Annotated in this window: 39 protein-coding genes (2 of these 39 cut by a window edge); 9 read left to right on the top strand and 30 right to left on the bottom strand. The window is 71.8% G+C overall.

The annotated features are described in order from the left end of the window. The 15 genes from ACH4XV_RS36065 to ACH4XV_RS35995 all read right to left on the bottom strand — a co-directional run. Positions 1–3030, bottom strand: the 5' end (the start) of a protein-coding gene (locus tag ACH4XV_RS36065; protein WP_395796707.1) for a type I polyketide synthase. 5367 nt of this gene lie to the left of the window's left edge; 3030 of the gene's 8397 nt are visible here — the first part of the coding sequence; it begins with the start codon at positions 3028–3030; its stop codon lies beyond the left edge, outside the window. A gap of 257 nt (positions 3031–3287) precedes the next feature. After that, positions 3288–4490 (bottom strand): acyl-CoA dehydrogenase family protein, encoded by a 1203-nt coding sequence (locus ACH4XV_RS36060; protein WP_395796705.1) that lies wholly within the window; start codon positions 4488–4490, stop codon positions 3288–3290. A gap of 253 nt (positions 4491–4743) precedes the next feature. Further along, a complete protein-coding gene (locus ACH4XV_RS36055; RefSeq protein ID WP_395796703.1) occupies positions 4744–6255 on the bottom strand; it encodes a DHA2 family efflux MFS transporter permease subunit in 1512 nt (503 codons plus the stop codon). Positions 6256–6323: 68 nt separating this feature from the next. Next, positions 6324–9224 (bottom strand): aminotransferase class III-fold pyridoxal phosphate-dependent enzyme, encoded by a 2901-nt coding sequence (locus ACH4XV_RS36050; protein ID WP_395796701.1) that lies wholly within the window; start codon positions 9222–9224, stop codon positions 6324–6326. Positions 9225–9239: 15 nt separating this feature from the next. Next, entirely contained in the window at positions 9240–18719 is a 9480-nt protein-coding gene (locus ACH4XV_RS36045; RefSeq protein WP_395796699.1) for an SDR family NAD(P)-dependent oxidoreductase, read from the bottom strand. A gap of 32 nt (positions 18720–18751) precedes the next feature. Next, positions 18752–25096 (bottom strand): SDR family NAD(P)-dependent oxidoreductase, encoded by a 6345-nt coding sequence (locus ACH4XV_RS36040; protein ID WP_395796697.1) that lies wholly within the window; start codon positions 25094–25096, stop codon positions 18752–18754. A 7-nt stretch (positions 25097–25103) separates the two neighbouring features. Further along, complete coding sequence (locus ACH4XV_RS36035) at positions 25104–27092, bottom strand: BTAD domain-containing putative transcriptional regulator (protein ID WP_395796695.1); 1989 nt, start codon at positions 27090–27092, stop codon at positions 25104–25106. A gap of 125 nt (positions 27093–27217) precedes the next feature. Then, positions 27218–28309, bottom strand: a complete 1092-nt coding sequence (locus ACH4XV_RS36030) for an HAD-IIIC family phosphatase (RefSeq protein ID WP_395796693.1) — start codon at positions 28307–28309, stop codon at positions 27218–27220. Between the two features lie 25 nt (positions 28310–28334). Further along, positions 28335–29435 (bottom strand): acyl-CoA dehydrogenase family protein, encoded by a 1101-nt coding sequence (locus ACH4XV_RS36025; protein ID WP_395796691.1) that lies wholly within the window; start codon positions 29433–29435, stop codon positions 28335–28337. Further along, positions 29428–29727 (bottom strand): acyl carrier protein, encoded by a 300-nt coding sequence (locus tag ACH4XV_RS36020; protein WP_395796689.1) that lies wholly within the window; start codon positions 29725–29727, stop codon positions 29428–29430. Before ACH4XV_RS36020 ends, ACH4XV_RS36025 begins: the two co-directional genes overlap by 8 nt. A 15-nt stretch (positions 29728–29742) precedes the next feature. Further along, positions 29743–30414 (bottom strand): O-methyltransferase, encoded by a 672-nt coding sequence (locus ACH4XV_RS36015; RefSeq protein ID WP_395796688.1) that lies wholly within the window; start codon positions 30412–30414, stop codon positions 29743–29745. Further along, complete coding sequence (locus ACH4XV_RS36010; protein ID WP_395796686.1) at positions 30414–31274, bottom strand: 3-hydroxyacyl-CoA dehydrogenase family protein; 861 nt, start codon at positions 31272–31274, stop codon at positions 30414–30416. Before ACH4XV_RS36010 ends, ACH4XV_RS36015 begins: the two co-directional genes overlap by 1 nt. 547 nt (positions 31275–31821) lie before the next feature. Next, positions 31822–32808, bottom strand: coding sequence for a LuxR C-terminal-related transcriptional regulator (locus ACH4XV_RS36005; RefSeq protein WP_395796684.1), 987 nt, complete (start codon positions 32806–32808; stop codon positions 31822–31824). A 16-nt stretch (positions 32809–32824) separates the two neighbouring features. Next, on the bottom strand, positions 32825–33397 hold the full coding sequence (locus ACH4XV_RS36000) for a flavin reductase family protein (RefSeq protein ID WP_395796682.1): 573 nt from the start codon (positions 33395–33397) through the stop codon (positions 32825–32827). A gap of 189 nt (positions 33398–33586) precedes the next feature. Next, positions 33587–34123: a TetR/AcrR family transcriptional regulator gene (locus ACH4XV_RS35995; protein ID WP_395796680.1), complete on the bottom strand. Its 537-nt coding sequence runs from the start codon at positions 34121–34123 to the stop codon at positions 33587–33589. Between the two features lie 142 nt (positions 34124–34265). Here ACH4XV_RS35995 and ACH4XV_RS35990 point away from each other — a divergent pair, with 142 nt between their 5' ends. From ACH4XV_RS35990 to ACH4XV_RS35975, 4 genes are all read left to right on the top strand, one after another. After that, positions 34266–35471, top strand: coding sequence for a trypsin-like serine peptidase (locus ACH4XV_RS35990; RefSeq protein WP_395796678.1), 1206 nt, complete (start codon positions 34266–34268; stop codon positions 35469–35471). 297 nt (positions 35472–35768) lie between these two features. After that, positions 35769–35876 (top strand): ATP-binding protein, encoded by a 108-nt coding sequence (locus ACH4XV_RS35985; RefSeq protein ID WP_395796808.1) that lies wholly within the window; start codon positions 35769–35771, stop codon positions 35874–35876. A 148-nt stretch (positions 35877–36024) separates the two neighbouring features. Then, positions 36025–36654, top strand: a complete 630-nt coding sequence (locus ACH4XV_RS35980) for a ClpP family protease (protein ID WP_395796676.1) — start codon at positions 36025–36027, stop codon at positions 36652–36654. Then, on the top strand, positions 36651–37238 hold the full coding sequence (locus tag ACH4XV_RS35975) for a ClpP family protease (RefSeq protein WP_380000358.1): 588 nt from the start codon (positions 36651–36653) through the stop codon (positions 37236–37238). Before ACH4XV_RS35980 ends, ACH4XV_RS35975 begins: the two co-directional genes overlap by 4 nt. Before the next feature lie 60 nt (positions 37239–37298). Here the strand turns inward: ACH4XV_RS35975 and ACH4XV_RS35970 are convergent, their stop codons facing one another. Next, the gene (locus ACH4XV_RS35970) at positions 37299–37727 is read right to left on the bottom strand and encodes a helix-turn-helix domain-containing protein (protein ID WP_395796674.1); all 429 of its coding nucleotides are present in this window, start codon (positions 37725–37727) and stop codon (positions 37299–37301) included. 216 nt (positions 37728–37943) lie between these two features. Here ACH4XV_RS35970 and ACH4XV_RS35965 point away from each other — a divergent pair, with 216 nt between their 5' ends. Both ACH4XV_RS35965 and ACH4XV_RS35960 read left to right on the top strand, forming a co-directional pair. Further along, a complete protein-coding gene (locus ACH4XV_RS35965) occupies positions 37944–39131 on the top strand; it encodes an MFS transporter (RefSeq protein WP_395796672.1) in 1188 nt (395 codons plus the stop codon). A gap of 277 nt (positions 39132–39408) precedes the next feature. Then, a complete protein-coding gene (locus ACH4XV_RS35960) occupies positions 39409–39945 on the top strand; it encodes a DUF1772 domain-containing protein (RefSeq protein WP_395796670.1) in 537 nt (178 codons plus the stop codon). On the opposite strand, the gene ACH4XV_RS35955 is transcribed toward ACH4XV_RS35960, so the two are convergent. From ACH4XV_RS35955 to ACH4XV_RS35940, 4 genes are read right to left on the bottom strand one after another with little or no spacing between them, the layout of a single operon-like run. Then, the gene (locus ACH4XV_RS35955; RefSeq protein WP_395796668.1) at positions 39911–40765 is read right to left on the bottom strand and encodes an ABC transporter ATP-binding protein; all 855 of its coding nucleotides are present in this window, start codon (positions 40763–40765) and stop codon (positions 39911–39913) included. The two genes, ACH4XV_RS35960 and ACH4XV_RS35955, sit on opposite strands and share 35 nt — an antisense overlap. Then, a complete protein-coding gene (locus ACH4XV_RS35950; protein ID WP_395796666.1) occupies positions 40762–41850 on the bottom strand; it encodes a FecCD family ABC transporter permease in 1089 nt (362 codons plus the stop codon). The genes ACH4XV_RS35955 and ACH4XV_RS35950 overlap by 4 nt, the downstream gene beginning before the upstream one ends. Next, entirely contained in the window at positions 41847–42863 is a 1017-nt protein-coding gene (locus ACH4XV_RS35945) for a FecCD family ABC transporter permease (protein WP_395796664.1), read from the bottom strand. The genes ACH4XV_RS35950 and ACH4XV_RS35945 overlap by 4 nt, the downstream gene beginning before the upstream one ends. A 20-nt stretch (positions 42864–42883) precedes the next feature. After that, positions 42884–43966, bottom strand: coding sequence for an iron-siderophore ABC transporter substrate-binding protein (locus tag ACH4XV_RS35940; protein WP_395796662.1), 1083 nt, complete (start codon positions 43964–43966; stop codon positions 42884–42886). Positions 43967–44083: 117 nt separating this feature from the next. Here ACH4XV_RS35940 and ACH4XV_RS35935 point away from each other — a divergent pair, with 117 nt between their 5' ends. Beyond that, positions 44084–45103, top strand: a complete 1020-nt coding sequence (locus tag ACH4XV_RS35935; RefSeq protein ID WP_395796660.1) for a 1-aminocyclopropane-1-carboxylate deaminase/D-cysteine desulfhydrase — start codon at positions 44084–44086, stop codon at positions 45101–45103. A gap of 42 nt (positions 45104–45145) precedes the next feature. On the opposite strand, the gene ACH4XV_RS35930 is transcribed toward ACH4XV_RS35935, so the two are convergent. Next, on the bottom strand, positions 45146–46252 hold the full coding sequence (locus ACH4XV_RS35930; RefSeq protein WP_395796658.1) for a TetR family transcriptional regulator: 1107 nt from the start codon (positions 46250–46252) through the stop codon (positions 45146–45148). A gap of 176 nt (positions 46253–46428) precedes the next feature. Here ACH4XV_RS35930 and clpX point away from each other — a divergent pair, with 176 nt between their 5' ends. Next, positions 46429–47700 carry an ATP-dependent Clp protease ATP-binding subunit ClpX gene (clpX, locus tag ACH4XV_RS35925; RefSeq protein WP_395796656.1) on the top strand — a complete coding sequence of 424 codons (1272 nt, stop codon included), beginning with the start codon at positions 46429–46431 and terminating at the stop codon, positions 47698–47700. A gap of 57 nt (positions 47701–47757) precedes the next feature. Here the strand turns inward: clpX and ACH4XV_RS35920 are convergent, their stop codons facing one another. After that, positions 47758–48399 carry a TetR/AcrR family transcriptional regulator gene (locus ACH4XV_RS35920; RefSeq protein ID WP_395796654.1) on the bottom strand — a complete coding sequence of 214 codons (642 nt, stop codon included), beginning with the start codon at positions 48397–48399 and terminating at the stop codon, positions 47758–47760. A 77-nt stretch (positions 48400–48476) separates the two neighbouring features. On the opposite strand from ACH4XV_RS35920, the gene ACH4XV_RS35915 reads away from it, so the two are divergent. Further along, on the top strand, positions 48477–50012 hold the full coding sequence (locus ACH4XV_RS35915; protein WP_395796652.1) for an MFS transporter: 1536 nt from the start codon (positions 48477–48479) through the stop codon (positions 50010–50012). Between the two features lie 87 nt (positions 50013–50099). On the opposite strand, the gene ACH4XV_RS35910 is transcribed toward ACH4XV_RS35915, so the two are convergent. The 8 genes from ACH4XV_RS35910 to ACH4XV_RS35875 all read right to left on the bottom strand — a co-directional run. Next, on the bottom strand, positions 50100–50828 hold the full coding sequence (locus ACH4XV_RS35910) for a polysaccharide deacetylase family protein (protein WP_395796650.1): 729 nt from the start codon (positions 50826–50828) through the stop codon (positions 50100–50102). A 426-nt stretch (positions 50829–51254) separates the two neighbouring features. Beyond that, positions 51255–51764: a GNAT family N-acetyltransferase gene (locus tag ACH4XV_RS35905; protein WP_395796648.1), complete on the bottom strand. Its 510-nt coding sequence runs from the start codon at positions 51762–51764 to the stop codon at positions 51255–51257. Positions 51765–51845: 81 nt separating this feature from the next. Further along, complete coding sequence (locus tag ACH4XV_RS35900; RefSeq protein ID WP_395796646.1) at positions 51846–52379, bottom strand: DUF3060 domain-containing protein; 534 nt, start codon at positions 52377–52379, stop codon at positions 51846–51848. A 141-nt stretch (positions 52380–52520) separates the two neighbouring features. Then, positions 52521–53417: a sensor histidine kinase gene (locus ACH4XV_RS35895; RefSeq protein ID WP_395796644.1), complete on the bottom strand. Its 897-nt coding sequence runs from the start codon at positions 53415–53417 to the stop codon at positions 52521–52523. Next, positions 53414–54217, bottom strand: a complete 804-nt coding sequence (locus ACH4XV_RS35890; protein WP_395796642.1) for a response regulator transcription factor — start codon at positions 54215–54217, stop codon at positions 53414–53416. The genes ACH4XV_RS35895 and ACH4XV_RS35890 overlap by 4 nt, the downstream gene beginning before the upstream one ends. A 27-nt stretch (positions 54218–54244) precedes the next feature. Next, a complete protein-coding gene (locus tag ACH4XV_RS35885) occupies positions 54245–54394 on the bottom strand; it encodes a hypothetical protein (RefSeq protein ID WP_395796640.1) in 150 nt (49 codons plus the stop codon). Positions 54395–54403: 9 nt separating this feature from the next. Beyond that, positions 54404–56473: a radical SAM protein gene (locus tag ACH4XV_RS35880; protein ID WP_395796638.1), complete on the bottom strand. Its 2070-nt coding sequence runs from the start codon at positions 56471–56473 to the stop codon at positions 54404–54406. A gap of 89 nt (positions 56474–56562) precedes the next feature. Next, a protein-coding gene (locus ACH4XV_RS35875; RefSeq protein WP_395796636.1) for a hypothetical protein crosses the window boundary here: on the bottom strand, positions 56563–57671 show its 3' portion. It continues 7 nt past the right edge of the window; the window shows 1109 of its 1116 coding nt (coding positions 8–1116); its start codon lies off the right edge, out of view — the gene reads right to left on this strand; its stop codon occupies positions 56563–56565.

Genomic DNA, 57671 nt, shown 5'->3' with positions numbered 1-57671 from the left:
GACTCCGCCGGGCAGCCGGCACGCCATCCCGACGATGGCGATCGGCTCGTCGCCGTCGAACACGGTTTCACCGGCATCGCTCGACCGCTCGTCGCCGGAGGCCAACGCCTCCAAGTGCGCGACGAGTTCCGACACCGTCGGATACCCGAACAACAACCCCGCCGGCAGCACGAGCCCCGTCGCCGCGCCCAACCGGTCCCGCAGTTCCACGGACGACAACGAGTCGACCCCGAGGTCCTTGAACGTACTGTCCGGATCCACCGCGTCGCCGCCCGAGTAGCCGAGCACGACCGCGACGATCGACCGCACCAGGCCGAGCATTTCCGGTCCGGCCGGGATCACGGCCGTGACCCCGGTCGGACCGGTCACCGCAGGCTCCGCGTCGGGTGCGACGGCCCGAACCGCGGACTCGGTGAGCCAGTGGCGCTCGCGCTGGAAGGCGTAGGTGGGCAGGGCCACCGTACGCGCCTCGCGCAGCGCGAACACGCGGGGCCAGTCCACCTCGACCCCGCGCACGTGCACCTCGGCGAGCGAGGTGAGGAATCGCGCCGGCCCGCCCTCGCCCCGGCGCAGCGAGCCGGCGACCACCCCGGAGTCGGTGCCGCCCTGCTCCATCGTGTCCCGCAGCGCGGGCAGCAGCACGGGGTGCGGGCTGCATTCGACGAACACCCCGTGTCCGTCCCGGATCAGCGCCCGGGTCGCCCGCTCCAGTTCCACGGTCCGCCGCAGGTTGCGGTACCAGTACGCGGCGTCCAGTTCGGTGGTGTCGAGCAGGTCGCCGGTCACCGTCGAGTAGAACGGCACGGACGAGGGCATCGGCCGGATCCCGTCGAGGACGGTGTGCAGCAGCTCGCGGATCTGCTCCACCTGCGCCGAATGGGACGCGTAGTCGACCGCGATCCGTCGGGTCTCCACGCCCTCCTCGGTCCACCGCGCGATCAGCGCGACCAGCGCGTCGGGATCGCCGGAAAGCACCACCGAGGACGGGCCGTTCGCCGCCGCGATCGACACCGCGCCGCCGTACTCGGCGATCCGCTCGCGCACCGCGTCGGCCGACCGCAGCACCGACACCATCGCACCGCCGCCGGAGAGCCCGCACAGGGCCCGGCTGCGCAACGTCACCACCCGCGCGGCGTCGTCGAGCGAGAGCGCCCCCGCCACACACGCGGCGGCGATCTCGCCCTGGCTGTGTCCGACCACGGCGGCCGGCTCGACCCCGCACGAGCGCCACAACCGGGCCAGCGACACCATCACCGCGAACAACGCCGGCTGGACCACGTCCACCCGTTCCAGCGCGGTCGGATCGCCCAATACCTCGCGCAACGACCAATCGACGTATGGCGCGAACGCCCGCTCGCAGTCCCGGATCGAGACAGCGAACTCCGGTACCGATGCGATGAGTTCGAGCGCCATCCCGGCCCATTGCGCGCCCTGACCGGGGAAGACGAACACGACCTTCCCGGTCGCCGCGGCCTGCCCCTCGACCACCCCCGCGACGGCCGCGCCGGCGGCGAACTCGGCCAGGCGTCGCCGCAGTTCCGCCGGGTCGGCGCCGACCACGACCGCGCGGTGCCGGAAGGCGGTCCGGGTGGTGGCCAGCGAGCGGCCGATGTCGGCGGCCGACGACACGTCCTCGGCGAGGAACGTGGACAGCCGGTCGGCCTGACCCCGAAGCGCCGCGCCGGTACGGCCCGCGATCGGCCACGCCACCGCGCCTCCCGACGGCGGCCGGCCGATCGAGAAACCGACCTTCGAGACCGGGAGCGGTGCTTCCGTCAGCACCAGATGGCAGTTGGTGCCGCCCATCCCGAACGAGCTGACCCCCGCCACCAGCGGCCGGTCCGGCTGCGGCCACGGCGTCGGCGCGGTCTGCACCCGCAGGCCGAGCTGCTCGAGGGGGATCTCCGGGGGCGGCGCGACGAAGTGCAGGCTCGGCGGCAACATCCGGTGGCGGATGCTCAATGCCACCTTGAGCAGCCCGGCGATCCCGCCCGCGCCCTCCAGGTGGCCGATGTTGGTCTTGACCGAACCCACCCGCAGCGGCGCGCCGGGCCGGCGGACCCGGCCGCCCAGCGCGGCGCCGAGCGCGGCGGCCTCGATCGGGTCGCCCACCTTCGTACCGCTGCCGTGCAGTTCCACGTACTGCACGGCGCGCCGGGTGATGCCGGCCCGCCGGTACGCCTGGCGCACGACCTCCTCCTGGGCGGACCGGCTCGGCACGGTGAGGCCGGTATGTTCGCCCTCGCCCGCGCCGTCGTTGTTCATCGCGCCGCCGGAGACGACGCAGTAGATGTCGTCACCGTCGGCGAGCGCGGCGTCCAGCGGTTTGAGCACCACCGCGCCGCCGCCCTCGCCGCGGACGAAGCCGTTGGCGCGGGCGTCGAAGGTGTGGCACCGGCCGTCGGGGGACAGGCCGCCGAACCGCGCCGCGCCGAGTGTGGTCTCCGCCAGGATGTTCAGGTTCACCCCGCCGGCGACGGCCGTCGTGCACTCGCCGCGCCGCAGGCTCTCGCAGGCCAGGTATACCGCCACCAGCGAGGAGGACTGCGCGGTGTCCACGGCCAGGCTCGGGCCGCGCAGGCCCAGGTGGTGGGAGACGCGGTTGGCGATGATGGAGCGGCGGGTGCCGGTCATCGTGTGCCGGTCGATCCCGGCCGCGCCGAGCCGGTCCTGCAGCGCCGCGTAGTCGTCCCACATGACGCCGACGAATACCCCGGTGTCGCCGCCGGCCAGGCGGGCGGGCACGATCCGCGCGTCCTCCAGGGCCTCCCAGGCCAGTTCCAGCATCAGCCGCTGCTGCGGGTCCATCGCCGCCGCCTCGCGCGGCGAGATCCCGAAGAAGGCGGCGTCGAACCGGTCGATGTCGGCCACGAACCCGCCGACGCGGTGCGGAGGTTCCGCGCCGCGCAGGCGGTCCTCGGGAGCCTCCCCTATCGCGTCCGTCCCGTCCCGCAACAACCGCCAGAAAGCGCGGCCGTCGCCGGCCCCAGGCAACCGACAAGCCAACCCGACCACGGCGATCCGTCTCATATTCCCCAGTCAACGCCGTGTACCCGCGGAACGGCTTGTTCCTCCGGCCCAAAGTGCGCCGGCGAATCTGGTGAGCGAAACCAACGGGGAATTCCGGGCGGACCACATTGCCAAAAACAACGTCGGTATTGCCCGACGGCCACCGGACCCTCCCGGTCGCCGAGCAATACCGACGCATTCGATATCTACTTCGATGGAATCCGAATCCCTCGCCGAATCCCTCGCCGAATCCCCCGGCGATTGCCTCGACGAATCCCTCAGTAGAGGAGGGTGACCGCCGGGTGGATGTCCAGCGCCGCGCGGCTGTAGTCCTCCAGGATGATCGGCGCGTTGAGCGCGGTGTGCCGGCTCATCACCGAGATGTCCCGCCACAGTCGCTGGAGCGGGTTCGACAGGGCGAACGAGCTGCCGCCGACCACGTCGAGCATGCGCTCCACGGCCGCGCGCGACTTCTCCTGGGCGGAGCGCTGGTGCATGCGCAGCCGGGCCCGCTCGGCCCACGGCATCGGCGCGGTCTCCGGGATCCCGTCGAGCGAGCGGCCGATCTCGCGCAGGTGCAACTCGGCGGTCTCCACCAGGTGGGTGGCCTCGCCGAACCACATCTGCACCGACGGCGCGTCCACGGCCGCCTCGTAGTTCACGTAGGTGATCGGCCGCTTCTTGTCCAGCGCGCCCCGGGTGACCTCGAGCGCGCCCCGTGCCGCGCCGACGATCGCGGCGAGCGACTGCGCGCTGCCCTGGACGAGCATGCTGTCCCGCTCGTCCTCGCCGACGAGGTCGGTGAGGCTGAACGCGGCGGCGTGCCGCTCCGGGAGGAACACGTCCTCGGCGACGACCGTGTGCGTGCCGGAGCCGCCCAGGCCGGCCGAGTGCCAGGTGCGCTCGATCCTCAGGTCGCTCATCGGCACGACGCCGCCGACCAGTTCCGCGGTCTGCTCGTCGCCGTCGTACACGTGCACGACCGGGATGTAGGCCCAGTCGGCGATCTCGCAGCCCGAGCTCCACGGGAAGGTGCCGGTGATCCGCCACCCGCCGTCGGCCTTCCACGCCTTGGTGGTGCTCAGGTGGGCCGTGGAGATCACGTACGCGTCGGGGTTGCCCTCGAACATGTCGGACAGCGCGGTCTCCGGCATCCCGTTCAGCGCGAACCGGGTGGAGGCGGTGTCGATGGAAAGGTTCCAGGCGGCCGAGCCGCACGCCCGGCCGACCTCGGCGACGATCGTCAGCAGGTCCGGCATGCGCAGGTCGTAGCCGCCGAACCGGGTCGGCGTGGTGAGCCGGAACAGCCCGGCGTCGCGCAGCGCGACGACGACCTCCTCGGCGAGCCGCCGGTCCTCCTCGGTCTTCGCCGCGTGCTCGCGGATCAGCGGGGCGAGTTCGCGGGCACGGGTCACGAGTTCGGCCGGGTCGACCGAGGGCGCGGCCGTCTCCTCCGCCCGCTCACTGGTCACAGTTGTCACGAAATCCTCCTGCGATCGGGGGTCGCCGGCGGGCCCGGGCCCCGATCGGGGCGGGCTCACGCACCGCGTCTCACGGTCGAGTCAATCCCCTGCGGCCGGCCGATCCCAGCGCCTCGAAACCAAAAACCGGTCGCCCCGCTGGTACTGGGAACCAGTACCGCAGGACGACCGGTAAACGGTCGCGCGAGAAACTCGATCAGCACGGCGAATCGAACAGCGAATCAGTGCGGCCCGAACAGTGCGCCGAAACCGATCAGGCGCCGACCGGCGTGGCCGGCTCCTCGATCTCCGGGTCGGTCTGCGCCGTCACGAAGCGGTCGAACAGCAGGCCGCAGACGATCGCCCCGCCGAGGAAGACCATCGCGCCCCAGAAGAAGGCGGTCGTATAACTCTCCACGGACGCCTCCTCGGCCAGTTTCGCCGTCTTCTCCTTGCCCTCGACGAACGAGTCGGCCGCGGTGATCGCCAGCGTGCTCAGCAGCGCGGTACCGATCGAACCGCCCACCTGCTGCACGGTGTTCACCAGTGCCGACGCGGCGCCTGCGTCCTGCGGTTCGACCCCGACCGTGGCCACCGCGGCGCCGAGCGAGACCACCAGGCCGAAGCCGATGCCGGCGATGAAGGACGGGGCGAGCACGCCGGCGGCGTACGAGCTGTCCGTGCTCAGCCGGCTGAGCCAGAACGACCCGGCAGCGGCCAGGAGCAGGCCCGCCGGAATCAGGATGCGCGCGCCGAGCTTGGGTTCGAGCACCGGCGGGACGGTGGTCGCGCCGATCGCGATGCCGAAGATCATCGGCAGGAACGCAAGGCCGCTCTCGATCGCGGTGAACTTCAGGATCAATTGCAGGTAGTAGGTCAGGAACAGGAACTGCACGAACAACCCGACGCCGAGCAGGAACATCGCCAGGTAGGCGCTGCCCCGGTTGCGATGCAGCACGATCCGGATCGGCAACAGCGGTGTGCGCGACCGCAGTTCGAACACGACGAACGCGACGAGCAGGAACCCGCTCCCGACCAGGTAGCCCCACACGTCGGCGCCGCCCCATTCGCCGTCGGCGGCGTTGGACAGACCGTAGGCGAGGCAGAACAGGCCGACCGAGGCGGTCACCGTGCCGGGCAGGTCGAGCCGTTCCGGGCGCTGCGCGGCCTGCCGATTCTGCATCGTCAGCAGCGCGCCGACGAAGACGACCGCGGTCAGGATCACGTTGACGTACAGGCACCAGCGCCAGTCCAGCCAGTCGGTCAGCGCGCCGCCCAGGATCAGGCCGAGCGCGAGCCCGCCGCTGCCCAGTGCGCCGTAGACCCCGAACGCGGTAACCCGTTCCTTCGGATCCTTGAACACGGTCAGCAGAAAGGACAGTGCCGCCGGCGCCACGAGCGCGGCGAACGCCCCCTGCAACGCGCGTGCGGTCACCAGCATCGCGAAGCCGTTGGCCGCACCGCCCAGCACCGACATCACGCCGAAGCCGACGATCGAGATCATCAGCGAGCGTTTGGCCCCCACGAGGTCGACCAGTCGGCCGCCGAGCAGGAGCAGGCTGCCGAAGGCGAGCGCGTAGGCCGTGACGACCCACTGGCGGTCCCCGTCGGCGAAGCCCAGGTCCGCCTGCGCTGACGGCAGCGCGATGTTGACGACCGTCGTGTCCAGGAAGATCGTCATCTGGGCGAGACCGATCACCGCCAGGATCAACCAGCGGTTGGTGTAGTGGAGATCCGGCGTGCCCTCCGCCGCCACTTTCGACTCGGAATCTGCTGACTCTGACATTCCGCGTACCTTCTGTTGATCGGGCCGGACCATCGGCCGATGGTCCGGCGAGCCGTATCCGGCGGTTCTCAGGGAGTGACGGTCTCGAAGCCGTGTCGCCGCGCGAGGTCGACCATGGCCTGCACCCGCTCACCGGTGAGGGCGCCGGCGCCGCTGCGTCCGCCGTCGCCCGCGGGTCCGCCGTCGCCGGACAACGCGAGCGTGACGGCCTCGGCCACACCCGCGAGCAGCTCACCGGGGTTCGGCGAGATGCCCAGGGCACGCGGCACTTCGGCCCCGTCGGATGCGGAGAGCACGCCGGCGCGTACGTATCGCAGGTCGTCGCGGCCGACCGTCGCGGCGCATTCGGCGCCGGTGCCGAAGAAGGACACGTCGCCGAGCACGGCGCCGTCCGCGAGGTGTGTCCCGTCGAGCACGGGGACCGGGCTCGAATGCGCCGCGAAGACGACCTGGGCCCGGCGCACCGAGAGCAGGTCGTCGGTGACCACGACGTACGGGTTCACGGCGTGCGCCTCGGCGAGGTGGGCGGCGATGGCGGCTCCGCTCGGCTCGTCGGCAGCGCGCCCCTCGGCCAGCCAGCCGGTGATCAGCGGCTCCGCGGACAGCGCCGCCGCCAGGCCCGTCGCCGCGTCGCCGGCGGCGATCCGCGCCCAAGCCTCCTGGTAGATCCACTGCTCTGTGGCACGCAGTCGATCGGCCGAGCCGGACCGGCCGCTGCCCACGAGCACGATCACGGCGGCCTCGCGTGCGCTCAGTACGGCGAGCGCCGAGCCGATCCGGCCGCCCGCGCCGACGACCGCCACCGTCGATCCGGCGAACCCGCTCAGGCGCTCCGTCGCGGCGTGCCGGACGGCGGCCAGCGCCGAGCCGACCGCCAGCGCGCTGCCGGCGGTCACCGTGATGCCGGGAACGCGCAGCGCGCGACCGTGGCCGGCGACCGCGCCGAGGCCGAATCCGAGGCCGACGGTGTCGCAGCCGTCCGCCTTCGCCGCGCGCACCCGGCGGTCGAGGTCCAGGCCGATCAGGAAGGTCTGCCCGGAGACCTGGTACTCCCGCAACTGCTGCGAGGACACCAGCAGCGGGTAGACGGTGAGGTCCACCGACGTGCCCTGCGGCGAGTCGAAGCGGATCGGCGCGAATGCCGGTAGGTCCTTGAGCAGTTCGGACCGTCGGGAGTAGCCGAGCAGGTGTTCGTCGTCCAGGTCGGCGAGGGAGGGGTCGGCCTCCCGCAGCAGGTCCGGGGTCAGCGGGTAGCCGATCAGCGCGACGCGGCGGTCGGCCGGCTCGGTCGGCGTGGCCTGTCCGTCCGACTCGGCCTGCACGGCCGAATCGCCTCGCCGCGGCCGGAAGTCCGCGCTCTCCACGCGCGGCGGCAGGCCGCCGGCACCGGTCAGCGGGTGTACCAGCGGCAGTGCGTCCTGGTTGCGCAGGATCAGGCAGACCTGGGTGAGGCCGGTCCGCAGCCGATCGATCTCCTCGTCGCTGATGTAGATCGAGGGCTCGATCCGCAACATGGTCGGCACGCTGGCCGTGGGGCCGGTGCGGATGCGGTGCACCGCCTGGAGGTAGCTGCCCAACTGGAAGACGAGCAGCCCTGCCTGTGCCTTGCCTCGGATGATCGGGGACGACGCGTTGCTCTGGTCGGCGAACTCCAGCCCGATCAGCAGCCCGCGTCCGCGCACGTCGGCCACCACGTCGGGGAATTCGGCCGCCAGTTCGCGCAGCATGCCCAGGATGCGCTCGCCGCGCTCGGCGGCCCGTTCGTACGCGGCCCCGCCGTCGGCTTCCAGGAGGTCGAGGGTGCGCAGCGCGAGCGCCGTGGAGAAGCCGTCCTTGGCGAACGTGGAGCTGTGCACCAGCTCGAACTCGGGCCGGTAGCGCGACTGTCGCACGAGGAACGCGGAGGATTTGGCGATGCCGCCGCCGAGCGACTTGCCCAACACGTAGTAGTCGCCCAGCAGTCCGATGTGGCTGCTCGCGAAGAACCGGCCGGTGCGCCCCATCCCGGTCTGGATCTCGTCGACCACGATCGGGCACTCGACCTCGTCGCAGATCCGGCGCACGCGGGCGACGAACTCCTCGGTCAGCTCGTGGATTCCGCCCTCGCCCTGGATCGGCTCGACAATCAGTCCGGCGATCACCGGGAAGGCCCGCTCGACGAGGGTGACCCGACCGTGCACCACCTCCACGTCGAGCACGGTGACCCGGTGCTCGGCGACGGCCTTGTCGAACGCCGCCGCGTCGTTGGGCGGCACGAAGGTCACCGTCGAGCCGAGTGCCGCGAACGCCGCCCGGAACAGCGGGTTGTAAGTGAACTGGGTGCTGCCCATCAGCTTTCCGTGGAAGGCCCGCTCCAGGGCGAAGAACACCGGGCCGGTACCCGCGCGCGAGAGGTTGTGCGCGGCCATCGCACCGAGCACTCCGGCGAACTCCTCGACGGTGGTGGGCACCGGCACGTCCCCGGGCAGCAGCGACGTGTCGTCGGGTAGCGCCGCGCTTCCGTCGCTCACCGCGCGAAGCGCGACGTCGGCGTGCCACTCGATCTCCTGGACCAGGCTCTGTATCCGCAACACCCGGTCGAACTCACAGTGTTTGACCGCCGCTTCGACCGCCTCCGCACCGCTGTTCGCGAAGCCGATCGAATACGGCTCGGCGCCGGGGAATTCGCGGCCCAGGATGCCGTTGAGCACCGCGCCGACCTGGTCGGCGACCGGGTGCGCGGAGTGCTGGGAGTGCACCGGCCAACCGGTGTCCAGGAGTTCCTTCGCGTACGCCACGATCTCCGGATGGTTGTGCCCGAGCATCAGCGAGCCCCAGCCCCCGATCAGGTCGAGCACGGGCACCTCGGTGCCGGTGTCGTCCAGGTAGTACAGCGAGTTGCGCTCCGCCCGGACGTACTGGACGTCCAGACCGAAGGTGCCGAGCATTCCGGTCAGCAGGGCCTCGGCGTAGCGGGTGGGTGCGTTCACCGTGTCTCCTTGTGGTCAGCGTTGCGGGTTGGCGGCGGAGCGGCCCAGTTCCCGGTCGATGAAGTCGAAGATCTCGTTCTCGGTCGCGGTCTCGATCGCGGTGGCCGGGTCGATCACGCCGCCGGGGGCGTGTGCACGGGCGTCGGCCTGGGCCCTGTTCCAGCGGGCGAGGATGGTGTTCAGGCGGGCGGCGATCTCGGTGTGCCCGGTGTCCTCGTCGTCCGTCGGGTCGATCGGCACGGCCATCAACACCGCCTCCAGGCGGTCCAGTTCGGCCAGTGCCGCGCGGCGGTCCACTCCGTCGGTGACGGCGAGCCGTTCGAGGAGGTGGTCCACGAGTACGCCCGGTGAGGCGTGGTCGAAGACCAGCGTGGTCGGCAGCGACAGACCGGTTCGCTCCCCCAGCCGGTTGCGGAACTGCACGGCGGACAACGAGTCGAAGCCGGAGTCCCGGAAGGACACCTCCCACTGCAACCGGTCCGGCGCCGCGTGACCGAGCACGCCCGCGGCCTCGGTGCGCACCAGGTCTCGCAGGAACGCCTCGGCCTCCGCACGGCTCATCGCGGCGAACCGGTCGGCCGGCGGCTCGGTGTTCGCCGTCCGGCGCTCGTCGCGCGGCACCAGGTGCCGCAACACCGCCGGGACCTGCGCACCGTCGCGGCGCAGCGCGGGAAGGTCGAGCGGGGCGGGCGCGAGCACGGTGTGCCCGTCGGTGAGCGCGGCGTCGAACAGTGCGCACGCCTCGTCCTCGGCGATCACCCGCAGGCCGGATTGCGCGCTCGCCACCATCCGGCCCCACGCGAGCGAGACGGCGGGCAGTCCGGCGGCCCGGCGTCGGGTCGCCAGCGCGTCCAGGTAGGCGTTCGCCGAGGCGAAGTTGGCCTGGCCGGGGCTGCCGAGCATGCCGACCACGGAGGAGCACAGCACGAACAGCGCGGGCGGGGCGTCGACGGTCAGCTCGTGCAGGTGCCGGGCGCCGTCCACCTTGGGCCGCGACACGGCCGCCACGCGCGCCGGGGTCAGCGCGGTGAACACGCCGTCGTCCAGCACGTTTTCGGTGTGCACGATCCCGGTCAGCGGGTGCTCTGCCGGGATGTCCGCGAGTATCGCGCGTACCGCCTCGCGGTCGGCCGGGTCGCAGGCGACCACGGTGGCCGCGGCGCCGAGCGTGGCCAGTTCGTCCCGCAGTCGGGTGGCGGGCGAGTCGGGCCCGTTCGGGTCGGCGAGCACCAGGTGTTCCACCCCGTACGCGGTGACCAGGTGTCGGGCGAACAGCGCGCCCAGCGGCCCGCCGGCGCCGGTGACCAGCACGGTGCCGCCCGCCACCGGGGTCGGCGGGACCACATCCGGCACGGACGTCGACGGCATCAGCCGCGGGGCGAGCAACCGCCCGCTGCGCGCCGCGAGTTGGGGCTCTCCCGTCTGGGCCGCCATGAACAGCGCGTCGGCCGAGGCCGGGTCGTCGTCCAGGTCGACCAGCACGATCCGATCCGGGTGCTCCGCCTGGGCCGAGCGCAGCAGGCCCCACACGGCGGCGCCGGCCGGGTCGGGGACGTCCTCCCCGGCCTCGACGGCCATCGCACCCCGGGTCACCACGATCAGGCGGTTGTCCGGCAGGTTCTCCCGGGCCAGCCACGACTGCGCCACGTCGAGTGCCCGGGCCACCGCACGATGTACCTCGGCCGGGCCGTCGGCGGCGGGAGCCTCCGGGGTCGACGGCTGCACCAGCAGTACGTCCCACGGGGTAAAGGCCGTCGCGGCCTCCTCGACGTCGCCGAATCGCGACGGCGCCACCGCGGCCAGGCCGGCGGGGTCGTCGCCGAGCAGGGCGAGCAGGCTCTCCGGCTCGTCGTCCGCCGGCGCGGCGACCGGGATCCAGCGCAGCTCGAACAGCGATGCGGTGCCGGCGTCGGTGCCCTCGGCGGGTTCGGGCGCAGCCGGCCAGTACCGCTCGTGCTGGAACGGGTAGGTGGGCAGGGCAATGCGGCGCGCGCCGGTGCCGGCGAACACGGCCGACCAGTCGACGGGCGCGCCGGCCACGAACAGTTCGCCGATCCCGTCGAGCACGGCGCGCACCTGCGGCCGGCCGTCCGGGACAAGCGCCACCGAGCGCCGGAACACCCGTCCGGGGCCGCCCGATTCGACGATGCGGGTCACCCGCTGCTCGGCCATCCACCGCTCGGCAGCGGCGGCGCCCTCGGTTCCGGGCGAGCCCGGCGCGTCGGCGGCGGTCGGCGGCTTGCCGGTGCGCAACGACACCACCGGAACGCGCGGCTCCCCGAAGGTCACCTCGACCCGTTGCCCATCGGCCCGTCGCCCATCGACCAACAACCGGCGCACGTCGAGCGTCGAGAGCGCCCCGGCGACGTACGCCGCGGCAAGTTCGCCGACGCCGGTCCCGGCGACGCAGCCGAAGCTCATGCCCCAGGACTCGACCAGGCGGAACAGCGCCACCTCGGCGGCGAACCGGTCCTCACCCTCGACGTCTGCGAGCGCGGCGTCGAACGCCCGGGCGTACACCGGCCACGTCTCGTACAGGTCCCGATCCGGGCCGGGCGCTGGGCGGTCGGTGAACACGTACGCGGTGCGCCCGTCCGCGGCGACGGGCACGTCCCGTCCGGGCGCGGCCTCGCGCTCGGACTCGGCGATCGCCCGCAGCCCGGCCCGTGCCTCCGCGACCTCCCCGACCACCAGCACCGCGCGGTACTCGAACCCGGAACGGGCCGCCAGCGAGAACCCGACGTCGAGCGGACTCGGCGCGGCGGCGTCCGTGTCATCCGTGGCGTGCAACAGCGACGACAGCCGATCGGCCAGCGCCCGCAGCGCCTGCGGCGACTTGGCCGACAACACCCACGGCACCGCCGGCAGGGACACCTCGGCCTCCGCCGGGGCAGGCTCCTCGGGAGCCTGCTCCAGCACGACATGCGCGTTCGTACCGCTCATCCCGAACGCCGACACCGCGGCCCGACGCGGCCCGTCCACCTCCGGCCACGGGCGCGCCTCGGTCAACAACCGCATCGCCCCGGACGACCAGTCCACCGCCGACGTCGGCTCGTCCACGTGCAGCGTCTTCGGCATCAGGCCGTCGCGCATGGCCAGGATCGCCTTGATCAACCCAGCGGCTCCGGCGGCGTGTTGGGTGTGCCCGATGTTGGATTTGACCGAACCCAGCCACAGGGGCCGATCCGCCGGCCGGTCCCGGCCGTAGGTGGCCAACAGGGCCTGGGCCTCGATCGGGTCGCCGAGCCTGGTTCCCGTCCCGTGAGCCTCCAACAGGTCCACGTCGGCCCCGGCGAGGCCGGCGTTCGCCAACGCCTGCCGGATCACCCGCTGTTGCGACGGGCCGTTGGGCGCGGTCAGGCCGTTGGACGCGCCGTCGGAGTTCACCGCGCTGCCCCGGATCAGCGCGAGCACCGGGTGCCCGTTGCGGCGCGCGTCGGACAGGCGTTCCAGAACGAACATGCCCACGCCCTCGGACCATCCGGTCCCGTCGGCGGACTCGGCGAACGCCTTGGCGCGGCCGTCGGGGGACAACGTGCGCTGCCGGGAGAACTCGACGAAGCCGATGGGCTGCGCCATCACCGTCGCACCGCCCGCCAGCGCGAGTGCACACTCGCCGCTGCGCACCGCGTTGGCGGCGAGGTGGACGGAAACCAACACCGACGAGCACGCCGTGTCGATCGACATCGTCGGGCCCTCGAGGCCGAGGACGTAGGAGATCCGGCCGGATCCGAAGGACGTGGTCGAGCCGGTCAGCCGATACCCCTCGACGCCCTCCTCGACCGTCCCGGCGCCCGCCTCGTACTGCTGTGCGGTCAGGCCGGTGTAGACGCCGGTATCGCTGCCGCGCAACGACTGCGGGTCGATGCCGCCGCTCTCCAGGGCCTCCCAGGAGGTCTCCAGCAACAACCGCTGCTGCGGGTCCATAGCCAGCGCCTCGCGCGGCGAGATGCCGAAGAAGCCCGCGTCGAACCCGGCGGGCTCGTCGATGAATCCGCCGGCGCGCGGATAGAACGTGCCGGGCTTGTCCGGATCCGGATCCCACAACCGAGCGATGTCCCAACCCCGGTCATCCGGTATGTCCGACATCGCGTCCACGCCGTCCACGACCAGCCGCCACAACTCCTCGGGCGTCACGGCCCCGCCGGGGAAACGGCACGCCATGCCGACGATCGCGATCGGTTCGTTCGCGCCGCCGGGTCCGGGAACCGACGCGGCGACGGCCGTGGCCGAGGCGGGCACATCACCGCTCAGCTCGGACACCACGTGCTCCGCGAGCGTCGCGACCGTCGGATAGTCGAACACAACCCCGGGCGACAGTCGCAGTCCCGTGGTCTCGGACAGCCGGTTCCGCAACTCGACGGCGGTCAGCGAGTCGAAGCCCAGATCGCGGAACGGCACGCTCTCGCCGACCCGTTCGCCCGCGCCGAACCCGAGCACCGCGGCCACCTCGGCCCGGACCAGGTCGACGACGTGCTCCTTCCGCTCCCGCAGCGGCAACGCGGCCAGCCGCTCGGCCAGAGCCCGCTGATCGGCCGCGCCCGGCCGCACCACGCGGCGTGCCGGACGCCCGACCACGCTCCGCAGCATCGACACGATCGGCGCCGACCCGGCCCGCAACGTGCGCAGGTCGAATCGGGCGGGCAGGGTCACCGGACGGTTAGCCGCCAGGGCCCGGTCGAACAGCGCCCGTCCCGCCTCCGGCGTGATCGCCCGCAGGCCGCTCCGCCGCACCTGGTCGGCGCCGCCGGCCTGCATGCCGCCCTCGGTGGCCCACAACCCCCAGCCCAGGGAGACCGCGGGCAGGTCGTGGGCCCGGCGGTGGTACGCGAGCGCGTCGAGGAAGTGGTTGGCCGCCGAGTAGTTGGCCTGACCGGCGTTGCCCAGCGTGCCGGCCAGCGAGGAGAACACCACGAACATCGTCAGCGGGTGCTCGCGGGTCAGCTCGTGCAGGTGCCACGCGGCGTCGACCTTGGGCCGCAGCACCGCGTCGACGCGCTCGGGGGTGAGGGCGGTGAGGATACCGTCGTCGATCACCCCGGCGGTGTGCACGACACCGGTGAGCGGGTGTTCGGCGGGAATCGTGTCGAGGATCGCCGCGAGTGCGGCCCGGTCGGCCACGTCGCATGCGGCGATCCGTACGGTGGCCCCGAGTTCGTTGAGCGCCTCGACCAACTCGCGGGCTCCTGGTGCGGCTTGGCCCCGGCGGCTGGTGAGGACCAGGTGCCGGATCCCGTACTCGGTGACCAGGTGTCGGGCGAACAACGCGCCCAGCGCACCGGTCCCACCGGTCACCAGGACCGTGCCGTCGGGCGCGGGCACCGGCCGGGCGGCGTCCGCCGGCACAGGCTGTGGCACCAGGCGGGGTACCGTCACCGCACCGGCGCGCACCGCGGCCTCGTCGTGGCCGGACGCCAGAGCGGCGGGCAGGACCGCGAGCGAGGCCGGGTCGTCGTCGACGTCCACCAGCACGATCCGGTCGGGGTGTTCCGCCCGCGCGGACCGCAACAGGCCCCACAGGGCGGCGCCCACCAGGTCCGGGGCGGCCTCGGTCGCCACCGCACCATGGGTGACCACGACCAGGCGGCTCGACAGGAACCCGTCATCGGCCGACCATTCCCGAAGGAGATGCAATACCCGGACCGTCGTGTCGTGCACCGACGCGACGACGTCGCCGTCGCCCGAGGGTGCGGTGTACGCGACGACCACCACGTCGGCCCCGGCCGCCTCCCGCAACGTCTCGTGGCGCTCGACGGGCAGTGCGTCCTCGATGGCGCGGTCGGCCGTACCGAGCAGAACCCAGCGCCCGGTCGGCTCGGTCGGGGTCGGCTCGACGGAAACCCATTCCACCTCGAAGAGGGAGCCGGCGGTCTCGTCCCGCGTGGCCGACCGGTCGGTCGCCACCGGACGGGCCTCGACCGAGCGCACCTCGGCGACCGGTTGTCCGGCCTGGTCGGCGAGTTGCACCCGGCAGGACGTCCCGTCGGTCGGGTCGTCGATCAGGACCCGTACCCGCAGTGCGGTCGCGCCCGTGGCGTAGAGGCCGATCCCGCTCCACACGAACGGCAGCAGCAGCGTGAAGTCCTCACCCGCGTCGGCGATCGCGGCCACCACCCGGGGATGGATCGCCGCGTCGAACAGGGCGGGATGGATCCCGAACCGGGCCGTTTCCGCGTGTTCCGGCAGCGCGACCTCGCCGAAGAACTCGGCCCCTGCACCGCCGTCGCGGCGCCACAGCGTGTGCAGCCCGCGGAACAGCGGGCCGTAGACGTAGCCGTGCTCCGCGAGCCGGTCGTAGAACCCGTCCATCGGCACGGGTCGAGCCCCGGCCGGCGGCCATTCGCTCAGCTCGAAGTCCGGTTCGGGGGCCGTGGCGGCCAGCAGGCCGGTGGCGTGGCAGGTCCATTCCTCGTCGGACGTGTCCTCCGGGCACGAGTGGATCGCGAACGGCCGCTCCCCGCCGTCCTGCGCCTCGTTGACCACGAGTTGCACCCGCACCCCACCCGACTCGGGGAGGGTCAGCGGCGCGGTGACCACCATCTCGGCCACGCCGGCGCAGCCGACCTCGTCCCCGGCCCGGATCGCCATGTCGAGCAACGCGGTTCCGGGCACCAACGCCCTTCCGCCCAGTTCGTGTTCGGCGACCCAGGGATGCGTCCGCACGGACAACCGCCCGGTGAACACCACCTCGTCGGCACCGGCGACCCGCACCACGGCTTCCAACATCGCATGGCCGGCCGCCACCTGCCCGGCCGAGACGACGTCGCCCGAGGACGAGTCCGGCAGCCAGTAATGGCGCTGTTGGAAGGGGTAGGTGGGGAGGTCGACGAGGGTGGCGTCGGTGTCGGCGAACAAATGTTGCCAGTCGACGGTGAGGCCGTGAGTGTGCAGGTGTGCGAGTGCGGTGAGCGCGGTACGGGTCTGGGGGCGGTCGCGGTGTTGGAAGGCGACGAACCTCGCGTCGGGTGCGGTCTCCGGGCCCAATGCGGTCAGTACTCCGTCGGGGCCGATCTCCAGGAACCGCGTGACGCCCTGCTCCCGCAGGCGGGCGATGTGCTCCGCGAAGCGCACCGGCTCGCGGACGTGGTCGACCCAGTACCGCGCCGAGCGCACCTCGGCGGTGTCGGCGGCCATCGGAATCAACGGCTCGGCCAACACCACGCCGTCCAGGACCGTGGCGAACGCGTCGAGGACGGGATCCATCAGGGGCGAGTGGAAGGCGTGGCTGACGGTGAGCCGGTTCGTCTTGTGGCCGCGCTCGCGCAGTGTCTCGGCGACGGCCAGGACCACGTCCTCGGCGCCGGAGATCACCACCGACGCCGGCCCGTTGACCGCCGCGACCCCGGCCCGGTCCTCGTGCCCGCGCAGCAGTTCGCGTACCTCGGCCTCGGTGGCCCGCACCGCGACCATCGCCCCGCCGGCCGGCAACGCCTGCATCAACCGGCCCCGCGCCGCCACGACCGCACAGGCGTCGGCCATATCGAGCACCCCGGCAACATGCGCGGCGGCCAATTCGCCGATCGAATGCCCGGTCACGAAGTCGGGCCGTACGCCCCACGATTCCAACAGCCGGAACATCGCCACCTCGACCGCGAACAACGCCGGCTGCGTCCACCCGGTCCGGTCCAGCCCCTCGCCGTGCCCGAACACGACATCTCGCAACGACCCGGACAGCAGCGGGTCGAAGTGGCCACAAACCTCGTCGAACGCCGCCGCGAACACCGGGAACGTCTCGTACAACTCCCGGCCCATGCCCACGTGCTGCGCGCCCTGGCCGGTGAACACAAACGCCGTGAGTCCCTCGCCGGCGACCCCGGACACCAAGCCGGCCGCCGACTGGTCCGCGGCCAACGCCCGCAAACCGGCCGCAAGTTCATCCGCGTCGCCCGCCAGCACCACGCCGCGGTGCTCGAACGTCGATCGCGACACCGCCGCCGACAAGCCCACATCCGCCGGCGCCGCGCCACCCGCGACCACGGGCATCAGCCGCTCCGCCTGCGCCCGCAACGCCTCGGCCGAGCGCGCCGACACCACCACGGGAACCACCGGCAACGCCGTCCCCGGTACCCCGGCCGGCTCGGTCGCCGCCACCGGCTCGTCCACGGGGGCCTGTTCGAGAATCACGTGTGCGTTGGTCCCGCTGATCCCGAACGACGACACCGCCGACCGCCTCGGCCGGCCCGTCGTCGGCCACGGCCGGGACTCGGTCACCACCTCGACCGTCCCGGCGGACCAGTCGACCGCGGGTGTCGGCTCGTCCACGTGCAGCGTCTTGGGCACCACCCCGTCCCGCATGGCCATGACCATCTTGATCACCCCGGCCACCCCCGCCGCGGCCTGGGTGTGGCCGATATTCGACTTCACCGAGCCCAACAGCAACGCCTGTTCGTTGGAGCCCGGCGTGCGTGCCCGTCCGTACGTGGCCAGCAGCGCGTCCGCCTCGATCGGGTCGCCCAGCCGTGTTCCCGTGCCATGCCCCTCCACCACATCCACTTCGGCGGGGGACAGACCGGCGTTGGCCAGGGCCTGCCGGATCACCCGCTGCTGGGACGGCCCGTTCGGCGCGGTCAGGCCGTTGGACGCGCCGTCGGAGTTCACCGCACTGCCCCGCACCAGCGCCAACACCGGCAACCCGCGCCGCCGCGCCTCGGACAGTCGGGCCAGAACCAACACCCCGACACCCTCGGAGAATCCGGTGCCGTCCGCCGCCGCGGCGAACGCCTTGCAGCGGCCGTCCGGCGCCAACCCGCGCTGTCGGGAGAACTCCACGAACACGCTCGGCCCGGACATCACGGTGGCGCCGCCCGCCAGCGCGAGGTCGCACTCCCCGCTGCGCAGCGACTGCTCCGCCAGGTGCATCGACACCAGCGACGACGAGCACGCCGTGTCCAGCGTCACCGCCGGTCCCAACAGTCCGAGCACATAGGCGATCCGGCCCGACGCGACGCTGGTGGTCCCGCCGGTGAGGACGAAGCCCTCCAATTCCTCGGGCGTCTCCCCCGCGCGCGGCATGTACTCCTGCGGGATCACCCCGACGAAGACGCCGGTGGAGCTGCCCCGCATCGACGCCGGGTCGATGCGGGCGCTCTCCAACGCCTCCCACGAGGTTTCCAACAACACCCGCTGCTGCGGGTCCATCGCCGCCGCCTCGCGCGGTGAGATCCCGAAGAACTCGGCGTCGAACCGCCCCGCGCCGGCCAGGAAGCCGCCCCGGGTGAGGTAGGTGGTTCCGGGTGTGTCGGGGTCGGGGTCCGACAGCCGATCGAGATCCCATCCTCGGTCGCTCGGGAAATCCGTGAGGGCTTCCCCACCGCCACGGATCAGTTCCCACAGCTCCTCGGGGGCGTTGGCGGCACCGGGGAACCGGGCCGCCATGCCGACGATCGCGATCGGCTCCCGGGCGGCGGCCTCGGCGTCGCGCAGCTCCCGCTGGGCGCGCTGGAGGTCCGTCGTGACGCGCCTCAGATACTCGCGCAGCTTCTGCTCGTTGGACATCCCGGGCAGCCCCCTTCCGTACGGACGCGAATTCACGCGATGTCGAGTTCGCCGTCGATGAAGTCGAAGAGTTCGTCGTCGGAGGCGGCGGTGAAGTCCCTTTCCTCGCCGCCCCCGTCGGTCGGTGCGGCGAGTCGGCGCAGCACCTCCTGGAGTCCCTTGGCCAGCAGGTCGCGTTCCTCGTCGTCGAGATCCGCCACGGCGAGTCGATCGAGTTCCGTGACGACGGACCGCACCCCGGTCTCCTCGGCGGGCACGAGCAGTTCGTCCAGGAAGCCGGCCAGTTCGACCGGCGTCGGGTGGTCGAAGACGACCGTCGGGGGCAGGCGCAGGCCCGTGCCGTTGCCCAGCCGGTTGCGCAGTTCCACCGCCGTCAGCGAGTCGAACCCGAGTTCCTTGAACGCGCTGTCCGCGTCGACCGCGGCGGCCGTGTCGTGCCCGAGCACGAGGGCCGCGGACTCCCTTACCAGTTCGAGCAGTTCGCGGCGGCGTCGGCGTTCGGGCAGTTCGAGGAGCCGGTCCGCACGCGAGGTATCGGTCGCCTGGGCGGCCACGCGGCGCCGGCTCGGGCCGCTCGGGTCCAGGGCCGACAACACGTCGGGCCACGGTCGACCGCTCTTGCGCAGGCCGGCCACGTCGATCGGCACCGCCACCGCGACCGGGCGGCGCAGGGCGAGGGCGGCGTCGAACAGGGCCGCGCCCTGCTCGTCGGTGATCGCGCCCAGCCCCATCCGGGACAGGCGGTCCCGGTCGGTGTCGCTCATGTGGCCCGTCATCGCGCTTTCCCGGGCCCACAGGCCCCACGCGATCGACAACCCCGGCAGCCCGAGCCCGCGCCGATGTTCCGCGAGGCCGTCGAGGAAGGCGTTGGCCGCGGCGTATCCGCCCTGGCCCGCGTTGCCCAGCACACCGGCGGCCGAGGAGAACAACACGAACAGGGACAGGTCGTGATCCCGGGTCAGCTCGTGCAGATCCCATGCCGAGCGGGCCTTGGCCCCCAGGACGGCGTCGAGGTCGTCGCGAGTCAGCGCCTCCAGGACGCCGTCGGAGAGCACCCCGGCGGCATGTACCACCCCGGTCAGTCGATGCGTCGAACCGATCAACTCGGCAAGGGACTTGCGGTCGGTGACGTCGCACGCCACCACGTCCACGTCGGCGCCCGCCGCGCGCAGGTCCTCGACCAACGCACCCGCGCCCTGCGCGGCCGGGCCGCGGCGGCTCGTCAACAGCAGTCGCCGCACCCCGTGTTCGGCGACCAGGTGGCGGGCGATCACCCCGCCGAGCACGCCCGTCCCGCCGGTGATCAGCACCGTGCCGTCGGGGTCGAGCGGTGCGGGTACGGTCAGTACGATCTTGCCCACGTGTCGGGCCTGGCGGAGGTACCGGAACGCCTCCGGGGCGCGCTGTACCTCGAATGTGGTCAGCGGCATCGGTCGCAGCGCGCCCTCGTCGAACAGGACGCGGATCGCCTCCAGCATCTCGCCGAGGCGGTCGAAGCCGGCCTCCATCACGTCGAACGCCCGGTAGCGCACCCCGGGATGCGTCTTCGCGATCTCCTCGGGGTCGCGGATGTCGGTCTTGCCCATCTCCACGAAGCGTCCGCCACTCGACAGCAGGGCCAGCGACTCCTCGACGTGCTCGTGGGCCAACGCGTTGAGCACGACATCCACGCCGCGACCACCGGTGGTCCGGCCGAACCGCTCGGCGTAGCCGAGGCTGCGCGAGTCGGCGAGGTGGTCGTCGTCGAAGCCCCACGCGTGCAGCACGTCGCGTTTGCCGGCGCTCGCGGTGCCGAACACCTCGGCGCCCCAGTGCCGGGCCAGTTGCAGGGCCGCGAAGCCCACCCCGCCGGTCGCGGCGTGCAGCAGCAGCGATTCGCCGGATCGCAGCCCGGCCAGGTCCGCGAGGCCGTAGTAGGCGGTCAGATACACCACCGGGACCCCGGCGGCCTGCGCGAACGACAGGTTTTTCGGCATCGGCACGACCAGCCGGTGATCCGAGATGCTGACCGTACCCAGACCGCCGGTGAACAGTCCCATCACCCTGTCCCCCGGGGCCAGTGCGGTGACGTCGGCACCGACCTCCAGGACGACTCCCGCGCCTTCGCCCAGCGAGGACCACTCGTCCCGCGCCACCATGCCCAGTTCGAGGAGCACGGCCTTGAAGTTCAGCCCGCCCGCCCGCAGCGCGACCCGCACCTCGCCGGCCGCCAACGGGCGCAGCACCTCGGGACACCCGACGAGCGACAGCCCGTCGAGATCGCCGCGATAGGTCAGGGCCAGCCGCCACGGCCGATCGTTCGGTTCGGGTAGGGCGGGCGACGCGGACGCGCGGACCAGGCGCGGCACCGCGCCGATCCCGGCGCGGATCACCAGTTCGGGGTGGTCGACGGCCATCGCGGCGGGCAGTACGTGCCGGGTGTGCGGGTGGTCGTCGACGTCGATGTGCCGCAGTCGGCCCGGGTGTTCACTACGCGCGGTGCGCAGCAGGCCGGCCACCGCGCGGTGTGCGGGCTCGTCCGCCCGGGTGAGCACGACGAGCGGGACATCGGCGAGGTCCGCGTCGGCGAGCCGGCCCCGGACCACGTCCAACGTCCGGGCGACGACGTCTTCCGGCTCGCCGGTCGGGCAGGTCCACAGCGCGGCCGGCGCGGAGGACGGCGGGGTCGGATGGGCGTGGCCGGCCGTCGAGAGGGTGAACCACGAGTGTTCGGTGGGCGGTTCGGGAAGGTCGATCGGGACGAGGTCGACGCCGAATAGCGCCGAGGTGTCCACCCGGGCCCGACCGAACGTGCCCGCGTCCACGGCGCGCAGCGACAACTTGCCGACCGATGCGACCGGTTGCCCCGCCTCGTCGGTGACGAGTACGGAGATCGCGTCCGGCCCGGCCGGGGACAGGCGTACCCGGACGGTCCGGGCGCCGGTGGCGTACACGTGGACGTCGGTCCAGCCGAACGGCAGGCGCAGGTCGTCGGTCTCGGCCAGGCCGGCCGCGTGCAGCGACGCGTCCAACAGGGCGGGGTGCAGCCCGAAACCGGAGACGTCCAGCTCGTCCGGCAGCGCGACCGAGGCGAGGATCACCTCGCCGTCGCGCCACGCCGCCCGCACGCCGCGAAAGGCCGGGCCGTAGGCGTAGCCGCGCTCGGCCAGGTCCTCGTACAGGCCGTCCACCGGCACGGCCACCGCGCCCGGCGGCGGCCAGGCGGTCGACTCGCCCGGTGTCGGCGGTTCCTCGGCGGTCAGCATGCCCTGTGCGTGCCGGGTCCACTCGTCCCGCCCGCTCGGGCTGGTGTACACCGCCACCGGCCGACCGGCGTCGATCTCCGCGCCGATCAGCACTTGGAGGTCGAGGTCGGCGTCGACGACCACCGGCGCCTGCATGGTCAGTTCGGCCAGATGCGCGCGGCCGACCCGGTCGCCGGCCTGGAGGGCGAGTTCGACCATCGCCGCGCCGGGCAGCAGCACCGATTCGCCGATCCCGTGGTCGGCCAGCCACGGTTGCGCGGCACGGGACAACCGGCCGGTGAGGACCAGCGTCTCCGCGTCGGCGGTGCGCAGCGCGGCGCCCAGCAACGGGTGGTCGGCGCGGTGCAGGCCGAGGGCGGTGATGTCGCCGATCGCCGCGGGCTCTTCGAGCCAGTAGCGCCGGCGTTGGAACGGGTAGGTCGGCAACTCCAGTGTGACCTTCGGCAGTCGCCAGTCGACCTCGATGCCGTGGACATAGGCCCTGGCCAGTCCGGCGGCGAAGCGCGTGGAACCGCCCTCGTCCCGGCGCAGTGATTCCAGGACGACCGTGTCGGGTGTTTCGGCCTCCTCGATCGTCTCGCCGATCGCGGTGGTCAGCACCGGGTGTGCGCTGACCTCGACGAACACCCGGTGCCCCCGGTCGAGCAGCGCCCGGGTGCCGGCTGCGAAGCCGACGGTGTGGCGCAGGTTGCGGAACCAGTACTCGGCGTCCAGTTCCGGGCCGGCCAGGATCTCGTTGGTGACCGTGGAGTGGAACGGGACTTCGGTCGGGCGGGGTCGGATGCCGGCGAGCGTGCCGAGGATGTCGTCCCGCAGGGCCTCGACGTGCGCCGAGTGGGAGGCGTAGTCCACCGGGATGAGCCGCGCCCGGACCCCGTCGGCCTCGCAGGACTCGACGAGGTCGGTCAGGGCGGCGGGGGTGCCCGAGACGACCGTGCTGCCGGGGCCGTTGACCGCGGCGATCTCCACCGCGCCGGCATAGCGCTCGATCCGGTGCGCGGTGTCGGCCACGGGGAGTTGCACGGAGGCCATGCCGCCGGTGCCGGCCAGGCGCACGATGGCCTTGCTGCGGGCGGCGACGACGGTGGCCGAGTCGGCAAGGGAGAGGGCGCCGGCGACGTACGCGGCGGCGATCTCGCCCTGGGAATGGCCCAGTACCGCGTCGGGAGCGAGGCCGTGGCTTTCCCACAGCGCGGCAATCGAGATCATCACCGCCCACAGCGCCGGTTGCACCACGTCGACGCGGTCGAGCGGTCCGGCGAGCGCGTCGAGGAGGTGCCAGTCGACGTGCGGTTCCAGGGCGTCGGCGCAGCGGTGCAATTGGGCGCGGAACACCGGGGATTCACGGTGCAGGTCGAGGGCCATGCCGGACCATTGCGAGCCCTGCCCGGGGAAGACGAACACGGTCTTCCCGCGCGGGCGGGCGGTGCTGAGGAGGACGTCCGGGGACGGCCGGCCCTCGGCGAGGGCGCGCAGTCCCGCCGCCGGGTCGGTGCCGAGCACGGCCGCGCGGTGTGACAGTCGTGGGGCCCGGGTGGCCAGGGCGGCGGCCACGGGGGCGGCCGGGTCGGCTGCCGTGAACTCGTGCAGTCGGCGCGCCCGAGCAGCGAGCGCCGGGGCCGAGGCGGCGGACAGCAGCAGCGGCACCACGGGGTGCTCGGACTCCGGCTCCGGGCCCGGCTCCAAGCCCCGTTCCCGTTCCGGTACCGATTCCGACTCCGGTTCCGGCTCCGCCTCCGCCGGGGCCTCCTCGATGATCACGTGCGCATTGGTTCCGCTGATCCCGAAGGCCGACACCGCCGCCCGACGGGCCCGGCCCGTCTCGGGCCAGGCGCGGGCCTCGGTCAGCAGTTCGACCGCGCCCGACGCCCAGTCCACGGCGGGGGTCGGCTCGTCCACGTGCAGCGTCCTGGGCAGCAGGCCGTGTCGCAGCGCCTGCACCATCTTGATCACGCCGCCGACGCCGGCCGCGGCCTGGGTGTGGCCGATGTTGGATTTCAGCGAGCCCAGCCACAGCGGCCGGTCGTCGGGACGTTCCCGGCCGTAGGTCGCCAGCAGGGCCTGTGCCTCGATCGGGTCGCCCAGTCGGGTGCCGGTGCCGTGCGCGTCCACCACGTCGACGTCGGCGGCGCTCAGGCCCGCGTCGGCCAGAGCCTGGCGGATGACCCGCTGCTGGGACGGGCCGTTCGGCGCGGTCAGGCCGTTGGAGGCGCCGTCGGAGTTGACCGCGCTCCCCCGGATCACCGCGTGCACGGGGTATCCCAGCCGCCGGGCGTCGGACAGTCGGGCCAGGACCACCATGCCCACGCCCTCGGACCACCCGGTACCGTCCGCCGTGGCCGCGAACGCCTTGCAGCGGCCGTCCTCCGCCAACCCGCGCTGCCGGGAGAAGTCGACGAAGGTGTCCAACGTCGCCATCACCGAGGCGCCGCCGACCAGTGCCAGCGAGCATTCGCCCTTGCGCAGCGCCCGGCTCGCCAGATGCATCGACACCAGCGACGACGAGCACGCCGTGTCGACGGTCAGCGCCGGACCCTCCAGGCCGAGCAGGTACGCGATCCGCCCGGAGGCGACGCTGGCGGCGCTGCCGGTCCCGCCGAACCCGTCGCCGCCTTGACCAGCCTCCTCCGCGCCGAGCCCGTACCGCTGTCCGCCGTGACCCATCAGTCCGACGAACACCCCGGTGTCGCTGCCCCGCAATGCCTGCGGGTCCGTCCCGGTGCGCTCCAGTGCCTCCCACGCGGTCTCCAGGAGCAGCCGCTGCTGTGGGTCCATCGCCAACGCCTCGCGCGGCGAGATCCCGAAGAAGTCGGCATCGAACTCGGCGGCGTCGTACAGGAATCCCCCACCGCGTGCGTAGTAGCTGCCCGGCACACCGGGGTCGGGGTCGTAGCGGCCGTCGACATCCCAGCCTCGGTCGGTCGGGAACGCGTCGATCGCGTCCCGCCCTTCGGCAACCAACTCCCAAAGTCCGTCGGGTGATTCAACCCCGCCGGGGAAGCGGCAGGCCATGCCGACGATGGCGATCGGCTCGGCGGCGGCCTGCTCCAGTTCCCGCAACCGTTCGCGGGTGTCCTGGAGTTCGCCGACGGCCTGCTTGAGGTAGTTCCGTAGCCTGCCCTCGTTCTCCATGGTCTCGTCACTCCTCCGGCCGAGTACTCAACGGGGCCAGTGAACCCTGCGAGAGCGGCGGGCAACCCGGTTCCAAAAGCCCGGACCGGGCGGCGAATCTGGCTCCCCGGACCAAAGAGCGGGGGCGAACCCGCCCGGGGACGTGGCAGAGCCTGGGCACGTCGCGCTCCTCCGGCACCCGGGCGGGTGCCTCGGGCGCGATCGGCTCCAGGGTCATCCGGCTCGCGTGCCGGCGACCGTCGCCCCATCCCGGGCGGCGGCGGAACAGTTCCGGGCAGGCGGCGGCGACCACCAAGAGCGGGGTCGGCTCCGGCTGGTCGAGCAGGTCCTCGACGACGCTCAGGACCGTGCTGTCGGCCAGGTGCAGGTCGTCGGCGAACACCACGAGCGGGCGATACTCGGCGAGTTCGGCCACATTGGGGGTGGTCGCCGGGCCGTGCGGGTCGAGCCGGATCGTCGCGGCGTTCCGCACCCGTCTCTCGAACGCCGCGAGCAACCGTGACTTGCCGATCCCTGGTCCGCCGAGGACCAGCACCAGGTGTGGCCGGGCCCGCCGGCGGACCCGTTCGAGCAGGCTGCTCAGTACATCCAACTCGGGTTCACGATCGACTGCTTCGGGTGTGAGCGGTGAGTCCGGACAGGATCCCCGGACGGTCCATCGTGGGCGCGGTCCGCCCTCGCGGCCGTAGCGGATCGCCGCGCCGGTCAGGCGGCTGGTGTGGTCGCACACCACGATCTCGGTGTCCTCGGCGAACTGAAGCAGGGACTCGCAGTCGACGAGCAACGCACCGTTGACCGGCAGCGGTTCCAGGAATCGTTCGGCGGGCCGCACCGGGATCTCGCCCGTCGACACGGCCACCCGCAGGGCGGGTCGTTCGCCGTCGGGGACGTCGAAGCAGATGCGCCGGCGCAGGGAGATGGCGGCGTGCACGGCCCGTTCGGCGACCCGATCCTCTCCGTCGTCCCGGGTGTCGGGGCGGAACACGGCCAGGGTGACCGAGCCGGTCGAGCCTGCGACGACGCCGCCGAAACGTTCGACCTCCTCGCGTACGGTTGTCGCGGTGCGTTCCAGTGCCTCGCCGACGTCGGCGACCCGGGAGCCGGTGCCGAAGTCGGCGCGGATCAGTACGGCGCTGACCCGGCTCCGCACTCCGGCGGCCGGCGGCGCGGCGGCCGAGGCGGTGCGGGCGAGCGGGTATTCGGGCTGTTCCGGCTCCGACGTGGGCGCGGCGAGCACCACGGGTCGGGCCGGACCGGCGGGCGCGGCCAGGGAAGGGTCGTGCACGAGGATCGCGTGTTGCAACATCCGCAGTTCCCGGCCGGGTTCGAGGCCGAACTGCTCGGCGAGGCGCAGCCGGGCCCGGCGGTAGACCGCGAGCGCGTCTGCCTGACGGCCGCTGCGGTACAGCGCGAGCATCAGCTGGTGACACGCCCGCTCGCGCAGCGGCTCGGCCTCGACCATGGTCTCCAACGCGCCGAGCACGCCCTGGTGGTGCCCGTTGGCCAACTCGGCCTCGTAGTAGTCCTCCATCACGTCGAGGCGGGCGTTTTGCAGTGCGGTCAGCTCCGTCCAGGAGTGTCCGGCCTCGACCAGGTCGGCCAGGGCCGGACCGCGCCACAGTTCCAGCACCTCGCGCAGGGTGTCCGCGGCGGCGTCGGGACGGCCGACGGCCAATTCCGCGCGACCGGCCTGGGCGAGGCGGTGGAATCGGAACATGTCGACCCGCTCGGGGTCGACCTGCAACTGGTATCCGTGCGAACAGGTCAGCAGCGCGGGCGGACGGGTGTCGCCGCGCGTGTGCTCGGCGAACATCACCCGCAGGCCGCGCACCGCGTTCTGCAGGATCTTGCGTGCGGTCGGCGGCGTCTCCTCGGTGTCCCACAGGCCCTCGAGGAGTTTGCTGGTCGCCACCTCGCGGTTGGCGTTGAGCAGCAGCAGGCCGAGTGTCGCCCGCCGCCGGTCGCCGCCGAGCGCGATCGGTTTCTCGTCGTCCATCAGTTTTAACGGACCCAGCACCATGAACTGCAAGAGATCCCCCGTAGATCGTTCGTGCTTTGCGTCATCCGTCGGATCGATACGCGCCTTCGGATCGATACGCGGTCAGGGCTTGAGGCAACGCCCTACGCCCATTCCGCTTCCCGGCCGCCGGCCCGCGGGTCAGGGGCGGTGACCCGCATGGTCGTCGGCGGCTCCTGGTGGACCGGTTCCAGATGCAGGACCTCGGTGCCCTGGGTGGGCGGGAAGGAGGCGAGGCAGGTGCAGTCCGCGTCGGCGAATCCCGCGAACCGGTAGGCGACTTCCATCATTCGGTTGCGCTCGGTGCGGCGGAAGTCGGCGGCCAGGTGCACCCGGGCCCGGGCGGCGGCGTCGGTGAGCCAGCGCAGCAGTACCGCGCCCGCGCCGAAGGAGACCACTCGGCAGGAGGTCGCCAGCAGTTTGATGTGCCAGGTCTGCGGGGTCTTCTCGATCAGCATCACCCCGACCGCCCCGTGCGGCCCGAAGCGGTCGCTCATCGAGACCACCAGCACGTCGTGGTCCTCGTCACGGGCCAGCGCGCGCAGCGCCGCGTCCGAGTAGTGCACGCCGGTGGCGTTCATCTGGCTGGTGCGCAGGGTCAGTTCCTCGACCCGGGTGATCTCCTCGTCCCGGGCCTTGGCGATCCGCATCTCCAGGTCGAGCGAGCGCAGGAACTCCTCGTCGGCTCCGCGGTATTGCTCCCGTTCCCGGTCCCGCTCGAACCCGGCCCGGTACATCATCCGGCGGCGACGCGCGTCGACGGTGACCACCGGCGGGCTGAACTCGGGCAGGTCGAGCAGCGCCTCGGCCTGCTCGGCCGGGTAGCACCGCACGTCGGGCAGGTGGTAGGCGACCTCGGCGCGCTCGGTCGGCAGGTCGTCGATGAACGCGATCGTCTTGGTCGCGAAGTTCAGCCGCTCGGCGATCCGGCGCACCGACTCCGACTTCGGACCCCAGCCGATCTGGGGCAGGACGAAGTATTCGGCCAGGCCCAGTTCCTCGAGCCGCGCCCATGCCTCGTCGTGGTCGTTGCGGCTGGAGACGGCCTGCAATACTCCACGCGCGTCGAGTTCCACCACGACCTTGCGGACGGCCTCGTCCACCTCGACGTGGCCGTCCTCGATCAGCGTGCCGCGCCACAGCGTGTTGTCGAGGTCCCAGATCAGGCACTTCACGACCGGTTGTGCTTCGGACATGTCCGCTCCCGTTTCGTACGACGGTTCAGCCCGCCGACGACGCCGCGTGCTCGGCGAGGATCAGCTGGCAGATCTCGTTGCTGCCTTCGATGACTTCCATCAACTTCGCGTCCCGGTAGGCACGTTCGACCACGTGTCCGCTCGCCGCCCCCGCGGAGGCGAGCACCTGGAGCGCGGAGGCCGCGCCGCGTGCGGCGTGACCGGCCGCGACGTGCTTGGCCAGGACCGACGCGGGCACCTGTTCGGGCGATCCCTCGTCGCGGCTGCCGCTCGCCCGCTCGCAGGCGAACGTCGCGGTGCGTTCCGCGGCGTACAGCTCGGCCAGGTGACGGGCGACGAGTTGGTGTTGGAGGAGAGGTTTGCCGAACTGCTCGCGGGTCGCGGCGTGTCGGGCGACCGCCGTCAGGCACGCGCGCAGGATGCCGACGCAGCCCCAGGCCACCGACAGGCGGCCGTAGGTCAGCGCGATGGTGGTGAGCATGACGATCGGCTGGCCGGCCACGGCGAGCAGGTGCTCCGCGGGCAGCCGTACGTGGTCGAGTTCCACCGTGGCGTGTCCGGCCGCGCGGCAGCCCATCGGGTGGGCCACCCGGGTCACCCGCACCCCGGGCGCCGTCGCCGGCACCACGGCGACCGCGCCGCCGCCCTCGTACCGGCCGAAGACCACGATCCAGTCGGCGTAGTCGGCGGCCGTGATCCACGTCTTGGTGCCGTGCACGACGATGTCGGCACCCTCGCGCCGGATCCCGGTGCCCATCGCGGCCAGGTCGCTGCCGGCGGCCGGTTCGCTGAACGCGACCGCGGCCAGTTCGCCGCCGGTGAGTCGGGCCAGGTATTCCTCGCGCTGCGCCCGGTCCCCGAAGCGCCGAATCGTCCACGCGGCCATGCCCTGGGAGGTCATCACGCTGCGCAGCGAGCTGCACAACGCACCGGTGTGCGCGGTGAGTTCGCCGTTGTCGGTACAGGACAGGCCGAGGCCGCCGAACCGCTGCTCGGTCTCGGCGCACAACACGCCCTTGGCGCCGAGTGCGCGCAGGACGGCGATCGGGATCTCGCCCGCCACGTCCCACCCGCTCGCGGCGTCGGCGACCGTCTCGGTCACCAGCGCGTTCAGGTGGTCAGGCACCCTCGCCCCCGCCGCGCAGTCGGATCACCAGCGCGCTCATCGAGCGCAGGGTGCGGAAGTTGTCCAGCGCGAGGTCGGGGCCCTCCACCTCGATGTCGAAGGTGCCCTCCACGAACACCACCAGTTCCATCGCGAAGAGCGAGGACACCGCGCCCGAGGCGAACAGGTCCACCTCCCGCTCCCAGGTCGTCTTGGTCTTGGCCGTCAGGAACGCGCCGATGCGCTCCTCGATGGCGGCGACCGGCAGATCCGTGGTCGAGTCCACCGTCGAGCGTGTTGTCGAGTCCGTCATGGGAGAGTCCCTTTCTCATCGCACCTTGTTCTTGCGGGCGAGCGTGATCCCGTCCGCCATGACGAGCATCGACAGCTCCACCCGGGCGTCGGCGTACAGCGCCGCGTTGAGTTCGCGGATGGCCCTGGTGTCCGCGTCGTCCGCCTCCGGGTCTGCGACCCGGCCGAAGTAGAGGGTGTTGTCGAGCACGATCAGGCCGCCGGGCCGCAGGTGGGTCAGCGCGTCCTCGTAGTAGCGCGCGTAGCCGGTCTTGTCGGCGTCGACGAACACCAGGTCGTAGGTTTCGGGGCCGTGCTCGGCGAGCAGGGCCGCCATGGTCTGCGTGCCGTCCCCGAGCCGCAGTTCGATCCGGTCCGAGACACCGGCGCGGTCCCAGTAGCGCCGGGCGATCCGGGTCCAGCGCTCGTTGATGTCGCAGGTGACGATGCGTCCGTCGGGCGGCAGCGCCCGGGCCATGCACAGCGTGCCGTAGCCGGTGAACGTGCCGATCTCCAAGACCCGGTGGGCGCCGGTCAACCCGACGAGCAGGGCCAGGAGTTGGCCCTCCTCGGGCATGGTGACCATGGCGTCGAGCATGGGCATGGACGCGGTCTCGGCGACCAGATCGCGCAGGATGTCGTCGTCACGCAGCGACACCGAGCGCACGTACGCGAGCAGGCGCTCGTCCAACTCCACCTGGCCGGCCATCACGACGCTCCGTACTGGTAGAAACCACGCCCGGTCTTGCGGCCGTGCTCGCCCTCGGCGACCTTGCGCAGCAGCAGTTCGCTGGGGCGGCATCCCTCGTCGCCGGTGCGCTCGTGCAGCACCCACAACGAGTCGACGAGGTTGTCGATGCCGATCAGGTCGGCCGTGCGCAGCGGTCCGGTCGGGTGTCCGAGGCATCCCTCCATCAGGGCGTCGACGTCCTCGACGCTCGCCCGGCCCTCCTCGACGAGGTTCGCCGCGTCGTTGATCATGCGGTGCAGCAGCCGGCTGGTGACGAAGCCCGGGCCGTCGCCGACCACGATGCCCTTGCGGTCCAGGGTGGACAGCAGGTCCCGTACGGACGACATCGCCCGCTCACCGGTGCGCGGTCCGCGCACGATCTCCAAGGTGCCGATCAGGTACGGCGGATTCATGAAGTGGATGCCGACCAGGTCCTCGGGGGACGGGACCTGGCCGGCGAGTTCGTCGACCGGAATCGACGAAGTGTTGGTGACGCGGAGGGTGCCGGGCGCGACCACGGCGGCGATCTCCTTGTGCGCGTCGGCCTTGAGCCCGGCGAGTTCGGTGATCGCCTCGATCACCCAGGTCGCGTCCGCGGCCGCCGCCGCCGTGTCGGCGAGGTGCAGTTCGCCGACCGCCGCATCCGGGGAGAGCGCTCCCATCATGCGGGCGAGCCGGAGTTCGTGGCGTAACCGCGCGCGTGCCGTGTCCAGTCGCGCTCGGTCCACGTCCACGAGCGTCACCGCCACTCCCCGCGCGACGGCGAGGGTGGCGATGCCGATGCCCATCACGCCGGCGCCGAACACCGCGAGTTGCGGCGCGCGCCCGTTCCCGGTCATCGGCCGACCACTTCCGACCGTGCCGCGACGGCGCGAGGCCCGGGCGATCCCCGGCCGATGTCACGAACGACAGACCCGCTCATCATCACCCCAGCTTGTGCGTTGTGCGTGCGGAAGCATTTCCGGAGGAAGGTTCTCCGGAGTCGAGACGGAAGGAAAAAGGGAAGGAAGGAGCGCGCGCGAAAGCGCACGCCGAATACGGGCATGGATCGTCAGGTCGACCGAGTCGCATCGTCGCGACGCCGACTGCAAGGCCGTTCTCTGCGATGACTGTTACGAAATCCGTTTCCGGGACGATTGCCCGGACCCGGTGCGTGCACATCCGGTCAGGCGCGGCTCACCGCGCCACCGGAGCTCGGAATATCGCCCCCTGGTGGTTCCACGAGAATCTGCGCGATCGCATTGTTCTCACGGCTTACAAGTCTGTGCCGGAGGGCCGGCGGACTCCAGCCCGCGACCCGCTCATCAAGCTGCACTTCCACTTGATGAAGCTCTCCCGCCGCCGCTCGACGAAGCCCACTCGTGGTGCGAACACGCAGGTCGGGGGCTATACGTCCTCCGCGAGGTTGGCCTCCTTCACCAGGTAGCCGAACTGGAAGCGGCTCGTCGCACCGAACATCTGCATGACCTGACCGATGTGTTTGCGACACGTGCGCACCGACACACCGAGGCGTCGGGCGATGGCCTCGTCCTTGGCACCGGAGATCAACATCCTGACGATCTCCTTCTTCATGTCGTTGCTGATCAGGTCGGTTTCCGCACGCCCGGTGTCGAACTCCTTGGCTGTCGCCCAGACATGCTCGAAACACGAGTACAGGAAGTCGATCAGCGAACGTTCCTGGACCACCAGGGCGCCGCCGTCCTCGCCGTTCGCCAGGATGTACGCGGCGGTGCGGTCGAAGATGAACATCGTGCCGAACAGCGCCCCGGCCGTGCGTACCTCCACGCCGGATTCGACCAGTCTTCCCGCGTGTTCGCGGGTCGGTGTGTCGAATCGGGCGGCGTGCTGGTACAGGACGCGCATGGGCACGCCCGTGTCGGGCCGGTGGAAGTCCCGGGCCCGGGCCTCGACCAGGTTCTCGGCCGGCCACTCGCTCCGGGGTTGCATGCAGACGATTTCGTCGGAACTGTTCGCCGCCGACTCGGACAACAACAGCCCGATCGTCTCGGGTACTTGTACGATGTCGAAGGAATTCGTGTACTGGCTGCCGAACTTGCTCGACCGGAACAACAGCGAGAGCCGCGCCAGGTCGTTGCGCAACTGCCCCGTCGCCTGTTTCCGTTCCAGCAGTTCCAGTTCGCTCCTGGTCAGGAGGTTCGCGGATGCGATGCTCGGATCCGCGGGAACGAACCAGGCGTCCCGGTCGTGGGACGGTCGAATGAGCTGGAGCCCCAGGAGCGTGGCGACGATCGCCTCGCTCGCGTCGGGGTCCGTGAGGCCGAATGCGTGGGCGACATCGTCGACCGCGAATCCCTCCCGGCTCAGGCTCCATTCGTAGACTTCGAACAATCCGGCATCCGGTTCGGGAAACAAGGGCACTCCATGTGAACTATGTATTCCGTACGGACGACGGGGTCCGACCGTTGGTACCGGCCCCCGACCGGGGCGGGACCCCGGTTGCCGCAAGCGGTTCCACCGTCTCATGGAACGACCCGAACCTGCCCCGGTGGAACACCAACGGCGCGGGCTCGTCGCGGTTCGCCCGTAGTGCGTTCACCCTGCCGACGATGATCACGTGATCACCGGCGGCATGCTCGACGTCGATCGTGCACGCCAACCAGGCGAGCGCGTCCGACAGTTCCGGGCCGGCCGGCGCCTCGGTCCAGCGCACATCGGCGAACCGATCGATGTCCTTGACCGAGAACTGCCGGCACAACCGTCCCTGGTCGCTGCCGAGGACGTTGACGCAGAACGTGCCACTGCGTCGGAGGTCGATCAGTGTCGACGACTCGTTGCCCACGCAGAACATCACCAGCGGGGGCGTCAACGACACCGAAGCGAAGGAATTGCACGCCATGCCGACGGGACCGCCGAACGGCCCGGTGGTGGTGATCACCGTGACACCGGTCGGCAGTTGTCCGAGTGTGCGTCGGAATTCCGTCATGTCGAACGGGACAACCATCACCGAACTCCTCGATTGGCCACACCTCGAAAGCATAATGAGCGGCCCGAAAGCGGCGTTGGCACGAGCCACCAAGACCTCCGGCCGGCTTTGGCCCCGGGCGCAGTTGCCTGCCGGCCCCCGGAGGTTTTTCGCCTCGCGGCAAACGCCGAATCGTGATGCGCCCGCGGCCGATCGGCGCGGCCGAAATCAGCGCAGGACCAGTGCCAACAATGCTTCGCGCAGGTCGTCGCGGCGACCGGCGAACAATTCCTCGAGGCTGATGTCGAAGACCATCGCGACGAGCAGGTGGGCCATCGCGTCCGGCGGATCCCAGCCCAGCGCGGCGAGTTCGGGCCTGAGCAGCTCGCGGGTGCGGGCGTTGCGGGCCCGCGTCTCCTCGAACAGGTCGGGGTCGGTGCGGGCCTGGACCAGCAGTGCGCGGGTGCCGGTCGTGGCCAACCCGGCGTCCAGGTAGCCGTGCACGCCGGCGATCACCCGTTCGGGTCCGGGCGCGAGTCCGGCCACGGTGGCGAGCACCCGCTCCTCCATCTCGCCGTGGTATCTGCGGTGCAGCGCAACGAGATAGCCGCGACGATCCGCGAAGTGCTGGTAGAAGCTGCCTTTGGCCATGCCCGCCGCGGCCACCACGGCGTTCACCGACATCCTGGACAGCCCGCAGGTGTCGGCGACCTCCAGTCCCGCGCGCAACAGCGCCTCGCGTCCCGGTCCGGCCGGCCGCGCCATCGCCCACCTCGACTTCCCGACGGCCGAACCGGCTGGTCGTCTTGACAGTTGGACCCGTCGCGCCCACCTTATGACCGACCGGCCGGTCATGACAGCAACGGGCTTGGTTTTCCCACCTGTTCGAAAGGACGTGGAGCACTTCATGGATCTACGACGCACGTTACGCCACCGGCTCACCACATTGGTGGGTGTACTCGGGATCACCGCCGCCGCGTTGTTCGCGGCCCCGGCAACGGCCCGCGCCGACGACACCGCCCCGGTCGAACTGCCGCGCCTGGTCACCGGCGACCCGGCCAATCACGCGGGAATGTTGCAGACCGAGGTGAACTGGTGGAACCTCGCGCGGATCGCCGAGTACGGCCTCAATGCCGACGGCGCCGACGCGTTCCCGCCGCCGGGCGGCTGGGACGACCTCAGCCGGCCGTGGGCCGGGCAGGGCACGGTTTCGCGGACCACCGGCAAGTTGCTGATGGTGTACCGCAATTCCTTCGACCCGAGCCAGTACGTGCCCTCCGCGTGCTCGGCTAACGTGATCACCGCCGCCAACCGGAGCACCATCGTCACCGCGGGCCACTGCTTCAAGGTGACGGCCAATCTGCGGGGCGCGCTCGGCGACGACGTCGTGGTCAACGCGGTGTTCATCCCCGGCTTCAACGGCGCGAACGTGCCCCGCTTCACGGGCACCGACGACTCCACCGCGCCCCCGCCCGGCACGGATGTCGCCCCGTACGGCGTCTGGGGTGTCACGCGTGCCTGGATCACCCCCACCTGGGACGGTGACAGCACCTTCCGGTCCGGCGGCGACGTGGCCATGGCCACCGTCGAACGCCCCGGCGACCCCACCCCGATCCAGCAGATCACCGGCGGCCAGAACATCGCGTTCGGCGTGGCCGCCAACCCGCTGACGCTGCATCAGTTCGGCTACCCGACCGACAACAACCGCAACTGGTACTGGTCGAAGAACAGCGACGGCAGCACCGCCGCCGACTTCGGCGTCGCCCCCTCACTGCGACGCGGATTCGACGGCCGGACCCTGATGTACGCACGCGGCGACACCATCGCCGACTCGACCGTCGGCCTCGCCCACGACATGGCCTCGGCGATGTCACCCGGCTCCAGCGGCGGCCCGTGGCTGATGAACTTCGACCCTGCCACCGGTACCGGCACCCAGATCGCGGTCACCTCGCGGTTCACCGACCCCACCGGCACCTCCCCCTGGTGGGACGCGGCCTGGGCGATCGTGCACGGCGGCACCCCGAACTGGGCCTACGGGCCGTACCTGATGTCCAACGGCTTCGGTGACCTGACCCAGGCGATGTACAACGTCGCACGGAACGCGACCGTCTGACCCGCACACCGGCGTGCCCCCGGCCACGCGGCCGGGGGCACGCCGGTTTCAGGTACCGGACAGGGCTTCCGTCGGGGCCGGCCGACTGGCCCGGATCGACGGGTACACACCGGCGGCCATGCCGACCACGATCGCGCCGCCGAAACCGGCCCCGACCGAGCCCGGCGAAACGACCGCGGGCCAGTACCGCGACCAGGCGTAGCCGCAGGTCGCGGCCACCCCGAGGGCGGTGCCGGCAAGGCCGCCGAGGGTGGACAGGGCAACAAGTCCCGCAACCGGCGCACCGGCGGCACCGGCCTGGGCCTGGCGATCGGCCGGCGCCTCGCCCGGGCGCACGACGGCGAGGTCACCGCCCGCAGCACCCTCGGCGAGGGCTCGACGTTCACCATCCGGCTGCCGCGATAGCGCGGCGCGGCCGAATCGGCGGACGCGGTAGGCGCGTTCGGGTCGTGCTCGGGTCGGGCGCGGGCGAGCCTCGGGCATCTGCTGTGAGCAGATCCGCTCACGGCAGATCCGGTCGTCGCGGGCCGGCCCGAGGGCTCAGGGTGGAGACATGAGCGATGACCCGAAGAGCCCCATCCTCCTCGAACACACCCGACGCGACCTGTATACCCAGCGCGTGCTGCTCCTCGACGGACCGTTGGACGACGACAACGGCACGCTGCTCACCACGCAGTTGCTGACCCTGGCGGCCGAGGACCCGAAGGCCGACATCGCGCTGTGGATCCATTCGCCCGGCGGCTCGGTGCCGGCGATGCTCGCGATCCGCGACGTCATGCGGGTGATCCCGTGCGACGTGTCCACGCTGGTGCTCGGAATCGCGTACAGCGCGGGCCAGTTCCTGCTCTCGGCGGGCACGCACGGCAAACGCCGGGCGCTCCCGCACTCCCGGGTGCTGATGCACCAGGGCTCCGCGGGCATCGGCGGCACGGCCGTCGACATCGAGTTGCAGGCCAACGACCTTCGGCACACCCGCGACACGGTACTCGGCCTGATCGCGGAGGACACCGGGCAGCCGGTCGAGCGCATCTTCGAGGACTCGCTCCACGACCGCTGGTACACCGCGCGCGAAGCGCTCGACTACGGCTTCATCGACACGATCGTGGCGGACTTCGCCGAGATCGCGCCGCGCGGCCCGCGCCGCCTCACCACCAACGCCGGCTTCCAGGGGACCCTGTCATGAGCACCTACGCCATTCCGAACGTGATCACCCGCGACTCGCGCGGCGAACGCATCATGGACGTGTATTCGCATCTGCTCGCCGAGCGCGTCGTCTACCTCGGCACCGCGATCGACGCGGGCGTGGCCAACGCGCTCGTGGCGCAGCTGTTGTTCCTGGAGGCGGACAACCAGGACCGCGAGATCCAGTTCTACATCAACTGCGAGGGCGGCGACCCCAGCGCGATGCTGGCGATCTACGACACGATGCGGTACGTGCGCTCCGAGATCGCCACCACGTGTGTCGGCCAAGCGGTCGCGGTCGGCGCGGTATTGCTCGCGGCCGGCGCGCCGGGCAAGCGCGCCGCGCTGCCGCACGCGCGGGTGGTGCTGCACCAGCCCGCCGCGCAGGGTCGCGGCACCATCCCGGATCTGATCCTGCAGGCCGACGAAGTGGTGCGGGTGCGGGCGGACATCGAGCAGATCCTGTCCCGGCACACCGGCAACAGCACGGCCACCCTGCGCGCGGACACCGACCACGACCGAGTCTTCACCGCGGAGGGCGCGAAGGAGTACGGCCTGATCGACATGGTGCTGGAGGAGCGGTAACGCACTGACACCGACGTGCTCGGCCCGGCGCGCCCCCGCTCGCTCCTTGACGACGTGCGGTCAGGCCGCCAGGCCGAACGCGGCGCGGCACACCGGGGCGGAACGGCCCGTCGGGCGGGCGCTCGTCAGGATGTCGGCGACGGCGATGGTCAGGTCGCCGAGGGTCACGTCGAGCGCGCCGCCGAGGGCGGCGATCATCTCGCTCGACGGTTCCTTGATTCCACGCTCCACCTCGGAGAGGTATTGCGGCGACAGACCGGCCCGGCCGGCCGTCTCGGCGAGGGTTTCGCCGCGTTCGTGGCGCAACGATCGCAGGTGTTCGCCGAGCACGTGTCGCCACAGCGGCTCGCGGTCCGGAACGGGGGCCGGGCGGCGAGGCGCGGCCGTCGGTGCGGGTGCGGCGGGCGCCGGCGCGACGTGCGCGGGCGCCGGCGCGAGGCGCACCTTGTCGTCGGTGCGGGGCGAAAGCGGTGTAGCGGTCTCGGCCATGGTTCATCGTAGGCCGCGACCCCGCGCCGTTTCCGCGTTGTCCGCCGCGGGCGAAATCGGCGAGCCGCGCGGGGAGTCCGCCGGTTGATCCCCGGCGGGCCGCTCACGGGGGCGCCGGCCGCCGATTTATCTCAACGTTCATTAAGTTGACGTTCACTGAGTTTCATGGTTTTCTCTTAGCGCTAAGACACACCAGGCGCTCAGAGGGAGCCCGTCATGACCACCCTCCAATCCGACCCGACCACCACCACCCCGACGGTTTCACTCAAGCGCCGGCTCGCCGTGATCGCCCTCGCGGTCGGCACGTTCTCCGTGGTGACCGTCGAACAACTCCCGGTCGGCCTGCTGACCTCCGTCGGCAAATCGCTCGGGGTGTCCGAGGGCCTGGCCGGCCTCATGGTCACCATCCCGGGCCTGGTCGCCGCCGCGACCGCGCCGATACTTCCCGTCCTGATCGGCCGACTCGACCGCCGGCTGGTCCTCCTGGCGCTGATCACCCTGATGGTCGTGGCCACCCTCGGCTCGGCGTTCGCCCCGAACTTCGCCGTCCTGCTGGTCACCCGGTTCCTGGTCGGCATCGGCATCGGCGGGTTCTGGGCCCTCGCGGCCGGCCTCGCCGTCCGCCTCGTGCCCGAGGCACACATCCCCCGCGCCGTCGCGATCACCTTCGGCGGCGCCACCGCCGCCAACGTCATCGGCGTGCCCGCCGGAACCCTGATCGGCAACCTCGCCACGTGGCGCGTGGCCTTCCTGTCCGTCGCCGCGCTCGGCCTGCTCGTGATCACCGCGCTGGTCTTCCTGGTCCCGCCGATCCCGGCCGGCGAACCGGTGCGACTGCGCGCCCTGCCCGCCCAGTTCCGCAACCCGGCCGTGCGTACCGGCGTGCTGGCCACCTTCCTCCTGGTCAGCGGCCACTTCGCCGCCTTCACCTTCGTCGGTCCGGTCCTGGAGGACGTCTCCGGTCTGGACAAGGGCATGGTGGGCCCCCTGCTGCTCGGCTTCGGCATCGCCGGCATCGCGGGCAACTTCCTCGCCGGCACAGCCGCGGCCCGCAACCTGCGCGGCACGATCGTGGCGATCAGCGCGGTACTGGCCGGTGTCCTGGCCCTGTTCCCGCTCCTGGGCACCACCCGGGTCAGCGGCGCGGTGATGCTCCTGCTGTGGGGCCTGGCCTTCGGCGCCGTGCCGGTGAGCGTGCAGACCTGGATCCTGCGCTCCTCGGCCGCCGAGGACACCGAGGCCGCGACCGCCCTCAACACCTCGATGTTCAACCTGGCCATCGCCCTCGGCGCACTGCTCGGCGGCATCGTGGTCGACGCCATCTCCCCCACCGGCATCCTGCTCTCCGGCGCCGTCCTGACCGCGCTGACCTCGCTGGCCATGTGGCGCACGAGGCACAGCTGAACGCCGGGGAGGGCGGTTGTGCTCCAACCTCCCGCCCACTCACCGAAACGCCGTGTGGCCCGCCGAAATCCTCGGCGGGCCACACGGCGTTTTCACGCCTCGCGCAGGCGGCGGCCGGATGGATAACACGAGGGTTAATGACGGTTGCGCGATCCGCCGTTGTTCGAAGCCGGCGCACCCGCGAATCTTGAGGTGTCGGAAAGAACGGCACGGCGGACCCCCAGGGAAAGCCACCGCCCCCGATATCCAACACCCCACCATCACAAGGGAGTTCATCATGGCCGCCATCGATCACACCCTCACCGCCGCCTCGACCGCCACGGCCCGCACCCACACGACCGTCGGCCGCTGGCTCACCGCCGGCGCCGTCACCAACACCCTGATGGCCGGCACCTACGTCACCTTCTCCGCGGCCGTGATGCCCTGGCTCGGCACCAAGAGCGACGCCGGCTTCGTGACCACCATGCAGGACATCAACACCGGCATCGAGAACCCGCTGTTCTTCGCGGTCTTCACCGCCGCCATGGCCGCCCCCGCCGTCGCCGCCTGGAAGCTCCGCAGGCTCGGCGGCGGCGCAGCCATGAAGTGGGCCCTCGCCGCCCTCGCCCTCTACACCACCACCGTCCTGACCACCTCCGGCGTCAACGTCCCCCTCAACCAGGCACTCGCCCACGCCGGCAGCGCCGACCCGACCAAGACCCGCACCGACTTCGAAACCACCTGGAACATCTGGAACGGCGTCCGCGCCGTGCTGTCCACCGCCGCCGCCGTCGCCATGGTCAAGGCCGTGCGGCTGTTCCGCCGCTCGGCGTGACGCCCGAACCGCTCCGTGGGGCGCGGGTATGGGGAAGGACCTTGGGGGTTCCGGTGATCGGGTCCCGGGCGATGTCGCAGGGGAGAGCGAAGACGTCGTGGACACGTTCGGCGGTCAGGACCGCATCGGGTGGGCCCTCGGCGACGATGCGGCCGGACTTCATCACGATCAGGTTCGAGGCGAAGCGGGCGGCCTGATCGAGATCGTGCAGGACGGCCGCGATCGTCCGGCCCTCGCGATTCAACTCCGCGCACAGCTCCAGGAGTTCGTACTGATGCGCGATGTCCAGGAAGGTGGTCGGCTCGTCGAGCAGGATCACCGGGGTCTGCTGCGCGAGCACCATCGCGATCCACGCCCGTTGCCGCTGCCCGCCGGACAGGTCGCCCACCGGGGTGTCGGCCAGGTCGGCGAGGCCGGTGCGGTCGAGGGCGAAGGCGATCGCGCGATCGTCGTCCGGGGACCACTGGCGCAGCAGCGTGTGGTGCGGGTGCCGGCCGCGGCGGACCAGGCCGCGCACCGTGATGCCCTCGGGGGCGATCGGGCTCTGCGGCAGCAGCGCCACCCTGCGGGCGAACTCCCTTCCCCGGTATGCGTGTACGTCCCGACCGGCGAGGGTGATCATGCCGCCGACGGGGCGCAGCACCCGGGCGAACGACTTGAGCAGCGTGGACTTCCCGCAGCCGTTGGGGCCCACGATCACGGTGAGGCCGCCGTCGGGAAGGTCGAGGTCGACGCCCTCGACGACGGGGGTGCGACCGTACGACAGGGTCACGTCGCGGGCGCTCAGCCCTACGAGCGTCGGGGCCGGTTCGGCGGTCACAGTCGACCACTCCTCCACTCGCGGGTCAGCAGGAATCCGAGGTAGGCCCCGCCGAAGGCGAGGGTGTAGATGCCGACGGGAAGCGGTTCGACATACGGCAGTTGCTGGGCGGCCAGGTCGGCGACGGTCAGCAGCAACATCCCGACCAGGGTGGAGAGCACCAGGTGCGGACCGGATCCACGGGTCAGCCGGCGGGCGATCTGCGGCGCGGTGAGCGCGATGAACGCGACCGGGCCGGCCACGGTGACGGCGCCCGCGGACAGCACGATGGCCAGGACCACCGCGCAGGTTCGGGCCCGGCCGGGGTTGCCGCCGAGCGAGCGGGCCACCTCGTCGCCCATCTCGCCGAGATCCAGGTGCCGGGACAGGGCCACGGCCGGGACGGCCGCCACGAGCAGGACCAGGCCGATGGTCGTGGCGTCGTCCCAGGAGCGGGCCGCGACGCTGCCGTTGACGTACGCGCTCAGCGCGCTCGCCTTGTCCCGCTCGACGACGTAGACCACGTACTGGGTGATCGCCGTCCCGATCGCGGCCACTGCGATCCCGGCGACGACCAGCCGCCCCGCATCGCGGAAGCCGGTGCCGGTGGCCAGGTGCACGATGCCCATCGCGCCGATCGCCCCGAGCAGCGCGCCCAGCCATACGGGCGCGCCGCCGGGCATGGCCAGCGCGAAGATCGCCGCACCCGCGCCCGCGCCGCTCGCGAGCCCGATCACATCCGGACTGGCCAGCGGATTGCGGGTGGCCGTCTGAAACAGCGCGCCCGACAACCCGAACGCCGCTCCCGCACCCAGGCACACCACGAGCCGCGGCCCGCGCAGCCGGTTCAGGACGAACTTCTCCTTGCCCTCCGCACCGCCGAAGATCGCCGGCAGCAGGTCGCCGGGCGCGATCCCGAGCCGCCCCAGGGTCAACGTGGCGACGGCCGCCGCGACGGTGAGCACGAGTACGACGATCGCCGCGAGCACGGTGACCCCGCGCACGGGCAGCACGACCAGGTTCCCGATCCGCAGCCGGCCGCGCGGCCGACGCACCTCGACCGACACACCCGCAGCGCCTTCGGGTTCGACCTCGACCGTGCTCATGTCGCCGGCCGCATGCGTCGTACCGCGACCAGGAGCGCCGGCGCGCCCACGAAGGCCGTGACCACGCCGACCATCAACTCCTGGGGGCGGAGCAGAACCCGGCCCAGCACGTCGGCGAGGAGCAGCAGGGCCGGTCCGAGCAGGGCCGCAAAGGCGATCCGGCGCCGGAAGTCGGTGCCCACCACGGCCCGCACGATGTGCGGAACCCCCAGGCCGACGAAGGCGATCGGGCCCACGGCGGCGGTCGCCGCGGCGCTCGCGACGGTGGCCGCGGCCAGGCCGCCCGCGCGCAGTACGGCCGGGTTGGTGCCAAGCGCGGTGGCCGATTCGTCGCCCAGGGCGAGGGCGTTCAGCCCGGGGCCGAGCAGCAGCGCGGCGACCAGCCCGAGCCCGGCGAGCGGCAGCACCGACCAGAACACGTCCCATCCACGCCCGCCCAGCGCGCCCACGACCCAGTAGCGGTAGCTGTCGAAGACCTTGGGCCTGCTGAGCGCGACCGCCTGGATGTACGCGCCGAGCACCGCGGACAACACGGCGCCGGCCAGCACGAGGCGCACGGTGCCGCCGCCCGCGCCACCCCCGCCCAGGATGTGTACGAGCCCGCCGGCGAGCAGCGCGCCGGGCAGCGCCCACCACAGGGCCGCCCAGCCGCCGGTGGCGCCGGCGAAGGCGGTGCCGGTCACGATGCCGGCCGCCGCACCCGCGTTGATGCCCAGAAGTCCCGGGTCGGCGAGGGGATTTCGGGTGACGCCCTGCATCAGGGTGCCGGCGACGGCCAGACTCGCGCCGGCGAGTACGCCGAGCGCGGTCCGGGGGTAGCGGCTCTCGACGACGGTGGTCAGGTACGGGTCGCCGTTGCCGGTGAGCACGTCGACCACGTCCCCGAAGGACGTCGTCCTGCTGCCGAACATCACGCTCGCGAAGAGCGCGACGAACAGCAGGACGAGGCTCCCGACCAGGAGGGCGGTGGTCCGCAACACCCCGCCGCCGGCGACTTGGTTGTCGGCTTTCATGCGCGTCGGTTCGGTCGGGGCTACTTGCCGGCCTTGGCGACCGCCGCGTCGATCTGCGGGAGGTAGCGCTGGATGCTCCACGGCACGGTCAGCGGGTTGATCATCGACGACGCGGTGACGAACGGGTTGTCGTTGCTCGCCACGACGGCGCCGCGCTTGACCGCGGGTATCGACGCGTAGAGCGGCTGGGCCTCGATCTCACGGCGCGTCTTGTCGTCGGTGTAAAAGGTGAAGACGACGTCACTGGCCGCGAGTTTGTCGGCGTTCTCCAGTCCGATGACCGCCGAGTCGGTACCGTCGGTCTCCGGGAAGGTGTTCACGACCGGGTCGACCTTGAGGCCGAGCGAGGAGACCACGGAGACCCGCTGCTCCTCGGGCTTGAAGACACCGAGCGTGCCGGGGCCGGTCGTGTAGATGTAGGAGAAGGTGACGTTCTTGTAGTTCGGCCGGCTCGCGGACGCGTCCGCCAACTGCTGCTTGATCCCGGCGGTCAACTCCTTGGCCCTGTCCGGCTGTCCGAGCGCCTTGCCGACGATGTCGATCTGCTGGTCCCAGTCGGTGCTCCAGGCCTTGTCCGGGTAGGCGACCGTGGGCGCGATGTCCTTCAGCAGGTCGTACTGCTTCTGCGTGATGCCGGACCAGGGCGCGAGGATGACGTCCGGGTCGAGCGCGGCGACGGCCTCGATGTCGAGTTCCTCGCCGCCCTTGAACTGCTTCGGCAGCTTGCCGCCGGACTTGGTGACCGCCTCGTGGATCCACGGCAGGTAGCCGGACCCGTCGCTGCCCCACGCGTAGCTCTCGATGCCGACGGGGACCCGCCCCAGCGCGATCGAGGTCTCCGCCGAGCCCTGCCCCAACGTCACGACCCGCTCGGGCTTCTTGGTGATCGTGGCGGTACCCAGGGCACTTTTGATGCTGACCGGGAAGGCGCCGGGAACGTCGGCGGCGGACGCACCCGCGGACCCGGCGGGACGATCGGCCCCGGCGGATTTGTCGTCCTTGTCGTCCTTCGATCCACAGCCACCCAGCACGAGCGCCATGACAACCGCCGCGACGGGCGCCACGAATCGGCGGTGAACCCTGCCCTCGAACCGGAGAGACATCGATGACCTCTTTCTGCGTACAGCCCGAAAATGTCGCGGCTTGTTAGGACAGCCTAAGCTAACCTCCCGATCGTCCTCCATGCACCCCGGGCACCGATGATCCGTAGGCTGGGCGCCGTGAAGACTCCGCTGCTGCACGAACGTTTTCCCGCGCATCAACCCGATGCGCCGTTCTTCCTTCACCTCCCGCTCGGCGAGCGCCCGACTCCGGTCGGCCGGCTCACCGGGCTCGCGGACGGCACGGCCGAGGTGTGGATCAAGGACGAGAGCGGCTTCGGCGATCTTTGGGGCGGCAACAAGGTCCGCAAGCTGGAGTGGGTGATCGCCGAGGCGCTGGGGCGGCGGTCGCCGACCATCCTCACCTTCGGGGCGCTCGGCACCAACCACGGGTTGGCGACGGCGCGGTTCGCCCGCGCACATGGGCTCGACGTCGCGCTCGCCCTGGTGGACCAGCCGCTCGACGAGCACGTGCGCCTACAGACGGAGCGGCTCGAAGCCTCCGGAGCGACGATCCACCGCACCCGCACCAAGCGCCGCACCAGGCTGCTCGCGCCGTGGCTGACCCTGCGTCACGGACGGTTCGTCGGCCGCCGGTTCAGGCCCGCGTACGTCCTGCCGACCGGCGGCTCGTCACCGATCGGGATGCTCGGGTACGTCGAGTGCGGCCTGGAGATCGGCGCACAGGTCGACGCGGGCGAACTCCCCGAACCGTCGCACGTCGTGCTCCCGGTCGGCAGCGGAGGTACGGCCGCGGGCATCGCCCTCGGACTGCGCCTGGCCGGCCTGCGCACCCGCGTGACGGGGGTCGTGGTGAACGACCAACTGCCCCTGGATGCCGAGCAGATCACCAAGATGGCGAACAAGACCGCTCGACTGCTGCGCAGACGGACCGGCGACTTCAGGGTCGAGGGCCTGCGTCCCGAGGACGTGACGATGACCCGCGAATGGTTGGGCGCCGGCTACGGGCATCCGACACCGGAGGGCGAGCGAATCATCCGCGACAGCCAGAGCATCGGCGGCCCGGAACTCGAACCGGTCTACACCGCCAAGGCGTTGGCGGCACTGCGCGACCTGAACGCACGCGGCGGACTCGGCGACGGGACGGTGCTGTACCTGCACACGTACGGGCCGCGCTGACCCTCCGGCGGCGGCGGATCGCTCGGGCCGGCCCGGCCGGTGTCAGCCCGTGACGGACGGTGTCGGTGTGCGCGCGGTCGATGCCGCCGCGTGGCAGGCGTCGGCCCCGTCGGCTCGGGCGAGGATCCGGCCGGCATCGATGCGGATCGCCGTCTCGGTCGCGTCGCTGACCGCGGACACTCCGGCCGCCGCCGCGACCGCGCCCGATTCGTCGCACACCACCCGCAGTCGCGGCCAGGCCGCGCGCGGGAACGCCCGCCGCAGGCAGTCGCACAACTCGGCGAGGATCAACCGGGCCAGCGGGGTCAACTCCCGCGGATCCCCGGTGACCATGACCACGGTCACCGCCGCGCCGGGCGGCGTGGAGCGTACCGCCTGCTCGGCCGCGGCCAGTCGATGCAGGCCCAGGACCGCCACCAGACCGTCGTCGAGCAGATCGGCGGGCTCGGCCCGAACCAGGTCGAACGCCGGCGGCGGCGCCCAACGTTCGTCCACCCGATGCGCGGGCGCGACCACGGCCGGCGGCGACCACCAGTCGCCGAGCCGCAGGCCGGCCAATCGCTCGCAGACCGTGACGATGTCGAAAGGCTCCACGAACCCCGGTGCCACGGCGGCCATGTGACTCGCCCCATGCAGCGCGGTAAGCACCGTCTCCGCCAATCGCACGCGCCGGGCCGGCGGCACCCCGGGCTCCGTCTCGGGCGGCTCCAGGCGCTCCAGCGCGAGCGCCACCAACAGCGCGTCCAGGTTCATCAGTTGGTGATACGGCAGGCGCATACGCTCATCGGCCAACACCTCGGGGATCAGATCCGAGCCGAGCCGGGCGAGGTCGTGCGGATCGGTGTCGGCGTGCGGCAGCCGCGCCACCCAGGCGCGGGCCAGCGCGCCCAACGCCTCGCGCATGGTCGTGCCCGGCGGCGCCGACACGAACTCGCCCGGACATTCCGCGAGTTCGGCCAGGACCGCCAGGTAGAGCGCACGTTTGCCGGGGAAGTTGGAGTAGACGGCTCCTCGGGTGAGTGCGGCGCGTTCGGCGATGGCGTCGATCCGGGCGGCGCGGAAGCCGAATTCAGCGAATTCGGCGCGAGCGGCGACCAATACCCGTCCCCGCGTGCGCTGTTGGGTCTCCGCTCTGCTCAGCCGGGCCATCGCTCTCCCTGTCCGGACGCCCCCGCCCAAGCGCACCGCCGTTCCCCGACGGTCAAAGTACCGTACTATCCGGATGGTGAGACCATCTGTTGCGACCACTTGACGTGCGCCGGCCGGTTCCGAACGCCGGCACGGCGCACATTCGGCCGCGCGCCGGAGGGGACGGGTCCGAGGTCATGGCACGCATCGGCGACGGTGAATCCTTGATGAAGTGCTCATTCTGCGCAAAGACCCGAAAGCAGGTGCGAAAACTCGTCGCCGGACCCGCCGGCCTGTACATCTGCGACGAATGTGTGGGCCTGTGCAACGAGTTGATCGACGAGGAGCCGATCCCGGACCACGACGCGCCCCGGAGCGGCGACCTGCCGGTCCCGGCCGAGATCCACCACTTCCTCGGCCGCTACGTGATCGGACAGGATGCCGCCAAGCGCACCTTGGCGGTCGCCGTCTACAACCACTACAAGCGGATCCGGGCCGGCGACCACCGGGCGGGCGCGGTCGAGGTGGCCAAGTCCAACGTCCTCCTGCTCGGGCCCACCGGTTGCGGCAAGACCTACCTCGCGCAGACCCTGGCGAAGTTACTGGACGTGCCGTTCGCCATCGCCGACGCGACCACCCTCACCGAGGCCGGCTACGTCGGCGAGGATGTCGAGAACATCCTGCTCAAACTGCTGCGCGCGGCCGACTACGACGTCCCGCGCGCCGAGACCGGCATCGTCTACATCGACGAGATCGACAAGATCGCCCGCAAAGGCGAGAACGCCTCGATCACCCGCGACGTCTCCGGCGAGGGTGTCCAGCAGGCGCTGCTGAAGATCCTGGAGGGCACCGTCGCCGCGGTGCCGCCCCAGGGCGGACGCAAGCACCCCAACCAGGAGTTCATCCACATCGACACGACGAACGTGCTGTTCGTCGTGGCGGGCGCGTTCGCCGGACTGGAGCGCATCATCGACGAACGGGTCGGCAAACGCGGCATGGGCTTCGCCGCCGAGCCGCCCGCCGGACCCACCCGGTCCGCCGTCCCGGAGGGCGACGTGTTCGCCGGCGTCATGCCGGCCGACCTGATGGCGTTCGGCCTCATCCCCGAGTTCGTCGGCCGACTGCCGATCGTCGCGCGGGTGACCGGCCTGGACCGGACCGCGTTGTTGCGCACACTCACCGAGCCGAGCAACGCGCTGGTGAAGCAGTATCGGAAGTTGTTCCTGATGGACGACGTCGAACTGGAGTTCAGCCGCTCGGCGTTGGAGGCCATCGTGGACCGGACCCTCCTGCGCGGCACCGGCGCCCGGGGACTGCGGGCGATCATGGAACTCGTCCTGCGTCCGATCATGTACGACATCCCCGGCCGCACGGACGTGGCCAAGGTCGTGATCAACGAGCGCACGGTGACCGACGGCGTCGAGCCGATCGTGGTCCTGCGGCAATCCCCGCACGAGAAGTCCGCGTAGCGGCGGTTCGTCGCCCACCACGAAAACCCGGTAGCGCCGCCCGCCGCGCCCGGCTGTTCAGCCGTGTGTGTGCGGGCGCTCGTGTTCCGCCCGCCAGGTGTCCGTGGCCACGCCGGACATCACGATCATCACGATGTCCTCGGCCAGCGTGTCGGTGATCGGCAGGTGGCCGAACAGCGCCCGGTAGTAGGTGGTGGAGGCCAGCAGGTCCAGGAGCAGGTCCAGGTCCGTGTCCGGCCGGATGTCGCCGCGCGCGATCCCCCGCCGCAGCGCCGCAGCCGTGGCGGCGCGGCGCGGATCGAACAGTTGGGCGAAGAACGTCTGGGCCAGCGCCGGATCGGCGGCCAGGTCCGCGACGAGGGCCGGCCACACCCGCCGAGTGCCCGGTCCGGCGAAGGCCGTGGTGAGGGTGGCGATCCCGACGATCAGATCGCAGTGCGTACATCCCGTGTCGGGCGTGGGGGCCTCGCCCATCGCGGTCACCAGGGCGTCGATCACCAGGTGCCGGCGGGACGGCCAGCGGCGGCGGATCGCCGGTTTGGTGGTGCCGGCCCGCACGGCGACGCCTTCGAGGGTGAAGTCGGCGTAGCCGCCCTCCTCGAGCAATCGCATGGTGGCCGCGAGGACCGCCTCGTCGATGCGGTGGTCGCGGGGGCGACCGCGACCGGTCGTGATCGGTCGGACATCGGAGGTGGCCATGGTCACGAGTATAGATCGGGGCTAATATCGTTCTGTTCCGGAACGGAACGTAAGTGGAATCGACCCGGGAGCCGACCTTGGCAGCCGAACGGCAACGCGAACTCGAACCGCACCCCCACACGGAGCCGCACCCGGCGGACCTCGGCGCGGAGCGCACGCCCGGCCCCCCGGAGGAGGCCGCCCCGCCCCCGAAGCCCCCGGGCCGCGCCGGGGTCTGGGACCGCGAGCATCGCGCGTTGTCCCTGGGCCTGTTGATCTCGGTGGGTCTGGTCGCCTTCGAGGCGATGGGCGTCGTCGCGATCATGCCCCGCATCGCCCGCGCCCTCGACGGTTTGGAGTCGTACGGCTGGGGCCTGTCCGCATTGATGCTGGCCGGCGTGCTCGGCGCGGTGGTCGCGGGCGGGGCGGGCGACCGGCTCGGCCCCCGGCGCCCCCTCGCGGTGGCCCTCACGCTCCTGGCCGCCGGCTGCGTACTGGCCGGGGCCGCGCCCACCTGGTGGGTCTTCGTCGCCGGCCGATTCGTCCAGGGCCTGGGGGTCGGCGCCGTGATGGGTCTGGCATACCTGGTGATCGGTCTGGCCTACGGGGACCACCTACAGGCCCGCATGGTGGCGCTGATCTCCTCCGCCTGGACGCTGCCCGCGCTGGTCGGCCCGGTCGTGGCCGGCGCGCTGGCCGATCGGCTCTCGTGGCGGGCGTTGTTCCTGCTCCTGCCGATTCCCGTCGTACTCGCGGCGCTGCTCACCCTGCCGGCGCTGCACGGGTTGGGCGGCGGATCCGAGGACGAACCGGCGGGTACGACCGGCGACGCGGCGCGGGGGCGCGGATTGCGGCGGCTGCCCGATCTCGCCCTGAGCCTGGTGCTCGCGGCCGGGACCGGGGTGATGATCGCGGCGTTCGAGTTCGCGGCGTTGGTCCCGGTGATCGTGCTCGCGGTACTGGGCGCCGTCGTCGCCGTACTCGCCTATCGCGCCCTCACCCCGCCGGGGACCATCCGTGCCGGACGCGGGCTGCCGGCGGGCGTCGCCATGCGCTGGTTGCTGGCGGGGGCCTACTTCGGCGCCGACACCTTCCTGCCGCTCGGGCTGACCGAGTTGCGCGGCCTTGGCACCATCGAGGCGGGCCTGGGACTGTCGGCGGGCGCGCTGACCTGGGTCGCCGGATCGACCCTCCAGGCCCGCTGGGACGACCGGCACGGTGCCCGGCTGCGCCCGACCCACGCCGTGTTGGGCAGCATCGTGTTGTGCGCGGGCATCGTGCTGTTGGCGTGCGCCGTTTTGGTGGAGACGATCCCGCCGCTGGTGGCCGTACTGGGCTGGGCGATCGGCGGGTTCGGCATGGGCGTGGCGTACAACGCGTCGTCCGCCGCCGTGCTCGCCCAGGCCCCGGCGGACCAACAGGGCCGCATCGGCGCGGCGTTGCAGTTGTCCCAGACGTTCGCCGTCGCCGTGCTCAGCGGCCTCGGCGGCGGCGCGGTGGCCCTCGCCCACGCGCACGGCGCGGGCCTGGGTACCGCCCTCGGCGTCACGTTCGGCCTCACCGCCCTGCTCGCGCTGCTCGCCGTCCCGACGGCGCTGCGGATCCGGACGACGGCGGACCGCGCGGCGCGTTGAGCGTCCGGATCGCGGAGGGGCGGCGGTCCGGCGCCGAGCGTGCCCGCTCACGCTCGGCGCCGGACCGGGCCCTGGAAGGGGTGGCGGTCAGCGCGCCGGCAGGTCGAAGTTCCAGCCCTTGGCCTTGAATTCGGGGATCAGCCGGTCCACCGCGTCGACCGTCTGCTGCCGGTCGCCGCCCGCGTCGTGGAGGGTGACCACCCCGGTCGGGGTGATGCCGTCCCGCAGTCGTTGGAGGAGCACGTCGGTGCCGGGCAGTTCCCAGTCGCCGGGCATCAGCGTCCAACTCAGCGGACGCAGGCCGAGGTTCGCGGCGACGGCCGGCGACTGACCCCAGTTGCCGTACGGCGCACGGAAGTAGGGGATCTCCACACCGGGCACGGCGGCGCGGATCTGCGCGTCGGTCTGCTTGATGTCCGCCTCGATCTCGGCCGGGGAGACCGAGGTGAGGTCGCGGTGGCGGTAGGTGTGGTTGCACAGGGTGTGGCCGTCGGCGACGATCGCGCGCACCTGCGCCTGCTGCCACTCGACCTGCTCGCCGACCAGGCAGAACACCGCCTTGACCTGGTGCTTCCGCAACACCTGGAGCAGTTGCGGGGTGTACTGCGGGCTGGGCCCGTCGTCGAAGGTGAGCGCCACCTGGTTGCCGGGGTGGGCGGTCGTGGTGACCAGGGCCGGGCTCACCGGCCCGGCGGCGGGGGCCGCCGTGGCAGCCGGGGAGCCGATCCAGGCAGTGGCCACGCACACGAGTAACGCGGTGAGGGTCGCCAGGCGGCGACGGCGTACTCCGGGGTGACCGGCGTGAAGGCTACGCATCGCGGGGTCGTTCCTTTCGGTGGGGCGTGGATCGTCGTGCAGTGACGTTTTTTCCGGCCGGGATATCGCCGCGGCCGAATAGCAGAACCGCACGGGAGCGGAATCAACGGAATGAACCGTCCGTGAACGGAATCCATCCGAAACACACACAGGGCGAAGCCTTTCGGTTCCGACACAGGCGGCCTGAATCCAGCGTAGCTGTATGTGTTCAATCTCTGACTGTGTGGTATTCCACCTGCTCACAGACTTGACCGAGGAATCACACATCGCTCATAATCGTGCACGATCGAACATCGGCAGACTATACTGATCATTAAGAGAAACGTTTCCTCACCATTTCTCCAGGAAATCAAAAAGCGAAATACCCCCGAAAAGACGAAACGGCGCCCCCTCCGAAGAGAGGGCGCCGAATACCGTGAAGACCGATCAGATCCCGAACGGCCCGGCGTAGTGGACGGTCCCGCCGGGCAGCGGGTCGTCGGCGTCCAACGTCAGCGCCATCAGGGCATCGTCCGGGACCTCGATGGTCAGGCCGATGCCGTGCGCCGACGCCCGGATGAAGCCGAACCTCGGGTAGTAGTCCGGGTGCCCCAGCACGACCACGTGCCGCTCACCCAGCTCCTTCGCCGCCGCGAGCGCCGCGCGCACGACCGCCGAGCCGGCACCTGTCTTCTGGTACTCGGGCGACACGGCCACCGGCGCCAGGCACAGCGCCGGTCGGTCGTCGATGTGGCAGCGGGTGAGCAGCGCATGCGCCACCGGCCGGTCGTCGCCGTCGACGGCGACCACGGACAGGCCCGGGATCCAGGCCGGGTCACTCCGCAGCGCGTCGACGAGATCGGCTTCGGCGGGTGACCCGAACGCGGCCCGCACGACGGCACGGACGGCATCGATGTCGGCGTCGGTCTCGACGCGCGTGATCCAGGTGATGCTCATGACGGACAGCGAATCACACGCGCCGAGCCGAACACCTTCGGGACGGGCGGCCGTCCCCCACCGTCGCGGCCGCCCGTCGTCTCAGCCCCTGCTGGTGATGCGGTTGCTCAGTCCGTTGTCGTTGATCTGCGGCACGCTGCCGTCCGGCTTCGTGCCGTACATCACCAGGTGGTTCGTGCCGGAGACGGTGATCTTGTCGAACCAGGCCACCTCGATGCTGTCACCGTCGCCACCCGTCACCGTCAGGCTCTTGCAGAAGCCGGTGAGCGTGAGCGCGATCGTGGAGCCCTCGATCCGCACATCACGACCCGTGCAATCGGTGGTCGGCTTCTCGCCGCTGCCGGTGAACACGATCGTGTCGTTCCCCTTCGGCGTGACCGGCGCGGCCGGCGTCGAGTGGTCGGGCTTGCCGGTGTTCGGCGCCACGGGCGTGGTCGACGTGGTCGAGGTGCTCGGCCGCTCGCTCGCCGAGGTCGGCGCCGGCGACCCGGTGCCCTGCGCGGTGGTGGCCGGCGCGGCCTTGTCCTTCTTTTCCACACCCGCCTCGCAGGCGGTGGCACCGACGACGACGCCGGCGGTCAGCACGATCGCGGGCAGCACGGTACGAATACGCATCTCGGTTCTCTCCCCCATGTGGAAAGGCCGGTTCCGAAGGGCCGGTTCGGCCTGTCCTCATTACGGTAGAGAACGTCCGTCGCAGCGGCGTGGCAACCGTCTACCGGATCTGCGACACGGGTACCCGGTTCCGATACACCCTCACGACGTGGGCAGCCGAAGGCGCACCACGGTGCCCGACTCGGGCAGGCTGCGCAGTTCGGTACGACCACCGTGGCGCAGCACGACGGCCTGCACCAGGGCCAGCCCCAGGCCACTGCCCGGGGTGCCGCGTGCGTCGCTGCCCCGAACCAACTCCTCCCATATGCTCGGGAGTTCGTCGGCGCGGATGCCGCGTCCGGTGTCCGCGACCTCGACCACCACGTAGCCGTCCTCCTCGAACGCGCGCAGTTCGATCGCGCAGCCCGGGTCGCTGTACTTGACCGCGTTGCCGACCAGGTTCTCCAACGCCAGTTCGAGCAGGTCGGGGTCGCCGGCCAGGGTGGGCAGCGGCCACGGCACGCGCGGTACCGAGACGGTGATGCGCCGATCGGCGCCGCCGGGCAGGTCGCGTCCGGTCTCGCCGGCGGCGTCGAGGAGTACGGCCACGTCCACCGCCACCCGCTCAAGGGGGCGGGATTCGATGTCGGCGAGCTTGCGCAGGTCGCCGGTGATCCGGGCGAGCCGGGCGACCTGCTCCCCCACGCCGGCGAGCGGACCGTCGGGGCCGGTGTCCTTGTCGGCGGCGAGGTTCGCCAGGCCCAGGCGCATCGCGGTGAGCGGGTTCTTCAGCTCGTGGTCCAACCGGCGCAGGAAGCGGTGGTGTTCGGCCGCCGCGGCGGCGCGGGCGCGCTCCGCGGCCTCGGCGACCCGCCGGCGGGCCCCGATCACCAGCACCGCGGCGCCGGCGGCGAGCACACCGAGCACGACCACGCCCAGGACGGGGGCGAAGCGTACGTAGACGCGCAGGTCGCCGGCGAAGACGGCGGCGGCCGTCACGGCTGCCAGGTAGGCGACCGCCGCCGCGCCGAGCAGGACGATGCGTCGGCGGCGGTTCACTCGGCCGCCTCGACGCGCGCCACGAAGCGGTATCCCTCGCCGGTGACCGTCTCGATCCAGCGCGGCGCCGCGGTGTCGTCGCCGAGCACCCGTCGCAGTTCCGCCACCCGGTTGTCCACCGCCCGCGTCGTGCTGGCCGATTCCCAGCCCCACAGCACCTCCATCAGCCGTTCGCGGGAGAGCAGTTCGTCGGGGTGGGTGACCAGGTAGTCCAGTAGCGCGCCGGCCTTGGGGGTGAGCGTCAGTTCCCGCTCGCCCAGCCAGGCCCGGCGCGCGGTCCGGTCCACCCGCAACGCGCCGGCCCGGAGTGTGCGCGCGCCGGCGAGGGGTGGCAGTCCGCGACCGGAGCGGCGCAACAACGCCCGCATGCGGGCCACCAGTTCGTACGGGTCGAACGGTTTGTTGAGGTAGTCGTCGGCCCCTTCCTCCAGGGCCATGGCACGCTCGGTGGACTCGCCGACCTGGGTCAGCAGGATGACCGGGATCCACGCGCCGGAGCGCCGGATGCGGCGCAGCACCTCGCGCCCGTCCAGGAGCGGCATCAGCACGTCCAGGACGATCAGATCCGGGGCCGGCGCGCTGCCGGCGGCGGTGAGCGCCGCCGCGCCGTCGTGCACGATCCGGACGTCGAATCCGGAGCGTTCCAACAGCGGCCCCAATTGTGCGGTGATGGCGACATCGTCGTCGGCCAGCAGCACCGCGGGCCGCTTCGTCTCGTCCACCGTCACCGCGCCCACCCCCGTATCCGGGACGAGAATAGGCGACGCGGCGGTGCGGCCGACGGCGTTCCGGCGTGCCACATGCTCCGGGTCGACGGCCGCCGAGGCTCAGGAGCGGCGCAGCATGGTGAAGGCGAGGCCGACGAGCATTCCGCCGACGATGCAGACGGCGATCCCGACGCGGGTGTCGATCAGGAAGCCGACCACGATGGCGACGGCGTAGATCATCGGGACGGCGGCACGGACGTTGCGGGTCATGGTAATCCCTCAGTGGCGCGCGGGCTCGACGGCCTCGGCGGGGGTGGCGACGGCGGTGGTCGTGCAGTCGTGGATCGGGCGTCCGCTGCCGTGCCAGACCGACAGGGCGTAGGGGCTGAACGGGTAGTGGGTGCGAAACTCCGGGACGGTGACGGTGCCGCGGACCACGGCCGCGCCGAGGTCGCCGGCGCTCTCCTCGCCGGCCGCCTCGGGCACGTCGCCGTACTCGCGCAGGATCGCCCACAGCGCGGCGGGCACCGCGAACTCGTGGGTCTCGGCCACCTGGTGGATGCCGGCCCGGAAGACCGAGGCGGCGGCGAGGTCGAGGTCGATCACGGCGTCCAGGTCGGCCCGGTCGGGCAGCGCGGCGGCGCCCAGGTGTTCGTACAGCACGTCGACGGCGGCGTGTGCGTGTCGGCGGGCACGCTCGGGGGTGCGCACCATCCGGTGCAGGATCACCTGGTAGTGCACCTCCTCGTGGATCGGCTCGGTGCCCAGTTCGGCGTACAGCGCCTCGCGCGGGAAACGGTCCGGTTCGCGCCACGAGCGGGTGTAGTCGGCGTACCAGAAGGCGGCGATCGGGTCCGGGCCGCCGGCGCGCAGGTGTTCGCCGAGCGTGGCGACCAGGTCGACGGTGCGGGCCCCGGCGGCCCGGGCCAGCACGCGCAGCGTGCAGCGGAGCAGGCACTTGTGGAACAGCGTGAGCGGGATGCGCAGTTCCATGCCGCGCAGCCAGTCGGCGAAGTCCATCCGGGAGTGGCCGGTGACCACGTCGGCGATCAGATCCGTATTGCCGGGATCGCACGGCATGCGGCGGGTGGTCAGCGCGTGCTCGTCGCGGAAGCGGGCGTGGGTGTAGTCGGTGTTGTTCAGCAGCAGGAGCGGATACACCACGGGTGACCCGCCGGAGGCGACCGCCTCCTCGACGCCGTCCAGGTGAGTGGCCAACGATTCGCCGGGCATGCCCCAGATCAGATCGGTGTAGGTGGGGATCCCGCGATCGCGGAACTGCCGTTGCATGCGCCGGTAGTTGTCCACCCGGATGTTGGTCCGGTTGGCGAGTTGCAGCACCTCGGCGTCGAAGGACTGGGCCGACAGCGTGATCGCGCCGGTCAGGCCGGCGCGGTGCAGGATCGTGGCGATCTCGACCACGCGGCCGTTGGTGTTCTTGGCCCAGTTGGTCATCACGAGCAGGCGTTTGCGCCGGCTCGCGCACAACTCGACCAGGAGGCGGGCGATTTCGGTGTCGCGCGGCAGGATGCCGAAGTTGGCGTCGGCGATGAACAGTTGGGTGCCGTTACCGGCGTGGGTGACGATCCGTTCCAGTTCGGCCCGGATGCGGTCCAGGGAGTATTGGCGCACCTTGGAGTTGGTGGCGCCGCCCCAGTAGCAGAACGCGCAGGAGTACGGGCAGCCGCGGTTGGTCTCGTAGACGATCATCCGCGAGGCGGCCAGGTCCTGGTCCGACCACACCTCGGGGTCGAGCAGCGGCGACGGAAGCGCGTCCAGGTCGCTCACGCGCGGTGCGTCGGCGGTGTCGATCGGCGTGCCGTCGGGGCCGCGCAGGCTGATCCCGGGCACCTGGGCCAGCGCGGCCCGCAGCGCGGGGTTGGTGAGCGGGGCGTCGGGGTGTGCGACGAAGTGCCGCAGCAGGTCCCGGAAGCGCAACTCACCCTCGCCGTGCACCAGTACGTCCACCCACGGCGCCTCGGCGAACAGCGCGCACTGCTGGTGGGTGACGTCGTTGCCGCCGACCACGACCCGGCAGCGCGGCCAGCGTTGCTTGACCCGGCGGGCCAGTTCCAGGGTGCGGGCCCGGTTCCAGAAGTAGACGGTGAAGGCGATCACGAGCGGGTCGTCGAGCCGGTCCAGGACCGCGTGCGCGACGCGGTCCCGATCGCCGGCGCCGCGCTGGAGGTGTACGTGCTTGTGGAAGGTCACCGCGGCGGCCAGTTCCGGGTCGGCCCGGGCCGCCGCGTGCAGTTGGCCGAGCACGGCGCTGTAGCGCACGCCGGGCATCACGGTCAGTTCGACCAGGTGGACCTCACGGCGGCGGGCCGGTGCGACGGGCGACGACATCCGGGGTCCTCTCTGCGGCCTGGTGGACGGGATGCTCTGCGGCGTGCGGGACGGGGGTTCGGGGTCTCCGGGCCGGGCCGGACCAGGTCTCAGCCGGCCGCGACCGACAGGGCGTAGTCGCCGTAGGCGATCAGCTGCACGCCGGTGCCCGGCGCCGAGGCGGGTGGGATGTGGCTGAGCGAGACGATCAGGCGGGTGATCACGTACTGCGCCGCCCGGGCCCCCTCGGGGCTGCCGGCCAGCGCCGCCTCCCGGCTGCCCGCGTCCAGCGGTACACCGTCCTTGCCGCCCGAGGAGGTCATGGTGTCCCGGACCTGGACGGCGGTGAAGGCCAGCACACCGCCGTCGCGGGTGCGCAGCAGATACGTCGGGTATTGCGGTGCGTCGGGCGCGATGGCGCGCTCCAGGATGCCGCCCTTGGCGCGCAGCGCCTGGACGCCGGCGGTCCATCCGCCGGTGAGCTGCCCGGTGAGCGTCTTGGTCGGCGACAGCGGCACCTTGGGGTCGCGTTTGCCCTGGGCGTAGTCCTGGTAGGCGCGGCCGAGGGCGGCGGGGTCGGCGAGCAGTCCGGCGCCGTCGGTGACGGCGGGGGCGCCGCCGGCGGCGTCCTGGTCCAGGTCCGGGATCTCCGAACGGTCGGTGACGAACGGGTAGTAGGCGACCTTCCACGGCGCGCCGTCGCGCTCCTGGACGAACAGCAGGTATTTGGGCGACGGGGAGACCGTGTCGGATTGCAGCAGTTGGGTGATCGCCACGAAGAACTTCGGGTATCCGCTCTGGCGCGGGAAGACGAAGCGCGGATGCACGTATCCCGTCGTCGGCACCGCGACCGCCTGGGTCTTGGCCACCTGCAGGCCCGCCTTGCTGCCGGTGGAGGCGGGGGGCATCTCGATCGCGTCGACCCCGGCCGGGTCCAGGGCGGTGTTGATCCGCGTGTTGGCCGCGGAGTACTCCTGGAGCAGGCGAGTGGCCTGTTCCACGCCCACCGGGGGCGCGGCGGCCTGGGGCGCGGCGGGCTTGGGGTCGGCGGTGCCCTTCCCGCATCCGGCCAGTGCGGCGCCGGCCACGAGCAGGGCGCAGGCGAGCGTGGCCACCCGGCGGCGAACGGCCGAGGTCGCCCGGCGGCGGGTGCCGACGGGCGGGTGGGTCACGCGTGCCCCGTAGGGGTGCGGTGTGCGCGCGGCCGGCGCGGTCGGTC

This window comes from Embleya sp. NPDC020630, from assembly GCF_044334985.1.
In the GTDB taxonomy this organism is placed as follows: Bacteria; Actinomycetota; Actinomycetes; order Streptomycetales; family Streptomycetaceae; genus Embleya.
This window is presented reverse-complemented; position numbering and strand designations above follow the sequence as displayed.

Bases quoted from the DNA above. Each gene is read 5' to 3' on its own strand.
- ACH4XV_RS36000 (WP_395796682.1), bottom strand. From the start codon at position 33,397: ATGGTTGTCCCGTTCGACATGACGGAATTCCGACGCACACTCGGACAA.
- ACH4XV_RS35945 (WP_395796664.1), bottom strand. From the start codon at position 42,863: ATGAAAGCCGACAACCAAGTCGCCGGCGGCGGGGTGTTGCGGACCACC.
- ACH4XV_RS36040 (WP_395796697.1), bottom strand. From the start codon at position 25,096: ATGGAGAACGAGGGCAGGCTACGGAACTACCTCAAGCAGGCCGTCGGC.
- ACH4XV_RS35970 (WP_395796674.1), bottom strand. From the start codon at position 37,727: ATGGCCGAGACCGCTACACCGCTTTCGCCCCGCACCGACGACAAGGTG.
- ACH4XV_RS35910 (WP_395796650.1), bottom strand. From the start codon at position 50,828: ATGCGTAGCCTTCACGCCGGTCACCCCGGAGTACGCCGTCGCCGCCTG.
- ACH4XV_RS35920 (WP_395796654.1), bottom strand. From the start codon at position 48,399: ATGGCCACCTCCGATGTCCGACCGATCACGACCGGTCGCGGTCGCCCC.
- ACH4XV_RS35960 (WP_395796670.1), top strand. From the start codon at position 39,409: ATGGCCGCCATCGATCACACCCTCACCGCCGCCTCGACCGCCACGGCC.
- ACH4XV_RS35975 (WP_380000358.1), top strand. From the start codon at position 36,651: ATGAGCACCTACGCCATTCCGAACGTGATCACCCGCGACTCGCGCGGC.
- clpX (WP_395796656.1), top strand. From the start codon at position 46,429: ATGGCACGCATCGGCGACGGTGAATCCTTGATGAAGTGCTCATTCTGC.
- ACH4XV_RS36035 (WP_395796695.1), bottom strand. From the start codon at position 27,092: ATGGACGACGAGAAACCGATCGCGCTCGGCGGCGACCGGCGGCGGGCG.
- ACH4XV_RS36030 (WP_395796693.1), bottom strand. From the start codon at position 28,309: ATGTCCGAAGCACAACCGGTCGTGAAGTGCCTGATCTGGGACCTCGAC.
- ACH4XV_RS35965 (WP_395796672.1), top strand. From the start codon at position 37,944: ATGACCACCCTCCAATCCGACCCGACCACCACCACCCCGACGGTTTCA.
- ACH4XV_RS36045 (WP_395796699.1), bottom strand. From the start codon at position 18,719: ATGTCCAACGAGCAGAAGCTGCGCGAGTATCTGAGGCGCGTCACGACG.
- ACH4XV_RS35885 (WP_395796640.1), bottom strand. From the start codon at position 54,394: ATGACCCGCAACGTCCGTGCCGCCGTCCCGATGATCTACGCCGTCGCC.
- ACH4XV_RS36055 (WP_395796703.1), bottom strand. From the start codon at position 6,255: ATGTCAGAGTCAGCAGATTCCGAGTCGAAAGTGGCGGCGGAGGGCACG.
- ACH4XV_RS35940 (WP_395796662.1), bottom strand. From the start codon at position 43,966: ATGTCTCTCCGGTTCGAGGGCAGGGTTCACCGCCGATTCGTGGCGCCC.
- ACH4XV_RS36015 (WP_395796688.1), bottom strand. From the start codon at position 30,414: ATGGCCGGCCAGGTGGAGTTGGACGAGCGCCTGCTCGCGTACGTGCGC.
- ACH4XV_RS35900 (WP_395796646.1), bottom strand. From the start codon at position 52,379: ATGCGTATTCGTACCGTGCTGCCCGCGATCGTGCTGACCGCCGGCGTC.
- ACH4XV_RS35950 (WP_395796666.1), bottom strand. From the start codon at position 41,850: ATGAGCACGGTCGAGGTCGAACCCGAAGGCGCTGCGGGTGTGTCGGTC.
- ACH4XV_RS35980 (WP_395796676.1), top strand. From the start codon at position 36,025: ATGAGCGATGACCCGAAGAGCCCCATCCTCCTCGAACACACCCGACGC.
- ACH4XV_RS35905 (WP_395796648.1), bottom strand. From the start codon at position 51,764: ATGAGCATCACCTGGATCACGCGCGTCGAGACCGACGCCGACATCGAT.
- ACH4XV_RS36020 (WP_395796689.1), bottom strand. From the start codon at position 29,727: ATGACGGACTCGACAACACGCTCGACGGTGGACTCGACCACGGATCTG.
- ACH4XV_RS35990 (WP_395796678.1), top strand. From the start codon at position 34,266: ATGGATCTACGACGCACGTTACGCCACCGGCTCACCACATTGGTGGGT.
- ACH4XV_RS35930 (WP_395796658.1), bottom strand. From the start codon at position 46,252: ATGGCCCGGCTGAGCAGAGCGGAGACCCAACAGCGCACGCGGGGACGG.
- ACH4XV_RS35880 (WP_395796638.1), bottom strand. From the start codon at position 56,473: ATGTCGTCGCCCGTCGCACCGGCCCGCCGCCGTGAGGTCCACCTGGTC.
- ACH4XV_RS36010 (WP_395796686.1), bottom strand. From the start codon at position 31,274: ATGACCGGGAACGGGCGCGCGCCGCAACTCGCGGTGTTCGGCGCCGGC.
- ACH4XV_RS35995 (WP_395796680.1), bottom strand. From the start codon at position 34,123: ATGGCGCGGCCGGCCGGACCGGGACGCGAGGCGCTGTTGCGCGCGGGA.